53 protein-coding genes and 1 pseudogene (1 of these 54 only partly in view) are annotated in these 55830 nt (G+C 72.7%); 37 read left to right on the top strand and 17 right to left on the bottom strand.

The features are described from left to right. On the top strand, nt 1-986 hold the 3' portion of the coding sequence (locus Q7A36_RS26720; RefSeq protein WP_305106820.1) for an ABC transporter substrate-binding protein. It extends 364 nt beyond the left edge of the window; 986 of the gene's 1350 nt are visible here — the last part of the coding sequence; its start codon lies beyond the left edge, outside the window; it ends in the stop codon at nt 984-986. Between the two features lie 55 nt (nt 987-1041). Here Q7A36_RS26720 and Q7A36_RS26715 read toward each other — a convergent pair whose 3' ends face one another. The 3 genes from Q7A36_RS26715 to Q7A36_RS26705 form a co-directional block, all read right to left on the bottom strand. Then, the gene (locus Q7A36_RS26715; RefSeq protein WP_305106819.1) at nt 1042-2562 is read right to left on the bottom strand and encodes an amidohydrolase family protein; all 1521 of its coding nucleotides are present in this window, start codon (nt 2560-2562) and stop codon (nt 1042-1044) included. A 173-nt stretch (nt 2563-2735) separates the two neighbouring features. Next, a complete protein-coding gene (locus tag Q7A36_RS26710) occupies nt 2736-3953 on the bottom strand; it encodes an ABC transporter substrate-binding protein (RefSeq protein ID WP_305106818.1) in 1218 nt (405 codons plus the stop codon). Between the two features lie 85 nt (nt 3954-4038). Further along, nucleotides 4039-4461, bottom strand: coding sequence for a cupin domain-containing protein (locus Q7A36_RS26705; RefSeq protein ID WP_305106817.1), 423 nt, complete (start codon nt 4459-4461; stop codon nt 4039-4041). A 158-nt stretch (nt 4462-4619) separates the two neighbouring features. Between Q7A36_RS26705 and Q7A36_RS26700 the strand changes: the two genes are divergently transcribed. The 3 genes from Q7A36_RS26700 to Q7A36_RS26690 all read left to right on the top strand — a co-directional run bounded on the left by Q7A36_RS26700 (nt 4620) and on the right by Q7A36_RS26690 (nt 7938). Further along, the gene (locus Q7A36_RS26700) at nt 4620-5051 is read left to right on the top strand and encodes a DUF2141 domain-containing protein (protein WP_305106816.1); all 432 of its coding nucleotides are present in this window, start codon (nt 4620-4622) and stop codon (nt 5049-5051) included. A gap of 97 nt (nt 5052-5148) precedes the next feature. Beyond that, nucleotides 5149-5952, top strand: coding sequence for a hypothetical protein (locus Q7A36_RS26695; protein ID WP_305106815.1), 804 nt, complete (start codon nt 5149-5151; stop codon nt 5950-5952). A gap of 87 nt (nt 5953-6039) precedes the next feature. Beyond that, entirely contained in the window at nt 6040-7938 is a 1899-nt protein-coding gene (locus tag Q7A36_RS26690; RefSeq protein ID WP_305106814.1) for an AI-2E family transporter, read from the top strand. 94 nt (nt 7939-8032) lie between these two features. On the opposite strand, the gene Q7A36_RS26685 is transcribed toward Q7A36_RS26690, so the two are convergent. Beyond that, nucleotides 8033-8989 carry an acetyl-CoA carboxylase carboxyltransferase subunit alpha gene (locus Q7A36_RS26685; protein WP_305106813.1) on the bottom strand — a complete coding sequence of 319 codons (957 nt, stop codon included), beginning with the start codon at nt 8987-8989 and terminating at the stop codon, nt 8033-8035. Nucleotides 8990-9256: 267 nt separating this feature from the next. Between Q7A36_RS26685 and Q7A36_RS26680 the strand changes: the two genes are divergently transcribed. From Q7A36_RS26680 to Q7A36_RS26670, 3 genes are read left to right on the top strand one after another with little or no spacing between them, the layout of a single operon-like run. After that, nucleotides 9257-10093: a class I SAM-dependent methyltransferase gene (locus tag Q7A36_RS26680; RefSeq protein ID WP_305106812.1), complete on the top strand. Its 837-nt coding sequence runs from the start codon at nt 9257-9259 to the stop codon at nt 10091-10093. A 22-nt stretch (nt 10094-10115) separates the two neighbouring features. After that, nucleotides 10116-10385: a type II toxin-antitoxin system Phd/YefM family antitoxin gene (locus tag Q7A36_RS26675; protein WP_305106811.1), complete on the top strand. Its 270-nt coding sequence runs from the start codon at nt 10116-10118 to the stop codon at nt 10383-10385. After that, nucleotides 10382-10825, top strand: a complete 444-nt coding sequence (locus tag Q7A36_RS26670) for a PIN domain-containing protein (protein WP_305106810.1) — start codon at nt 10382-10384, stop codon at nt 10823-10825. Before Q7A36_RS26675 ends, Q7A36_RS26670 begins: the two co-directional genes overlap by 4 nt. Before the next feature lie 59 nt (nt 10826-10884). Here the strand turns inward: Q7A36_RS26670 and Q7A36_RS26665 are convergent, their stop codons facing one another. Together Q7A36_RS26665 and Q7A36_RS26660 are read right to left on the bottom strand one after the other, a co-directional pair. Next, complete coding sequence (locus Q7A36_RS26665; protein ID WP_305106826.1) at nt 10885-11811, bottom strand: tyrosine recombinase; 927 nt, start codon at nt 11809-11811, stop codon at nt 10885-10887. 9 nt (nt 11812-11820) lie between these two features. Then, the gene (locus tag Q7A36_RS26660; RefSeq protein ID WP_305106809.1) at nt 11821-11967 is read right to left on the bottom strand and encodes a hypothetical protein; all 147 of its coding nucleotides are present in this window, start codon (nt 11965-11967) and stop codon (nt 11821-11823) included. Between the two features lie 32 nt (nt 11968-11999). On the opposite strand from Q7A36_RS26660, the gene aroB reads away from it, so the two are divergent. After that, a complete protein-coding gene (gene aroB, locus Q7A36_RS26655) occupies nt 12000-13760 on the top strand; it encodes a 3-dehydroquinate synthase (RefSeq protein ID WP_305106808.1) in 1761 nt (586 codons plus the stop codon). Between the two features lie 74 nt (nt 13761-13834). Here the strand turns inward: aroB and Q7A36_RS26650 are convergent, their stop codons facing one another. Beyond that, a complete protein-coding gene (locus tag Q7A36_RS26650; protein WP_305106807.1) occupies nt 13835-15979 on the bottom strand; it encodes a PAS domain-containing protein in 2145 nt (714 codons plus the stop codon). Between the two features lie 278 nt (nt 15980-16257). Here Q7A36_RS26650 and Q7A36_RS26645 point away from each other — a divergent pair, with 278 nt between their 5' ends. Next, on the top strand, nt 16258-16842 hold the full coding sequence (locus tag Q7A36_RS26645) for a DUF2889 domain-containing protein (RefSeq protein WP_305106806.1): 585 nt from the start codon (nt 16258-16260) through the stop codon (nt 16840-16842). 210 nt (nt 16843-17052) lie between these two features. Here Q7A36_RS26645 and Q7A36_RS26640 read toward each other — a convergent pair whose 3' ends face one another. Beyond that, nucleotides 17053-18216, bottom strand: a complete 1164-nt coding sequence (locus Q7A36_RS26640) for an anhydro-N-acetylmuramic acid kinase (protein WP_305106805.1) — start codon at nt 18214-18216, stop codon at nt 17053-17055. 74 nt (nt 18217-18290) lie between these two features. On the opposite strand from Q7A36_RS26640, the gene tyrS reads away from it, so the two are divergent. Next, nucleotides 18291-19526 carry a tyrosine--tRNA ligase gene (tyrS, locus tag Q7A36_RS26635; RefSeq protein ID WP_305106804.1) on the top strand — a complete coding sequence of 412 codons (1236 nt, stop codon included), beginning with the start codon at nt 18291-18293 and terminating at the stop codon, nt 19524-19526. A gap of 15 nt (nt 19527-19541) precedes the next feature. Here tyrS and Q7A36_RS26630 read toward each other — a convergent pair whose 3' ends face one another. After that, nucleotides 19542-20153, bottom strand: a complete 612-nt coding sequence (locus tag Q7A36_RS26630; protein ID WP_305106803.1) for a methyl-accepting chemotaxis protein — start codon at nt 20151-20153, stop codon at nt 19542-19544. A gap of 219 nt (nt 20154-20372) precedes the next feature. Here Q7A36_RS26630 and Q7A36_RS26625 point away from each other — a divergent pair, with 219 nt between their 5' ends. Next, nucleotides 20373-21080, top strand: a complete 708-nt coding sequence (locus tag Q7A36_RS26625) for a class I SAM-dependent methyltransferase (protein WP_305106802.1) — start codon at nt 20373-20375, stop codon at nt 21078-21080. Nucleotides 21081-21238: 158 nt separating this feature from the next. On the opposite strand, the gene Q7A36_RS26620 is transcribed toward Q7A36_RS26625, so the two are convergent. Next, nucleotides 21239-24871 (bottom strand): YhdP family protein, encoded by a 3633-nt coding sequence (locus tag Q7A36_RS26620; RefSeq protein WP_305106801.1) that lies wholly within the window; start codon nt 24869-24871, stop codon nt 21239-21241. 17 nt (nt 24872-24888) lie between these two features. Between Q7A36_RS26620 and Q7A36_RS26615 the strand changes: the two genes are divergently transcribed. From Q7A36_RS26615 to Q7A36_RS26600, 4 genes are all read left to right on the top strand, one after another. Next, nucleotides 24889-27891 carry a bifunctional [glutamine synthetase] adenylyltransferase/[glutamine synthetase]-adenylyl-L-tyrosine phosphorylase gene (locus Q7A36_RS26615; protein WP_305106800.1) on the top strand — a complete coding sequence of 1001 codons (3003 nt, stop codon included), beginning with the start codon at nt 24889-24891 and terminating at the stop codon, nt 27889-27891. Next, nucleotides 27888-28364, top strand: coding sequence for a thioredoxin-dependent thiol peroxidase (gene bcp, locus Q7A36_RS26610; protein WP_305106799.1), 477 nt, complete (start codon nt 27888-27890; stop codon nt 28362-28364). The genes Q7A36_RS26615 and bcp overlap by 4 nt, the downstream gene beginning before the upstream one ends. 61 nt (nt 28365-28425) lie before the next feature. After that, the gene (locus Q7A36_RS26605; protein ID WP_305106798.1) at nt 28426-28635 is read left to right on the top strand and encodes a hypothetical protein; all 210 of its coding nucleotides are present in this window, start codon (nt 28426-28428) and stop codon (nt 28633-28635) included. An 8-nt stretch (nt 28636-28643) separates the two neighbouring features. Next, the gene (locus tag Q7A36_RS26600; RefSeq protein ID WP_305106797.1) at nt 28644-28901 is read left to right on the top strand and encodes a hypothetical protein; all 258 of its coding nucleotides are present in this window, start codon (nt 28644-28646) and stop codon (nt 28899-28901) included. A gap of 205 nt (nt 28902-29106) precedes the next feature. Here Q7A36_RS26600 and Q7A36_RS26595 read toward each other — a convergent pair whose 3' ends face one another. The 4 genes from Q7A36_RS26595 to Q7A36_RS26580 are packed head-to-tail and all read right to left on the bottom strand — an operon-like array spanning nt 29107 to nt 30343. Continuing rightward, the gene (locus Q7A36_RS26595) at nt 29107-29325 is read right to left on the bottom strand and encodes a hypothetical protein (protein WP_305106796.1); all 219 of its coding nucleotides are present in this window, start codon (nt 29323-29325) and stop codon (nt 29107-29109) included. Nucleotides 29326-29378: 53 nt separating this feature from the next. Next, nucleotides 29379-29756 carry a hypothetical protein gene (locus Q7A36_RS26590; protein WP_305106795.1) on the bottom strand — a complete coding sequence of 126 codons (378 nt, stop codon included), beginning with the start codon at nt 29754-29756 and terminating at the stop codon, nt 29379-29381. 30 nt (nt 29757-29786) lie between these two features. Then, complete coding sequence (locus tag Q7A36_RS26585; RefSeq protein WP_305106794.1) at nt 29787-30005, bottom strand: DUF3126 family protein; 219 nt, start codon at nt 30003-30005, stop codon at nt 29787-29789. Between the two features lie 56 nt (nt 30006-30061). Further along, a complete protein-coding gene (locus tag Q7A36_RS26580) occupies nt 30062-30343 on the bottom strand; it encodes a BolA family protein (protein ID WP_305106793.1) in 282 nt (93 codons plus the stop codon). Between the two features lie 107 nt (nt 30344-30450). Here Q7A36_RS26580 and Q7A36_RS26575 point away from each other — a divergent pair, with 107 nt between their 5' ends. From Q7A36_RS26575 to Q7A36_RS26530, 10 genes are all read left to right on the top strand, one after another. After that, nucleotides 30451-31065, top strand: a complete 615-nt coding sequence (locus Q7A36_RS26575) for a J domain-containing protein (protein ID WP_305106792.1) — start codon at nt 30451-30453, stop codon at nt 31063-31065. A 96-nt stretch (nt 31066-31161) separates the two neighbouring features. Next, nucleotides 31162-32172, top strand: coding sequence for a cobaltochelatase subunit CobS (gene cobS, locus Q7A36_RS26570; RefSeq protein ID WP_305106791.1), 1011 nt, complete (start codon nt 31162-31164; stop codon nt 32170-32172). Then, a complete protein-coding gene (locus Q7A36_RS26565) occupies nt 32169-32399 on the top strand; it encodes a hypothetical protein (RefSeq protein ID WP_305106790.1) in 231 nt (76 codons plus the stop codon). Before cobS ends, Q7A36_RS26565 begins: the two co-directional genes overlap by 4 nt. A gap of 31 nt (nt 32400-32430) precedes the next feature. Continuing rightward, a complete protein-coding gene (gene cobT / locus Q7A36_RS26560; protein ID WP_305106789.1) occupies nt 32431-34299 on the top strand; it encodes a cobaltochelatase subunit CobT in 1869 nt (622 codons plus the stop codon). Between the two features lie 8 nt (nt 34300-34307). After that, complete coding sequence (locus tag Q7A36_RS26555) at nt 34308-35294, top strand: esterase-like activity of phytase family protein (RefSeq protein WP_305106788.1); 987 nt, start codon at nt 34308-34310, stop codon at nt 35292-35294. A 63-nt stretch (nt 35295-35357) separates the two neighbouring features. Then, nucleotides 35358-36623 (top strand): glutamate-5-semialdehyde dehydrogenase, encoded by a 1266-nt coding sequence (locus Q7A36_RS26550; protein WP_305106787.1) that lies wholly within the window; start codon nt 35358-35360, stop codon nt 36621-36623. Between the two features lie 29 nt (nt 36624-36652). Continuing rightward, complete coding sequence (locus tag Q7A36_RS26545; protein WP_305106786.1) at nt 36653-37270, top strand: nicotinate-nucleotide adenylyltransferase; 618 nt, start codon at nt 36653-36655, stop codon at nt 37268-37270. A gap of 80 nt (nt 37271-37350) precedes the next feature. Continuing rightward, the gene (gene rsfS, locus Q7A36_RS26540) at nt 37351-38130 is read left to right on the top strand and encodes a ribosome silencing factor (RefSeq protein WP_305106785.1); all 780 of its coding nucleotides are present in this window, start codon (nt 37351-37353) and stop codon (nt 38128-38130) included. A gap of 1 nt (nt 38131) precedes the next feature. Then, nucleotides 38132-38599: a 23S rRNA (pseudouridine(1915)-N(3))-methyltransferase RlmH gene (locus Q7A36_RS26535; protein ID WP_305106784.1), complete on the top strand. Its 468-nt coding sequence runs from the start codon at nt 38132-38134 to the stop codon at nt 38597-38599. 108 nt (nt 38600-38707) lie between these two features. Further along, nucleotides 38708-39385 carry an NnrU family protein gene (locus tag Q7A36_RS26530; RefSeq protein WP_305106783.1) on the top strand — a complete coding sequence of 226 codons (678 nt, stop codon included), beginning with the start codon at nt 38708-38710 and terminating at the stop codon, nt 39383-39385. Between the two features lie 154 nt (nt 39386-39539). Here the strand turns inward: Q7A36_RS26530 and Q7A36_RS26525 are convergent, their stop codons facing one another. Further along, nucleotides 39540-39812 (bottom strand): hypothetical protein, encoded by a 273-nt coding sequence (locus tag Q7A36_RS26525; protein ID WP_305106782.1) that lies wholly within the window; start codon nt 39810-39812, stop codon nt 39540-39542. A gap of 192 nt (nt 39813-40004) precedes the next feature. Between Q7A36_RS26525 and xrtA the strand changes: the two genes are divergently transcribed. From xrtA to Q7A36_RS26490, 7 genes are all read left to right on the top strand, one after another. Continuing rightward, entirely contained in the window at nt 40005-41510 is a 1506-nt protein-coding gene (xrtA, locus tag Q7A36_RS26520; protein ID WP_305106781.1) for an exosortase A, read from the top strand. 610 nt (nt 41511-42120) lie between these two features. Then, the gene (locus Q7A36_RS26515) at nt 42121-42468 is read left to right on the top strand and encodes a hypothetical protein (protein WP_305106780.1); all 348 of its coding nucleotides are present in this window, start codon (nt 42121-42123) and stop codon (nt 42466-42468) included. Continuing rightward, complete coding sequence (locus Q7A36_RS26510) at nt 42465-43544, top strand: hypothetical protein (RefSeq protein ID WP_305106779.1); 1080 nt, start codon at nt 42465-42467, stop codon at nt 43542-43544. Before Q7A36_RS26515 ends, Q7A36_RS26510 begins: the two co-directional genes overlap by 4 nt. 36 nt (nt 43545-43580) lie before the next feature. Beyond that, on the top strand, nt 43581-44408 hold the full coding sequence (locus tag Q7A36_RS26505) for a 3-hydroxybutyrate dehydrogenase (RefSeq protein WP_305106778.1): 828 nt from the start codon (nt 43581-43583) through the stop codon (nt 44406-44408). Nucleotides 44409-44532: 124 nt separating this feature from the next. Beyond that, nucleotides 44533-46287, top strand: a complete 1755-nt coding sequence (locus tag Q7A36_RS26500; protein ID WP_305106777.1) for a DUF1302 domain-containing protein — start codon at nt 44533-44535, stop codon at nt 46285-46287. Then, nucleotides 46287-47612, top strand: coding sequence for a DUF1329 domain-containing protein (locus Q7A36_RS26495; RefSeq protein WP_305106776.1), 1326 nt, complete (start codon nt 46287-46289; stop codon nt 47610-47612). Before Q7A36_RS26500 ends, Q7A36_RS26495 begins: the two co-directional genes overlap by 1 nt. Before the next feature lie 84 nt (nt 47613-47696). Continuing rightward, on the top strand, nt 47697-49772 hold the full coding sequence (locus tag Q7A36_RS26490; RefSeq protein ID WP_305106775.1) for a BTAD domain-containing putative transcriptional regulator: 2076 nt from the start codon (nt 47697-47699) through the stop codon (nt 49770-49772). Nucleotides 49773-50015: 243 nt separating this feature from the next. Here Q7A36_RS26490 and Q7A36_RS26485 read toward each other — a convergent pair whose 3' ends face one another. Continuing rightward, nucleotides 50016-50156 (bottom strand): hypothetical protein, encoded by a 141-nt coding sequence (locus tag Q7A36_RS26485; RefSeq protein ID WP_305106774.1) that lies wholly within the window; start codon nt 50154-50156, stop codon nt 50016-50018. 107 nt (nt 50157-50263) lie between these two features. Here Q7A36_RS26485 and Q7A36_RS26480 point away from each other — a divergent pair, with 107 nt between their 5' ends. The 4 genes and pseudogenes from Q7A36_RS26480 (at nt 50264) to Q7A36_RS26460 (ending at nt 53305) form a co-directional block, all read left to right on the top strand. Continuing rightward, entirely contained in the window at nt 50264-51220 is a 957-nt protein-coding gene (locus tag Q7A36_RS26480) for a tetratricopeptide repeat protein (protein ID WP_305106773.1), read from the top strand. 126 nt (nt 51221-51346) lie between these two features. Next, nucleotides 51347-51562 (top strand): hypothetical protein, encoded by a 216-nt coding sequence (locus tag Q7A36_RS26475; protein WP_305106772.1) that lies wholly within the window; start codon nt 51347-51349, stop codon nt 51560-51562. 76 nt (nt 51563-51638) lie between these two features. After that, nucleotides 51639-52286, top strand: a pseudogene (locus tag Q7A36_RS41655) (fasciclin domain-containing protein). Between the two features lie 107 nt (nt 52287-52393). Continuing rightward, complete coding sequence (locus tag Q7A36_RS26460) at nt 52394-53305, top strand: MBL fold metallo-hydrolase (RefSeq protein WP_305106769.1); 912 nt, start codon at nt 52394-52396, stop codon at nt 53303-53305. Between the two features lie 208 nt (nt 53306-53513). Here the strand turns inward: Q7A36_RS26460 and Q7A36_RS26455 are convergent, their stop codons facing one another. Next, the gene (locus Q7A36_RS26455; protein ID WP_305106768.1) at nt 53514-55025 is read right to left on the bottom strand and encodes an alpha/beta hydrolase domain-containing protein; all 1512 of its coding nucleotides are present in this window, start codon (nt 55023-55025) and stop codon (nt 53514-53516) included. A 342-nt stretch (nt 55026-55367) separates the two neighbouring features. Between Q7A36_RS26455 and Q7A36_RS26450 the strand changes: the two genes are divergently transcribed. After that, the coding region (locus tag Q7A36_RS26450; protein WP_370655712.1) for a transposase at nt 55368-55830 on the top strand (463 nt) is incomplete at its 3' end.

The following is a 55830-nucleotide window of genomic DNA, read 5'->3' as shown; positions in this document are numbered from 1 at the left end:
AATACGGCGCCATCGTCCCGGCCGCGGAATACCTGGCGAAGCGCGAGGGCGCCTGGCGCGCCGTGCCCGCCATCGCCGGCACCCAGACCAAGCCGCCCTGCATCCGCTACGACCTGTTCGAGCAGCATGCCGGCATCGACATCCGCGCCATGTGGCCGGCGCGGCCGGAGCAGGGGCCGGGCGCCGAGACCTGGAACTGGGACACCTTCCTGGTCGCGGCCGAGAAATGCGCCAATGCCGGCTATCCCTTCGCCCTGCCGATGGGCCAGTACTCCGACGCGGTGGACTGGGTCGGCGCCATGTTCCGCAGCTTCGGCGCCAGCATGATGGACGACGAGGGGCGCGTCACCGTCCGCGGCAATGCGAAGCTGCGCCAGGCGGTCGACTACACGCTCCGGCTGACGAAGTTCCTGCCGCGCGACGTCTGGGCCTGGGACGATGCCTCCAACAACCGGGCGCTGATCGCGGGCAAGACCGCGCTCGCCTTCAACCCGCCCTCGGCCTGGGCGGTGGCCAAGCGCGATGCGCCGCAGGTCGCCGAGAAATGCTGGTACGCGCCCTTCCCCGCCGGGCCCGTCGGCCGCTTCACCCCCTACCTGCCCTATTTCTGGGGGATCTGGAGCTTCTCCCGCCAGAAGACCGCGGCGAAGTCGCTGCTGGAATTCCTCTCCGACCGCAGCAGCGCGGAGCGGCAGGCGACGACGACGAACGGCTACGACATCCCGCCCTTCCAGAGCATGTCCGACTTCAGGGTGTGGGAGACGGAAGGCCCGCCGACCGGCTTCGCCTACAACTACCCGGACAAGCCGCACCAGAAGGGCAGCCTGACGGTCGCCTTCGCCCCGGCGCCGGCAGAAATCGCGGTGCAGGCCTATGTGCAGGCGATCAACACCAAGCTGATCGCGCGCATCGCCGAAGGCGGGCAGAGCACCGACCAGGCCCTGGCCTGGGCCGAGGGCGAACTCAGGAACTTCGCCAAGGGCTGAGCCGGCGGGACGGGCGGCGCCGCACCCGGGCCGCCCCCTCCCCTCGCGCCGCGGATCAGCCGCGCGGCACCACATAGCCATAGGCGGCCAGGCTGCGGTCCGAGCCGCCGCCGAGATAGGCCGCCTTGATCCGGCCGATGCCGTCGCGGTCGAGCGCGTCCGGGTCGAGCGTGCCGTGCTTCTCCTCCAGCCCGTAGTGCCGCGCCGCATTGCCACCGAGGATCGCCGCCTTCACCGGCCCCTCCGCCGGACCGAGCGGCGCGAAACCGTGCCTGCGCTGCATGTCCTCGGGGATCTCGAGCCGGCGCAGCGCCTCGATCTGCCATTGCGGCGAGCCGTACCAGACGGAGTCCGTGCCCCAGAAGACGTGGTCCGCGCCCAGCCCCTTGATCAGCGTGCCCATCATGGCGGCGCAGAAGCGCGGGCTGCTCACCGCCGAGATGGCGAAGCAGGTGCCGAGATCGGCATAGACGTTGCTGATGCCGTGCCGGCGCGGGATCTCGGCGAGGTCCGAGACCCAGCGGATATAGCCATCGCGCTCGAAGCGCGCGAGTTCCTGCGCCGGATCCTCGAGGAAGGCGCGCAGCGCGGCGTGGTAGATGACGAAGCTGATCTGCGGCCAGTCCTTCGCCGCCTTCGGCACGTCGTCGACATTGGCGTAGCGCCAGGCGCCGCCGGGGATCGAGGTCTCGTAGTCCTGCGGCAGCAGCCCCTTGTGGATGCAGATGGTGGTGATGCCCGCCTTCACCGCCTTCTCGTAGAAGGGGTACATCAGCGCCTCGTCGTCCAGCCGCCAGGGCCAGCGCGTGGTCTGCGGCGAGAGCGGGTCGCCAATGGTATAGCCCTTCCAGGAGGTCGGCTTCACCTCCGCGATGACGCGGTCCACCTCCTCCATCCAGCCCTGCTGCTTCGGCGTGACGAGGGAGTGGAAGAGCAGCCGCCGCGTCCCGGCGATGCCGTTCACGGTCTCCGCGGCCTGTTTGATCTGGTCGTTGGTCAGGAACCAGTTCTTCGGCTCGTCGAAGGGCGCGCCGCTCAGCAGGCCGATGCGCGTGTCGCTGTCGAGATAGACCTCCTTGAGGAAGTTCTCGAACTTGTAGCGCGCGAGGCCGAGCCCGACCCCGTCCTTCTGCATGGCCGGGTTCCAGTGCTCCGCGGCATAGCGGGCGAGGCCGGTGAGCCCCTCGAACGGGTAGTCGTCGCGCACGAAATGCAATTGGTCGTCGAAGATGAACTGGCCGCGCAGCGCCGCGCTCCGCGCCGCCGCCGCCTCGGGCTCCGCCGCCTCGGCCTTGCCCACCTCGAAGACCGGGCCGAAGACCTCGTTCATCGCCAGGAAGGCCGCGGCCATGCCGCTGCCGGTGCGCAGGAAGGCGCGGCGGTCCAGCCCGAGCCGCCGTCCCTGCTGCTCGGCGATCTCGCCGATCCGCGCCTCCACCGCCCGCTGTGCCGGCGTCTGCGGCAGCGGGTTGAACTCGCCGTTCGAGACCACCTGCGTCGGCACCGGCGAATGGAAGGCCGCGCGCTCGGCCGGCGCGAGGCCGGCAAGCTCGCGGTCGCTCAGGAAGCTGCCCATGGCTCTTTCCTCCCCCAGCTTGCGGGGACGGGCAGGCGATGTTCGGCGGCGCGTCCCACGAAGGCCGGGGCGGAGTTTCCGCGGCCCTGCAACCCTTTCGCCCCGGATGCGGCGATCCTGCGCTCCCTGCCGGCGGCGCGACAAGCGCGGAGTCGCGTCAGCGCAAAAGCACGCTACACCAGCGGGCAGCCGCCCTCCGCCATCGGCCGGAAAGCCTGCTCGCCCGGCACCGTCGCCAGCACCTTGTAGTAGTCCCAGGGTCCCTTGCTCTCGGCCGGCGACTTCACCTCCAGCAGATAGGCCGGGTGGATCTTGCGCCCGTCGGCGCGGATGCTGCCCGGGCCGAAGGCGTCATCGTCGCAGGGCATCGCCTTCATGCGCGCGACCGCCGCGGCGCCGCTCCGCTTCGCTTCCGCGACGCCCATCTCGGCGACGGCCTTCAGGTAGTGCAGGGTCGCGGCATAGCAGCCGGCCTGCACCATGGTCGGCGGCGGCGCGCCGAAATTCCGCTTCAGCCGCGCCGTCAGCGCCCGCGTGCGGTCATTGGCGTCCCAGTAGAAGCTCTCCGAGCAGACCAGCCCCTTCGCGGTCTCGAGGCCCATGGAGTGGACCTCTGAGATGAAGAGGATCAGCGCCGCCAGCTTCTGCCCGCGCTTCTGCAGGCCGAACTCGGTTGCCTGCTTCACGCAGTTCACCAGGTCGGCACCGCCGGCGGCGATGCCGACGACCTTGGCGCGGCTCGCCTGCGCCCGCAGCAGGTAGGCGGAGAAATCCGTCGTGCCGGGGAAGGGGAAGCGGGCATTGCCGACCACCTTGCCGCCCTCGGCCGCGATGATCCTGCCGCCCTCGACCTCCATCGAATGGCCGAAGGCATAGTCGGCGGTGACGAAGAACCAGCTGTCGCCGCCCTCGCGCGTCAGCGCCCGCGCGGTGGAATTGGCCAGCATCCAGGTGTCGTAGGTCCACTGCACCGTGTTCGGGCTGCATTGCGGGCCGGTCAGTTCCGCCGTGCCCGGCGCGCTCGCCAGGAAGACCTTGTTCTTCTCGCGCACCACGCCGTTCACCGCGAGCGCGGCGGAGGAGGCGGGGACATCGATCAGTGCATCGACGCCGTCGCGGTCGAACCAGCTCCGCGCGATGTTGGTGGCGATGTCCGGCTTGTTCTGGTGGTCGGCCGCGACCAGCTCGACCTTGAGCCCCAGCGGCGCCGCATCCAGGATCGCCTGCCGCACCGCCAGCACGGAATTCTGGCCGGAGAGGTCGGCGAAGGGCCCGCCCATGTCGGAGATGATGCCGAGCCTGATGGTCTGCTGCGCCTGCGCCCGGCCCGAGCGCGGCCATGCGCCGAGAGCCGCGCCGCCCAGCAGCAGCGCGCGTCGGTCGAGGTTCATTGGTGTCGTTTCCCCCGGCGGCGCGGCATGCCGGGGGCGCGGCGGCCGCCGTCGCCGCGCGCCCGGCCCATCTCTGTCGCGCGGCTCAGCCCATGCCGGCGGGCGCCTCGCAGGGCGTCGTGCCCATGGGCCCCGGGATCGAGAGCTCGAGGATCTCGACGTCGTCCGAGGTGCCGATCTCGTTGTGCTTCATCTCGCCCGGGATCAGGCCGGCATCGCCCGCCTCCATCCGGTGGCGCGAGCCGTCCTCGAATTCCAGCTCGACCCAGCCCTTGAGCACGTAGATGAACTGCGCCTGGCAGTGATGGACATGCCAGCCTGTCGGCTCGGTCATGCCGGTGATCGCCTCCATCACCTGCGCGCGCATGACGCCGCCGGTGGCGTCGGCGACGCCGAGGTCGCGGTAGCGGAAGAAGCGCCGCCGGCCGCCGACCAGCGGCGTCTCCGACTTCTTGGCGATCTTGAGCTGGAATGCCGGGCGCGTGCCGCCTGCGGTGCTGCCATCCATGGTCCGTCCTCCTCGCGGTGTCTGCGCACCGTACCGGGCAGGCTACACCCCGCGGACCGGTGGGCGGCAAGGGGGAATCGCCGCCAGGGCCGGGGCTGCCTGGGCGACCGGACCCTGCGGCCCGCGCCAGCGCGCCAGGTCCGGTCTAGACTGCCGGCATGCCCGCCCTGCCCCGCCACGCCCTGCTCGCGCCGCTCCTGCTGCTCGCCGCCCCCGCCGCCGCCGGCGATCTCCTCGTCACCGTCCAGGGCGTCGCCTCCGACCGCGGCCAGGTGATGGTCGCCGCCTGCCCGCCGGAGGATTACCCGGCCGGCACCTGCCGCCATGTCGCCCGCGCGCCCGCCCGTCCCGGGGCGGTCGAGCTGCGAATCGCCGGCCTGCCGGAGGGACGTTGGGGCGTCTCCGCCTATCACGACGCCGATGGCGACGGCCGGCTGGGCAAGGACTGGCTCGGCCGCCCGACCGAGGGGGTGGGCTTCGGCAATGACGCGCCGATCGGCCGCTTCGGCCCGCCGGGCTTCGAGGCGGCCGCGGTCGCCACTCCGGCCCGCGGCGAGGCGCGGACCGCCCTGACCCTGCGCTACCGCTGAGCAGACCGCCGCATTCCCGGGGGCTTACCTTGCCGTAACCAGTCCGGGCCGAAGATCGACCGATGGACGCGTGTCACGCATCGCGTGGGAGGGGGTCTTGAGCGACTCCGGGACCGCCCGCCAGGCGATGCTGGCGCAGCTTGCCGGCGCCCTCGCCGCGCTCGGCGAGAAGCTGCGGACGCAGCAGCAGGCCGCGGTGGATCTCTGCGCCCTCGGCGCCCGGGCCGAGGAGGTGGCGCGGACCGCGCGCGGGCTCGCCTTCGACCGCCGACTGCCGGGCGAGGAGCGCCTCCGCGGCCTGAGCGACGAATTGCAGGACTTCGCCGCCGCCATGCAGGCGGCCGCCGACCAGGTCGAGCGGGACACGCTGCTCGGCCGCTCCGTCGCCGCGGCGCTGGGACGGCATGCCGAAGACCTCAATGCCCTGTCGCGCCTGCGCGCGGAAGCGGCCGACCTGCAGGAGGTCCGCGCCCGCCTCCGCCCGCTGCTCGAGACGCTCGACGGCCTGCCGCAGCAGATGAAGGCGAACCGGGAGAGGACGGCGGAGGTCACCGCCCTCGCCGCCCGCGCCGGGCAGCTCGCGCTCCGGGCCGGCAGGCTGGCAGCCGGGGGGTTGCCCGGCCGGCAGGATCAGGTCATCGCCCTGTCGCGCGAGCTCGGCCGGCTGGCCGAGGATGCGGTGGAGGTCTCCGCCCGCTTCTCGGCCGATGCCGCCGTCGGGGTCGAGGTCGCCGAGCAGATGGCCGGCCGCGCGCGCGATCTCTCGACGGGCAGTGCCAACGGGCTCGCCCGCATCCTCGAGGCCGGCCATGCCATGGCGCAGTCGGCGCCCGACGCGCCCGCCCCGCGCTACGACTGGGCGGCTGCCATGCCCTTCCTGCCGGGCAGCCGCCGGCGCTGACGCTTCCGCGCGAGGACCGCAACGGAGGCCACCGGCCCGCGTTGCGGGTCCCAGGCCGATCCCGGCCGGGAGGCCCTTTCCGCGCGCATGCCCGAGCAGCCCCAACGCCCCGTCCAGGCCCGCGGCATCGCCGCCGCCGGCGTCCCCGGTTCCGGACTGCAAATGCTGCAGGGCGGCCTGCTGGTCGTCGCCGTCCTCTATTTCGCGCGGGAGATGCTGATCCCGCTGGTCCTTGCGGTCCTGCTCTCCTTCGTCCTCGCCCCGGTCGCGCGGCTGCTGCGCAAGGCCTATGTGCCGCGCGCCGCCTCGGTCCTGGTCGCCGTCGCCCTCGCCGGGGCGGTCATCGCCGGCATGGGCACGCTGATCGGCAGCCAGGCGAGTTCGCTGGCGGAGAACCTGCCGAGCTACCAGGCGGCGGTCTCGCGCAAGCTCTCCGGCCTGCAATCGGCGGGCGGGCTGCTCGACCGCATCACCGGGACGCTGCACGAGATGGCGCGCGGCGCCAGCGGCGGGGACCAGGCGGCGCCGAGCCTGCCCGGCACCTCCCGCGGCCGGCCGGCGACCGAGCCGGTGCCGGTCGAGATCCACACGCCCGACCCGACGGCGCTCGAGGTGATCCAGCGGGTGGCCGAGCCGCTGCTGGCGCCGCTCGCCACCGCCGGCATCGTCGCCATCCTGGTGATCTTCATCCTGCTCTACCGGGAGGACCTGCGCGACCGGCTGATCCGCCTCGCCGGCGCGCGCGACCTGCACCGGACCATGGCGGCGATGGACGACGCCGCCTACCGGCTCTCGCGCTACTTCCTGGCGCAGACCGGCATGAACACGGTCTATGGCCTGTTCATCGCGACCGCGCTCTGGCTGCTCGGCATCCCCAATCCGCTGCTCTGGGGCTTCGTCGCCGGGATCATGCGCTTCGTGCCCTTCATCGGCAGCTTCATCGCCGCCGGCTTCCCGGCGCTCCTCGCCCTCGCGGTCGAGCCGGGCTGGTCGACCCTGGTCTGGGTCCTCGCCCTCTTCGCCCTCAGCGAGGCGGCGATGGGCCAGGTTTTCGAGCCGCTGGTCTTCGGCCATTCCACCGGCCTCTCGCCCATCGCCATCATCGCCGCGGCGACCTTCTGGACCTGGCTCTGGGGTCCGGTCGGGCTGCTGCTGGCCGTGCCGCTGACGGTCTGCCTCGTGGTGCTCGGCCGGCATGTCGACCGGCTGGAATTCCTCGAGGTCATGCTGGGCGACAGCCCGCCGCTTGACCCGGAGGAGACCTTCTACCAGCGGGCGCTCGCTGGCGATGCCGATGCCCTGGCCGAGCAGGCGGAGAAGGCGCTGAAGGAGCAACCGCTGGCCGAATATTTCGACGCCGTCGCCCTGCCGGCGCTGCGGCTGGCCCAGGCGGATGCGGTGCACGGCGCGCTCTCGCCCGAGCGGCGCGACGCCCTCCAGCGAAGCGTGGAGACGCTGATCGAGGACCTGGAGGAGGCGGAGGACCCCGCCCCGGCCGAGGGCGAGGCGCCGGCGCCGGTGCCCGCCGCCTGGCATGTCCCGGGCGCGGTGCTCTGCCTGCCCGGCCGCGGGCCCTTCGATGCGGTGGCGGCCGTCATGCTCGGGCAGGTGCTGCAGCGCCGCGGCTTCGGGGTGCAGATCGGCGGCATGGCGGCCGGCCCGGCGGCGCCGCCGCGGCTGCTCTGCCTCTGCCTGATCGATGGCGGCAGCAGCACGGCGACGGCGCGCTACCTGCTGCGGCGCGCGCGGCGGCGGCTGCCGGGCGTGCCGGCGCTCGCCCTCGCCTGGGCCGAGGAGGCCGAGGGCACGCTTGCGGCGGCGCTGCGGGCCGAGGGCCAGACAGCCCCGCTGCTGCTGGCCGGCAGCCTGGTCGAGGCGCTGGACCTCGCGGTCGAGCAGGCCGGCACCGCCGTGCCGGTGGTGCTGACCGAGCCGGCGCCGCGGCCGGAGCCGCCGGCCATGGACGTGGCGGCGGCGCCGGCCTGACGCCCGGGCCTTCGCCCGCCGGGCGCCGACCCATGGCCCGGGCCGGGCTGGCGGCGCAGATCACCGCGGGGCCGGGCGCGGGCCGGAGCCGCGGTCAGACGACCGTGTTGCGGCCCATCTCCAGGAACTTCTCCCGCCGCCGGGCGCGCAGGGTGGCCCCGTCCAGCGCCAGCAGCGGCTCCAGGCTCTGCCAGACCGTATCGCCCACGGCGGTGAGCGCCGCGCCCGGGTCGCGATGGGCGCCGCCCATCGGCTCCGGCACCACGGCATCGACCAGGTTCAGCCGGCGCAGGTCTTCCGCCGTGAGTTTCAGCGCTTCGGCCGCCGTCGCGGCCTGGCCAGCGTCGCGCCAGAGGATGCTGGCGCAGCCCTCGGGCGAGATGACCGAATAGATGCTGTGCTCCAGCATCAGCACCCGGTCGGCGGCGGCCAGCGCGATGGCGCCGCCCGAGCCGCCCTCCCCGATGATGGTGGCGACGAAGGGCACCGGGGCTTCCAGGCAGGCCTCGATGGAGCGCGCGATGGCCTCGGCCTGACCGCGGGCCTCCGCCTCGATGCCCGGGAAGGCGCCGGCGGTATCGACGAAGGAGAGGATGGGCAGGCCGAAGCGGCCGGCGAGTTCGATAATGCGCCGCGCCTTCCGGTAGCCCTCCGGCCGGGCCATGCCGAAGTTATGCTTCACCCGGCTGTCGGTGTCCGAGCCCTTCTCGGTGCCAAGCACGGCGACCGACCGGCCGCGGAAGCGCCCGAGGCCGCCGACCACCGCCGCGTCGTCGGCGAAGGCGCGGTCGCCGGCCAGCGGGGTCCATTCCTCGATCAGGGCACGGATGTAGTCGAGGCATTTCGGCCGGTCGGGGTGGCGGGCGACGAGGGCCTTCTGCCAGGGGCTCAGCTTGGCATAGGTCGCCTTGAGCAGGGCCTGCGCCTTGTCGCGCAGCTTCGCCACCTCCTCCGCCACGTCGATCCCGCCGGCATCGGTGGTCTGGCGGAGCTCCTCGATCTTGCCCTCGAGCTCGGCGATCGGCTTCTCGAAATCCAGGAAGTGGCGCATCGGGTTCCTGTGGCCCGCGGCGGCCGCCTGACGGGCATGGCAGACGGGGACCGCCGCGGCGCGCTTGTGGCTGCGCCGCGGGAACGGTCCCCAGGACGGCGCGTGCTAGCGGAAAAGCGGTGGCGGCGGAAGCGGCGGGCGGCGTCAGGCCGCCGGGGGCCGCCTCGTAGCGCGGCGCGCGGTCCATGGCCGATTTCCCTGGCAAGCGCCGCCCCGGCGGCGCAACGCTCCTGCCCCGGCAGGCCGAACGCATCGCAGGAGGACCGGATGACCGAGCCCGACTGGCGCGCCACGAACCACGCCCTGTGGGAGGAACGGACCGCCGTCCACCTCGCGCCCGGCGGCTACGACCTCGCGGCGCTCAGGGCCGGCGCCGGCCGGCTGGACGCGATCGTGGAGGCGGAGCTTGGCCCGGTCGCCGGGCTGCGGGTGCTGCACCTGCAATGCCATTTCGGCCGGGACACGCTGACGCTCGCGCAGCGCGGGGCGGCGGCCACCGGCCTCGACTTCTCCGGCGCCGCCATCGCCGCCGCGCGCGGGCTGGCGGCAGAGCTGGGCCTCGCCGACCGGGCCCGCTTCGTCGAAGCCGACCTCTACGCCGCGCCGGCGGCGATCCCGGAGCCGGCCGGCTTCGACCTGGTCTTCGTCACCTGGGGCGCGCTGCCCTGGCTGCCCGACATCGCCGGCTGGGCGCGGATCGTGGCGGGCTTCCTCAGGCCCGGCGGCCGGCTCTACCTGGCGGAGGCGCATCCGGCGGCGCTGGTCTTCGACGATGCCGGGGAAGGCGCGACGCCGGGCCGCCCCGGCTGGCTGGTGCCCTATTTCGAGCGCGAGGCGGTGGTGCTGGAGGCCACGGAGGACTACGCCAACCCCGAGGCGAGGCTGACCAGCACGCGCGAGACCACATGGATGCATCCGCTCTCGGCTGTGGTCGGCGCGCTGCGCGGGGCCGGCCTGGCGCTGGACTGGCTGCACGAGCATCCGCGCGTCTCCTGGCGGATGTTCCGCGGGCTCGCGCGCGATGCGGACGGGCTCTGGGCCTGGCCCGGGAAACCCTGGCTGCCGCTCGCCTATTCGCTCTCGGCGGTGAAGGAGCATCGGTGACAACGGGCGCGGCACGGGCTATATGACCACTGTGGTCATCGAGACAGCCGCCATGCAGGAATTCCAGCTCCGCGACGCCAAGGCCCGCTTCTCCGCCGTGGTGGACGAGGCCGAGCGGGGCCGGGGCACCGTCGTGACCCGGCACGGCGAGCCGGTCGCCGTGGTGCTCGGCTATGCCGAATGGCAGCGGCTCACCCATGCCCGGCCCGGCTTCGCCGAGCAACTCCTCGCCTTTCCCGATATCGGCGAGATCGAGCGCGACCGCAGCCCGGCGCGCGATGCCGGCCTGTGACGGCCGGCTATCTCGTCGACGCGAACCTTCTCTCTGCCACCGCGCCCGGGCGGCATCCTTCGCCGGAGAAGGAAGCCGCCCGGGCCTGGATCCGCGCGAACGAAGCCCGGCTCTTCCTGCCGGTGACGGCGGTTGCGGAGATCGCCGCCGGTATCGGCGCACGGGAGGCGAGCGGGGCGACGCGCCACGCCCGCGACCTCGCCGCCTGGCTCGCCCTGCTGCTCGACACCTGGCCGGACCGGGTTCTGGCCTTCGATGCCCGGGCCGCGCTGCAGGCCCGCGCCCTCGCCGCCCGGGCGCGCGCGGTGGGGGCCGCGCCGGGCTTCGCCGATCTCAGCATCGCCTGCATTGCCCGCGCCAACGACCTCGCCGTCGCCACCCGCAACCTGCGCGACTTCCTGCCCCTCGGCGTCGAGGCCATCGACCCCTTCCGGGCCTGACCCATATGGCAGCACCTGCGGTGCCGACCGGCCGATGCCAGGACGTCCGCCCCGCGGCATCACTCCGCCGCGTCACGCTCCGCGAGCGGATGGTGCGCCTCGACCAGCGCCCGCAGCCGCTCCTCCAGCACCTTCGTGTAGATCTGCGTCGTGGCGATGTCGGCATGGCCGAGCAGCACCTGCAGGCTGCGGAGGTCGGCGCCGCGCGCCAGCAGGTGGCTGGCGAAGGAGTGGCGCAGCACATGCGGGCTGACCTTCTCCGGGTCCAGCCCGGCCTCGAGCGCCGCATCCTTCAGCAACAGCCCCAGCGCCTGCCGCGTCATGTGGCCGGAGGAGGCGCGGGAGGGGAAGAGCCAGCGCTGCGCCTGCGGCCCGGTCGCGCTCTTCCGGCCGGTCTCGGCCAGCGCCTCCCGCGCCGCGGTTGCGGCCTCCTTCGCCCGGGCGGAGATCGGCACCAGCCGCTCCCGCCCGCCCTTGCCGCGCACCGCGAGCATCGGCGCATCGGGGCGCAGCGCCGCGGCCGGCAGCGCCACCAGCTCGCTCGCCCTGAGCCCGGTGCAGTAGAGCAGCTCGATCACCGCCCGGGCCTGCGCCGCCCGGTGCCCCTCAAGCCGCGCGGCGCCCGCGAGCAGCGCCTCCACCTCCGCCTCGGCGATCGCCCTGGGCAGGGCCGGCTGCGCCTTCGGCCCTTCCAGCAGCTCGGTCGGGTCGTCCGGCCGGACGCCCTCCCGCGCGAGGAAGCGGTAGAACTGCCGCAGGGCCGAGAGCTTGCGCGCCGCCGTCCGCGGCTGCAGGCCGAGATCGGTCAGCCGCCGCAGCCAAGCCCGCAGCAGCTCCGTCCCCGCCTCGGTCGCCGGGACGCCCTGCCGGTCACAGAAGGCGAGGAGGTCCTGCAGGTCCGTCGCATAGGCCGAGAGGGTGTTGCGGGCGGCCCCGCGCTCGGCCGCCAGCATCTCCAGGAAGGCTTCGAGGTGGCGGGCGGCCAGGGCGCGGCCTCAGCGGGTCTGGAAGCGGTCGTTGGGCAGGGTCCGCTCCACCGGCTTGGGCGTCACCGCGGGGGGAAAGGCCCCGACGGCGAGCAGGCCCGCCGCGACCAGGGCAAGCAGGATCGCGGAGAGCAGCAGCAGGGGCCGACGGAACATTGCGGGCAGAGTCCTCGCGGAAAGGCGGCGGTGTGCTAGCCTCCGGCATCGTGTCACGCAACAACGCCATCGCCTGCGCACCATCCACACCCGCCGCCGGTCCTGCCTGGGCCGCCGCGGCGCCGAAGCCTGCCCCGATCCAGGCGGCCGCTTGGCTGCCGGGGCGGAGCATCGTGCTCGTCGGCATGCCCGGCTCCGGCAAGTCCTCCATCGGCCGGCGGCTGTCGGTGAAGCTCGGCCTGCCCTTCCTGGATGCGGACACGGAGATCGAGGCGGCGGCCGGGCTCCCCATCACCGAGATCTTCTCCCGCTACGGGGAGCCGCATTTCCGCGACGGCGAGCGGCGGGTGATCACGCGCCTGCTGGCCGGGCCGCCTGTGGTGCTGGCGACCGGCGGCGGCGCCTTCGCCGATGCCCGGACCCGCGCGGCCATCCGCGCCTCCGGCGCCGTCTCGGTCTGGCTTCGCTGCAGGCTGCCGACGCTGCTGAAGCGGGTGGCCGGGCGCGACCACCGGCCGATGTTCCTCAACGCCGACCCCGCGGAGGTGCTCCAGCGGCTGATGACGGCGCGCCACCCCCTCTATGCCGAGGCCGATCTCGTGATCCAGTGCACCGACGAAAGCCCCGAGACGACCACCCGGCGGGTGCAGGAGGCGCTGGAGGCCTGGCAGCCGCCGGCCCGCCTGCCGGTGACGCTCGGCGAGCGCAGCTACGACATCGTGGTGGGCGAGGGGCTGCTGGAGCGGGCCGGGGCGCTGCTCGCGCCCGTGCTGCCCTCCCGCCGCATCGTCGTCGTCACCGACGAGACCGTCGCGCCGCTGCACCTGCCGACCCTGCGGGCCGGGCTGGAGGAGGCGGGCTTCGCCATGCTGGCCGAGATCAGCGTGCCGCCTGGCGAGGCCAGCAAGGATTTTTCCAGGTTGCAGTCGGTCCTCGAGCGGATGCTCGCCGCCGGCGCCGACCGATGGACGGCGGTCATCGCCCTCGGCGGCGGCGTGGTGGGCGACCTCGCGGGCTTCGCGGCGGCCGTCGCCATGCGCGGCATGCCCTTCGTGCAGGTGCCGACCACGCTGCTCGCCCAGGTGGACAGCTCGGTCGGCGGCAAGACCGGCGTGAACCTGGCGCTCGGCAAGAACCTCGTCGGCGCCTTCCACCAGCCGCGCATCGTGCTGGCCGACATGGCGACGCTGCGCACCCTGCCGCCGCGGGAGCTCCGCGCCGGCTATGCCGAGGTGGCCAAGCACGGCCTGCTCTCCGGCGAGACGCTCTGGCGCTGGTGCGAGGGCCATGGCGCGGCGCTGGTGAACGGCGATGCCGCGGCCCAGGCGCATGCCGTGCTGGAGAGCTGCCGGCTGAAGGCTGCCGTGGTCGCCGGCGACGAGCGGGAGGAGAGCGCCGAGGGCGGCCGCGCGCTGCTCAACCTCGGCCATACCTTCGGCCATGCGCTGGAAGCCGAGAGCGGCTATGGCGGCGGGCTGCTGCATGGCGAGGCGGTCGGCATCGGCCTCGGCCTCGCCGCCGCGCTCTCGGCGCGGCTCGGCCAGTGCAGCCAGGAACTGCCGGGGCGGGTGATCTCGCATCTCGAGGCCTGCGGCATGCCGGCGCGCATCCGCGACCTGCCGCGCCGCTACTCCGTCGCGGCGCTGATGGGGCGGATGCGCAAGGACAAGAAGGTACGCGACGGCGCGCTTCGCTTCGTGCTGCTGCGCGGCCCGGGCGAGGCCTTCACCGCCGGCGACGTCCCGCCGGCGATGGTCGAGAGCCTGTTGCGCGACGAGGGCTGCGAGGCCTGACCGCGGCCTGCCGCGCTGCGGCGCCGGGATGCCTCCAGGAACCGGACGGCGTTGCGGGCTTGCCGCCCCCGGCCTCAGCCCCCCTCCAGCCCCAGCCGCAGCACCGCCGGGCGGCCCGCCTCGCGCACCAGTTCGGCGCCGATCTGCCGCGCCAGGGCCCGGATCACCGTCTCCCCGAGGCGCCCGGCGGTGCCGCCGGTCGCGGCCGGCGTCGCGCCATCGGTGACCGAGACGGCGAGCCGTCCGGCCTCCAGCCGCGCCTCCAGCCGCACCTGCGGGCCGGGGCCGTCGGACGGTTCCTGCCGCAGCACATCCGCCACCAGCTCCGACAGGATCAGGGCCAGCGGGATCGCCCGCTCGGCATCCAGCGCCAGGCCTTCCGGCGCCTCGATGCGGATATCGGCGCCGGGGTGCTGCACCGTCGCCCCCGCCGCCAGCTCGCGCAGCATGTCGGTCAGCCGCACGCTGCGCAGGTCGGGGCTCATCTGCAGGGCCCGGTGCGCCTCGGCGACCGCCTGCACGCGCAGCGTCGCCGCCTCCAGCGCCTCGCGCGCCGCCGGCTCCGGCACCCGGCCGGACTGCAGGCGCAGCAGCGCCGCGACGAGCTGCAGGCTGTTCTTGATGCGGTGGTCGGCTTCCCGCACCAGCCGCTCCTGCGCCGCCAGCGCCTCGCGCAGGGCGTCCTCGGCCTGGTGGCGCTCCTCCACGTCGGTGCAGGTGCCGACCCAGTGGCGGACATGGCCGAAGGCGTCGCGCACCGGCGCCGTCTTCACCCGGTGCCAGCGATAGGCGCCGCCGACGGTGTGGATCCGCGCATCGGCGTCGTATTCGCCGCCCGTCGCCACCGCCTCCTCCCAGCCGGCGCGCAGGCCGGCGACATCCTCCGGGTGCAGCGCCGCCATCCAGCCGCGCTCGGCAACCGCTGCCAGGTCGAGGCCGGTGACCGCCAGCCAGCGTTGGTTCAGGTATTCCGGCGCCCCGGCCGCGTCGGTCTGCCAGACCAGGTGCGGCATGGCCTCGGCGAGCGTCCGGAAGCGGTCCTCGCTCGCGCGCAGGCCCTGCTCGGCCTGCTTGCGGGCCTCGATATCGGTATTGGTGCCGATCCACTCGGCGATGCGCCCGCGCGCATCCCGCCGCGGCACCGCGCGCGCCGCGGTCCAGCGCCACCCGCCGGCCGGCGTCTGCAGCCGGTATTCCACCTCATAGGGTTCGCCGGAGGCCATCGCCGCCATCCAGCGATCCCGCACCATGGCACGGTCCCGCGGATGGATCGCCTCCAGCCAGCCCAGGCCGCTCGCCGCCGCCTCGGCCTGCCCGGTCAGCGCGCTCCAGCTCGCGCTGTCGAGCAACTCGCCTTCCGGCGAGGTGATCCAGACGGCGAGCGCACCGGCCTCGACCAGGCCGCGGTAGCGCGCCTCCTGCACCGCCAGCGCGGCCTCGGCGACCTGCAGGTCGGTGATGTCGCGGAAGCAGAGGATGCCGCCCAGCACCGGGCCGCCCTCCTCGCGGATCGGGCCGGCGCTGCAGAGGATCGGCACCGGCCTGCCGTCGCGCCGCCGCAGCACCCAGGTCTCGTGCTGCACCGTCTCGCCGCGCTGCACCGCCCGCGTCAGCGGCAATTCCTCGGGGCGCGCCGGCGTCACGCCATCGGCGCGGAAGACCTGCCAGGTGTCGGGATGCAGCGCCGCGACCTGGTCCAGCACCTCCTCCGCCGCGCGGTCGACCAGTTGCAGCGCGTGCTCGCTGACGCGGGTCAGGCGGACATCCGGCGCCTCGGCCAGAATCAGCCCTTCGGGGATGTGGCGGAACAGCGCGTCGAGGGTGGCGCGCGCCGCCTCCGCCTCGCGCAGCGTGGAACGCTCGGCCGTCACGTCGCGCAGCAGCGCCAGCACGCCGGCGACCTGCCCGTTGCTGCCCTGCACGGCGGAAAGCTCGACATCCCAGAGCCGCGTGGGGTCGGCGGGGGCCGGCAACGGGATGGCGGCGGCGCGGCAGGGCTCGCCGGTCAGGCGCACCCGCTCCAGCGCGCTGCGCTGCGCGGCGGTGAGCGCCGGGAAGGCCTCGGCCAGCGGCCGGTCCAGCAATGCCGTCTCCGGCCGGCCGGCGACGGCGAGGAAGGCCGGGTTCAGGTAGCGGATGCGCTGCGACGGCCCCTGCAGCACCAGGACAGCCATGGGCGAGCCCTGGGCAAAGCCCCGGATGCAGTCGATATCGGGCATGCCTGGACGGCCATCATCAGGCAATGCCTGCACCCCCGTATGTCGTCTTCCCAGGGGAACCATTAGCGGGTCGTAGCGCCGAAAACGACGCCCGACCGGCGGTAGACGGATCACAGGCGGGGGATAGCCCTCCTCGCGCATCGCACAACCGCGCGTCGCAGGCGGCCCTGCCGCATCACATGTCGCAGCGCCGCAGGGCTGATCCACGCCTGGCGGTGGTTCAAAACCGCCGCTGTCCCATGTAGGCAGGCGACCGACCTGTCCCGCCGGAGCCCCGCATGCCCCTCTCCCCGCCCGCCAAGCGCCAGTTGCTGCATCTCCGCGACATCGAGCTGCGCGGCTGGCAGCGGGAGGACGGCCTCTTCGACATCGAGGCGCATCTGCTCGACCGCAAGACCTACGCCTTCGAGAACGACGATCGCGGCACCATGGAACCGGGTGCGCCGCTGCACGGCATGTGGCTGCGCCTGACGGTGGACCTCGACATGGTTATCGTCGCGGCCGAGGCCTCCTCCGACCACACGCCCTATGCCATCTGCCCGGGCGCGGCGCCGAATTTCACGCGCCTCGCCGGGCTCAGGATCGGCCCCGGTTTCAACCGCGCGGTGGCCGAGCGCGTCGGCGGCACGGCCGGCTGCACGCATCTGCGGGAATTGCTGGGCCAGATGGCGACCGTCGCCTTCCAGACGCTCTATCCCATCCGCGCGGAGAGGGAGCGGGCGGAGACCGAGCGCCTGATGGCGAGCGGCGAGCGGCCGGCGCGGAAGCCCGCCATGGTCGGCACCTGCATCGCCTATGCCGAGGACAGCCCGGTGACGCTGGCGCGCTGGCCCTGGCTGAAGGATGCCGTCGCCGGCGAGTGACGCCGGCCGGCCTGGATCATGCAACCGATTATGCAACCGCGGCGGTGCGCGGCGGCCCGGTCCGCGGTCCGCGCGGACCGGTCGTGCCGGCGAGCCAGATGGCGGCCGGCATGTCCTGGTGTCCGGCGCGCAGCCGCCACGCCGTCGGCGCATTGCGCCGGCCCGCGCGCGCCATCGGGCGGCGGATATCGCGGCTTCGGCCGGTCGGGATCAGGGCCGCACGACCTGCCCGCCCGGCAAGGGCCGCGGCGCGCCGGTCGTGCCGGGGAAGGTGATCGGCAGCCCGCGCACCACCCGCGCCGCCAGCACGCCGAAGGCCTGCGCCTCCAGCGCGTCGCCGTTCCAGCCGACGATCTCCACCGGCCGCACCGGCTGTTCCAGCGCGCCGGCCAGCGCCTGCATCATCGCCGGGTTGCGCCGGCCACCGCCGCAGACCAACCATTGCAGCGGCGCTTCCGGCAGGTGGCGCGCCGCGGCGGCGACGCAGACCGCGGCGAAGGCCACCAGCGTCGCCGCGCCGTCCTGGGGCGAGAGGGCGGGCGCGCCGGCCTCCTTCAGCGCGCGGTCGAAATCCAGCCGGTCCAGCGACTTGGGCGGCGGCGCCGCGAGATAGGGATGCGCCATCAGCCGGCCCAGCACCGCCCCGTCCGGCTGCCCCGCGAGGGAGAGGACGCCGTCCCGGTCGTAATCGGTCTGCGCCCGCTTGCGGGCCCAGTCGTCGAGCGGCCCATTGGCCGGGCCGGTGTCGAAGGCGACCAGCCGGCCATCAGAACCGATCCAGGTGACGTTGCCGACCCCGCCGAGGTTCAGCACGGCGAGCGGCTTGGGCAGCGCGGCGGCGAGCGCCGCATGCACCACCGGCACCAGCGGCGCGCCCTGCCCCCCGGCTGCCACATCGGCGCTGCGGAAATCATAGGCGACGGGCAGCCCGGTGCGGCGGGCGAGCCAGGCGGCATCCCCCACCTGCCAGGTCCGGCCCGGCGCCGCATCGCCTGGCCGGGCCGGCCGGTGCAGGATGGTCTGGCCGTGGAAGCCGAGGAGGTCGGTGCCCTCCCCGAGCGTGCGGGCCACCTCGGCCCGCAGCGCCTCCACCGCCTCGGCATGGCGCTCGGTCAGGCGGCGGACGCAATCGGCGAGGAAGGGGTCGTCCTCCCCCACCTCGACGGGGTCGCGCGGCAGGGCGCCCGCGACCATCGGCGGGGGCGCGCCCGCCACCCTGTCGAGCAGGCGCCGCAGGTCGCGCCGCAGCGCGGGGTCGTAGGGCAGGGTCAGCGCCGGCCCGATCCGGCCGATCGCCTCCCCGTCCGTCTCCACCCAGGCGGCGTCCACCCCGTCGAGGGAGGTGCCGCTCATCAGCCCGATGGTTCTAAGCATGCCGCCCTTGTGCTAGGGGGACCGGCCCCGCGCCACAAGACCGGCGCGGCCAGACCCGGCAGAGAGTAGGACGGATGAGCGGCCCCGAGAGCGAATTCCTGCGCCAGGCGCAGGAGCGCGGCTATGTCCACCAGGTCACCGACTTGGCGGCGCTGGATGCCAAGCTGAAGGCCGGGCCGGTCGCGGGCTATATCGGCTTCGACTGCACGGCGGACAGCCTGCATGTCGGCAGCCTGCTGCAGATCATGCTGCTGCGGCTGATGCAGCGCACCGGCCACCGGCCGGTGGTGCTTATGGGCGGCGGCACGACCAAGGTCGGCGACCCCTCCTTCCGGGACGAGGCGCGGCCGCTGCTCGACGACGCGGCGATCGAGCGCAACAAGGCCGGCATCCGCAAGGTGTTCGATGCCTTCCTGCAGTTCGGCGAGGGCCCGACCGACGCCATGATGCTCGACAATGCGGAGTGGCTGGACGAACTGCGCTACATCCCCTTCCTGCGCGATGTCGGGCGGCACTTCTCGGTCAACCGCATGCTGACCATGGAGAGCGTGAAGCTGCGCCTCGAGCGAGAGCAGAACCTGACTTTTCTCGAGTTCAACTACATGCTGCTGCAAAGCTACGACTTCGCCGAGCTCCGTCGCCGCTACGGCGTGGCCATGCAGATGGGCGGCTCCGACCAGTGGGGCAACATCGTCATGGGCGTCGAGCTCTGCCGCCGCATGGACGGCGCCGAGGCCTTCGGCCTGACCACGCCGCTGATCACCACCGCCTCGGGCGCCAAGATGGGCAAGACCGCCTCCGGCGCGGTCTGGCTGAACGCCGAGAAGCTCAGCCCCTACGACTACTGGCAGTTCTGGCGCAACACGGAGGACGGCGACGTGGAACGCTTCCTCGCCCTCTTCACCGAGTTGCCGATGGCCGAGGTCCGCCGCCTCGGCGCGCTCACGGGGGCGGAGATCAACGAGGCGAAGAAGGTCCTGGCAACCGAGGCGACCGCGCTGCTGCATGGCCGCGCGGCGGCCGAGACCGCGGCCGAGACCGCGCGGCGCGCCTTCGAGCAGGGCGAGGCGGCGGAGACGCTGCCGAGCATCGCGCATGCATTGCCGGCCACGGTGGTCGACCTGCTGGCCGCGGCGAAGCTGGTGGCGAGCAAGGGCGAGGCGCGGCGGCTGGTCGCGCAGAACGGCGTGCGGCTGAACGACGCGCCGGTGACCGACCCGCAGCAGGCGGTGACGGCGGTGGATCTCCGCGACGGCGCGGCCAAGCTCAGCCTCGGCCGCAAGCGGCACGTGCTGGTGCGGGTGCCGTAGCGGCCGGCGGGCGGCTCAGGCCGCCCACAGCCCGGTCAGCAGGCCGGAGAATTCCTCCCGCAGCGTGCCGCCCTGGCGCGCGACGGTGCCGGTCGCCTCCCGGAAGCCGAGCAGCGCGCCATTCGTCGCCTCGACGCCGGCGCTGGCAGGGACGATGTTGGCGGAGACGTCGTTGGTCCCGCGCGCCGTCTCGGTCACGTCGCGGGCGATCTCACGGGCGGTCGCGCTCTGTTCCTCCACCGCCGCGGCGATGGCGGCGGCGATCTGGTCCACTTCCCCCACCACCTCGGCGATGCCCTTGATGGACTGCACGGCCTGCCCGGTCGTGGCCTGGATGGCGTTGACCTGCGCCGCGATCTCCTCGGTCGCCCTGGCGGTCTGGGTGGCCAGTGCCTTGACCTCGCCCGCCACCACCGCGAAGCCCTTGCCGGCCTCGCCGGCGCGGGCGGCCTCGATCGTCGCGTTCAGCGCCAGCAGGTTGGTCTGGCCGGCGATGTCGCCGACCAGCCGCACCACATCGCGGATCCGCTGCGCCGCCTCCCCAGCGTGGGACGGGCCGGCACCCGGGTATGCACCGCCTTGCGCGGCGGCGATGGAGTTGCGCTGCACAGCAGACACGCCGCGCACAGGCGTGCTCCCGCGCGCAGGATGAGGCTGGCGAGCGCCTCACCCGTTGCCGGACAGCCTCGCCCCCACGTCAGACCGGAGAGGTCGTGACGAGATCGGCGTGGCAGGCGTGCGACCGCCTGAGATACGAAGCCTTCGATTCCGAATCGAAAAATAGCTTACATCAAGCCCACTTGTGGGATAATGAATGTTAATCATCAACGAAAATAGAGATTTCCCATGTCGAGCACGGATACGAGGTCGATCTATACCGGTCAGGCCTATGCGGAGAGCCGTCCCACGTGGCATGAGGAAGACTCGCCCTGGAAGGCGAAGCAGATACTGGAAATACTTAAAAGGAATAACATTAACCCGCGCAAGATAGTCGATGTTGGTTGTGGAGCAGGCGGCGTTCTTCAATCGACTGTAGAGGGACTTGCTCCCGGGGCACGAGGCGAAGGATTTGATATCGCGCCTTATGCCATTTCGAAAGCTCAGCAGAAATCCGACCCGAGCCTGAATTTTCGCTGTGCGGATTTCTCCAACTCTGATTATGCGGAATACGATCTGCTGCTGTGCATCGATGTTTTCGAGCATGTGGAAGACTATATAGGCTTCCTCAGGAAAATTCGTGGCAAATCCAAGTATTTCGTATTCCATATCCCACTCGACATGAACGCGAAAGGAATACTGCGGAACCACCACATGAAGGAGCGCCGTGAAGTTGGTCACCTGCACTACTTTGATTTCAAGACTGCATTGAGCACTCTGCAGGACACAGGATACGAAGTGATCGACCACTTCTATACGCGCAAGCCAACCAACAACCTGCTGACAAAAACAATCACTGCCACGGAGCATGTTCTTGCCGCACTGACGGACAGGCATTTTGCGGTAAAGGTGCTGGGCGGCGTGTCGTTGCTCGTGCTCGGGCGCGCGAGCGAGTAGATCCTACCGCCATCCGAGGCGGACGCGTCGGACATGCCTGCACCTTCGATGGCGCCCGGTAGGGAGTGCCACCACTGGCGCGGTTGTCTGCCGCCCCGTCTCCTCTCCAGGCGCGGCACGGCGCCCTTCGCGCCGTTCGCGCAGCATGTCCGACACGCTCAGCGCGCCGGCTCGCGTGGCCCGCCCAGCCCGAACAGCCCGCGCAGGAAGCCCGGCGTCAGCGCCGCCAGCGGGTTCACCGTGACCTGCGGGTCGTCCAGCGGCCCCCGCACCGCATAGGTCGCGGCGAAGACGCCGCCGCCCGCCTCCGGGCTGAACAGCCGCCCGAGGACCGGCAGGTTGCCGAGCAGCGTGTTGAACATGTAGGCGGGCACGATGGTGCCCTCGACCTCGGCGGTCCGGCTGTCCCGCAGGATCCGCCCCTTGGCGGTGACGCCGAGCGAGGCGGAGAAGGCGCGGGCGTCGGAGAGCGTCAGCGCCTGCTGCGACAGGGTGAAAGGCGCGACCAGCCTGCCGAAGACCAGCCCCTTGCCGCCCTGCACCGCCTCGACCAGGCCATAGAGCGTCATGGCCTGCAGCAGCTTGGCCGCCGCCGGGGCGTCGCGCAGGACGAAGCCGTCGAGCTCCGCCGTGCCGGCGAGCGGCGCGCCCGGGCGCAGCTCGGCATAGCGGGCATTGACCACCAGCCTCCCGCCACGGATGGCGTCGGCGAGGTCGAGCGCATGCAGCAGCGCGCCGCCATCCTCCGCCGTCAGCCGCAGCAGCCGGTGCGTCTCCTGCGGCACCAGGCTGAAGTCGAAAGCGCCCTGCCCCGGCGCGGCCCCGGTCCGGCCCCGCGCCCAGGCCTCCCGCAGCAGGCCGCGCCGGTCGGTGCGCAGGCGGGCATGCGCATCGAACAGGGTGCGGCCCTCGCCATTCGTCACCCGGTCGAAGTCGAGCACGAGCTGCAGCGGCGTCGCATCCTCCTCCGGCGGCGCCGGGTCGCGGGCCGCGCCGGGGGTGGGCGGCCCGAGGACCGGCTGCAGGTCGAGCAGCGGCCCGCGCAGGCTGGCCTGCCAGGCGCCGCCCTCACGCTCCGGCCGCCGGACCTCGCCGGCGAAGCGGGAGGCGCCGAACGCCCCCTCCGACAGCTCCATCCGGTCGAGCCGCGTCCGCGGGCCGAAGCCCGCCCGTCCCCGCAGCGAGAGGTCCTGCGCCTCCAGCCGCAGCCCCTCGGCCGCCACCAGCGCCTCGCCCTGCAGGCGGAGCGTGGCCTCCGCCATGCCCGGCGAACCCGCGGGCTTGGCCCAGTTCAGCGCCTCCACTGCCAGCCGTGCGTCCCGCAGGTCGGCGCGGAGCGCGACGCTGCCCTGGCCGTTGCGCCGCCGCTCGTAGCGCGCCTCCAGCGCCGCCGGGCCGTCCAGCATGCGCCCGGTGTCGAGGCCGAGGGCAGCGGCCTGCCGCGCCTCCAGCCGGCCGGTGAGCGTGCCGCGCTCGGTCACCTGCGCCGAGGGCCCGGCGCGGAAATCCATCTCCAGGCCGAGCCGCACGGGCGCGCCGAGCCACTGCGCCTGGCCGGAGAGCTTCAGGCCCTCGGTATCGACCGCCAGGTCGAAATTGCCCCGCTCGACATCGCGGTCCACCAGCGCGCCGGGCAGCCGCGCCTCGGTGACCTTCCCCGTCGCGCGGATCTTCAGCGCCTCGATCGGCAGGTCCTCCCAGAGCGGGAAGCCGACCGTGAGCCGCGCCTCGGCCTGGCCGGCCGCCGCCTGGGCCTCGAGCTTGCGCCGGTCGAAGAGCTTCAGCCGCGGCTGGCGCAGCACGGCGAAGACGTCCGGCAGCGGCCCGGCGAGCTGGAACGCCATCTCGACATTGCCCGGCTCGGTCTCGAGGTTGAAGAAGCGGGCGGTCGCCTCCTTTACCTCGATGCCGCTCGGCTTGCCCTCGGCCAGCATCTGCCGGCTGGCGCGGCCGCGGATGGTGACCTCAGACAGGCCGAACTCGACCGTCCCCGACGCCCCCTCGGCTGGCGGCACCGGCCGCAACCAGTGCACCGTCGCATCCGCGATCTCGGCCGAGCCGGTGAGGCCGGTGAGCCGCAGCCCGTCGAGCGCGGCCGGCGCCTCGGCCTCCAGCCGCCACTGGCCGTTGCGGATGCGGCCGGCGGTGATGTTGCGGGTGACCCAGTCGCGGGCGCCCTTGCCGAGGCCGGCGGGCCAATAGGCCGCGAGGTCCGCCGCGCCGACCGCATCGAGGCTGGCCTGCGCGCCGATCCGCCAGGTGCCGTCGCGCAGCAGCGCCTCGCCCTCCGCGGCGAGCGTCGGCGCTGGGCCGGACGGGTTGCCGGTGGCCGGCAGCCGGACCGCGATCCGCTCCAGCCGCACCGCGTCCGGCGCGTAGCTCGCCGCCAGCTCCACCCCCGCCGCCACGACGCGGCTGCCCGCGACATCGAGCGCCACCGGCCCGGATGTCAGGCCGAGCCGCGCCGCGCGCAGCGAGACGGCATCGAGGCCCGCCGGCACCACCAGGTCGAGCCGCGCCCTTGCCTCCCGCAGCAGGCCCGAGGGCATGGCGCGCAGCGCCGCCGCCCGCGCCGCGGGGGCGAGGGCCTCGGGCCAGAGCCGCGGCAGGTCGCCGAGCTGCAGCGGCCCGGCGCCGAGGTCGAGCCGCGCCTGCCACTCCCCCTCGCGCCCCGTCACCTCGCCGCGCGCGGTCAGCGCCGGGCCGGGCGCGACGCCCTGGCCGGGCAGGCGCAGCACGGCTTCCCGGATGGTGAGCGCGCGGCTGTTCCCCTCGGCCACCGCCTCCAGCCCGGCGAAGGGCAGGCGCTGCCCGGGCGCGAGGACGAGGCTGCCTGCCCCGGCCAGCAGCCGTGCCTCCATCCGGTCGGGCCGGGCGGCGGCATCGAACTCGGCCCGCGCCGAAAGGGTGACGGGTGCGTCGAGCGCGGCGAGCGGCGCGAGCGGCGGCCAGATCGCGGCAAGCTGCGGCGGCCGCAGCGCCGGCAGGTCGAGCCCGAGGGCGAGCCGCATGGGCGTGCCCTCCGCCCGGCCGGCCAGGCGGACCGGCACGCTGACGGCGCCGGCGCGCAGCACCGCCTCGCCCTCCCCCGCAAGGCCGCCCGAGGCGTCGCGGCGGAGGTCGAGATGCGGCTCCTGCAGCGTCCAGGTGAGGCCGGCGGCGGGGTCGGCCAGCACCGCCTCCCCGCCATTGACCCGGATACGGCGCAGCGCGGCGAAGGCGTCGCGGTCCGAGGCGGGCTGCATCAGGCCGGCGAGCAGCGCGGCGGGATCGGTCGCCGGCCCCACCTGTCCCTGGGCCTCGCCCTGGACCTCGCCCTTGGCATCGCCCTCCGCCGCGGGCGCGAGGCCGAGGGCGATGCCACCCTCGGTCAGCGTGGCATGCAGCCGCGGCCGGCGCAGCTCGATGGTCGCCGGGGCGACGACGCCGCGCAGCAGGGCGCGGACGGAGAGGGTCAGCGCCGCCTCGGGCAGTTCCGCCTGCGTGCTGCCGGCCAGCAGCCGGACGTCGCGCAGGCGGATGTCGAGCGGCGCGGCGGTGCCGCCGCGGAAGCCCTCCCAGGCGATGGCGGCATGGCCGATGGCGAGCCGCAGCCCGTCCGGGCGGGCATTCACCGCCGCCTCGATCTGCCGGGCAAGCTGCGGCAGCTCGAGCGGCCGCTCGGCCAGCCGCCAAGCCATGACGCCGAGGCCGAGGAGCAGCGCGACCACGAGGAAGACCATGGTGGCGGCGCAGCGATGCACCCAGCGCCAGCCCGGGCCGGCCAAGGCTTGACCTGGGGCCGCGGTCACCCCTTCCCTCCTGGGTCATGTCCCAGACCGCACAGCCGGCCGCGCCCGCGCCGGAGCGACTGCCCCGCCCCTTCGACCGGGAGGCGGCGGACCGCCTGGTCCAGCATTTCGCCGAGGGCGACGCCGCCGCCCGCGCCGTCGCCGCCGCGCCGGGCGGCCGGGCGCTGCTGGAGGCGCTGGGCGGGCACAGCCCCTACCTGTCGGAACTCGCGCAGAAGGAGCCGGCGGCGCTGCTGCGGCTGCTCGAGCGCGGCGCCGACCGGGCGCTGGACCATGCCCTCGATCCGCTGGCGCATGCCGATCCCGGCGCGGCGCGGGAGGCCGTGGGCGCGCTGCTGCGGCAGGTGAAGCGGCAGGCGGCGCTGATCATCGCCGCCGCCGACCTCGCCGGGCTCTGGCCGCTGGACAGGGTGACGGGCGCGCTGTCGGACCTTGCCGACGGCGCCATCGACTTCGCCTGCGCGCATCTGCTGCTGGCGGCGGCCGAGCGGGGCGAGTTGCGCATCGCCCGTCCCGCCAATGGCGCGCGCCCGGACCCGCGGGCGGTCGGCAAGGGCAGCGGCCTCATCCTGCTCGGGATGGGCAAGCTGGGCGGGCGGGAGCTGAACTACTCCTCCGATGTCGACCTCATGGTGCTCTATGATCCGGCGGCGGCAGCCTACCACGCGGATCGTGCCGGCGCCGCCTATGTGCGCCTTGCCCGCGATCTCGTGCGGCTGCTGGAGGAACGCACGGCCGAGGGCTATGTCTTCCGCACGGACCTGCGACTGCGGCCGGACCCGGCGGCGACGCCGCTCGCCGTCTCGATCAATGCCGCCATCGTCTACTACGAGAGCATGGGGCAGAACTGGGAACGGGCGGCGATGATCAAGGCCCGCCCGGTCGCTGGCGACCGCGCCCTCGGCGAGCATTTCCTGCGCGAGATCCGGCCCTTCGTCTGGCGCCGTCACCTCGATTTCGCCGCGGTCTCGGACATCCACTCCATCAAGCGCCAGATCCATGTGCACAAGGGCGCCAGGGGCGCCGGAGCGACCATTGCGCTGGCCGGCCACGACGTGAAGCTCGGCCGCGGCGGCATACGCGAGATCGAGTTCACCGCCCAGGTCCTGCAGCTCATCTGGGGCGGGCGCGACCCGGCGCTCCGCGACCCGACCACGCTCGGCGCGCTGGCGGCGCTGGCCGGCGCCGGGCGGCTGGACCGGCGGGCGGCGGCCGACCTCGCCGATGCCTATGTCTTCCTCCGCGACCTCGAGCACCGGCTGCAGATGGTGGCCGACCGGCAGACGCACCGGCTGCCGGAGGACCCGCAGGGCCTCGCCCGCATCGCCTCCTTCATGGGGTTCGGCTCGGCGGAGGAATTCTCGGCCGCCTTCATGGGCCATCTCGCACGGGTCGAGCGGCACTACGAGGGGCTCTTCGAGGCCGCCCCGCCCCTCTCGGTGGAGGCGCCGGACGGCAATGCCACGGGCAACCTGGTCTTCACCGGGGTGGAGGACGACCCGGGGACGCTGGCGACGCTGAAGCGGCTCGGCTTCAACGACCCGCCCTCGGTCGCCGCCATGGTCCGCGCCTGGCACCACGGCCGGCCGCGGGCGACCCGCAGCGAGCGGGCGCGGGAGCTGCTGACGGCGCTGATGCCGGCGCTGCTGGCCGCCTTCGGCAAGCAGTCCCATCCGGACCAGGCGCTGGTACGGTTCGATACGGTGCTGAACCGCCTGCCGGCCGGGGTGCAGGTGCTGAGCCTGCTGCACCGGAACCCGGCGCTGCTGGAGCGCATCGCCGGGCTGCTCGGCGCCGCGCCGCAATTGGCCGAGCACCTGGCGCGCAACCCGGCGGCGCTGGACGGGCTGCTGGCCGGCGGCCTCTCCCCCGCCGCGGCCGACCCCGCCGCCGGGCTGCCGGCGCTGGTCAAGGACGCGCGGCACCTCGAGGAGGCGATGGAGGCCGCCCGGCGCCTGGCGACGGCGCGGAAATTCGAGATCGACGCGGCGGCGCTCGAGGGCTCCATCGATGCCGACACGGCCGGCGAGCTGCGCGCCGACCTGGCGGATGCCGCGATCGGCGCCCTGCTGCCGCGCATCTGCGCCGACTTCGCCGAGCGCTATGGCCGCGTGCCGGGCGGGGCGCTGGCGGTGCTCGCGCTCGGCAAGCTCGGCGGGCGGGAGATGCTGCCGGGCTCCGACCTCGACCTCGTCCTGCTCTACGACCACGACCCGGAGGCGACGGGTAGCACCGGCGGCAAGCGCTCCCTCGCCCCGTCCGAGTACTTCATCCGGCTCGCGCCGCAGGTGGTCTCCGTCATCACCACGCCGGGGGCGGAGGGGCGGCTGTGGGAGGTCGACATGCGGCTCCGTCCCTCCGGCAACAAGGGGCCGGTCGCGGTCGGCCTCTCGGCCTTCGAGCGCTACCACATGGAGACGGCCTGGACCTGGGAGCGCATGGCGCTGACCCGGGCGCGGCCGATCGCCGGGCCGCCCGCCATGAAGCGGCGGATCGCGGAGATCCTGCGGGCCGCCATCACCAGGCCCGGCGCGGCGGAGGCGGCGCTGGCCGATGCGGTGGCGATGCGGAGCCGCATGCTGCGCGACCTGCCGCCCGAGGGGCCCTGGGACGTGAAGGCCATGCCGGGCGGCCTGGTGGAGGTGGAGTTCATCGCCCAGGCGCTGCAGCTCCGCCACGCCGCCACGAATCCGAAGGTGCTGGCGACCAGCACGCGCACGGCCCTGGCGCGGCTGCGCGAGGCCGGCGTGCTGCCGCCCGAGGAGGCCGAGGCGCTGATCCGCGCCGACCGGCTGTGGCGGACGGTGACGGGGCTGATCCGGCTGACCATCGGCAGGTCGCGCGACGCCGCGCTGCCCGCGCCGGCCGTGGCCGCGTTGCTGCGCGCCACCGCGCCGCTGCTGCCGGCGCCGGCGCTTGACCTCCCGGGCCTGCGCACACAGATGGCGGCGGTGGCCGGGGAGGTCCGCGCGATCTTCGAGCGGCGCCTCGGCCGTCTGCGAGCGGGGGCGGCGGAATGAGCGGGACGGATGTGGCGGAGGGCGCGGCGGCGCCGGATTTCTCCATGCCGGCGAGCGGCGGGCGGACGGTCAGCCTGGAGGGGCTGAAGGGCCGGCCCTTCCTGCTCTATTTCTACCCGAAGGCCGACACGCCCGGCTGCACGAAGCAGGCCTGCGGCATCCAGGAGGCATTGCCGCAACTCGGCTACCTCGGCCTCACGGTCATTGGGGTCAGCCCGGACAAGCTGCCGCCCATCGAGAAATTCGCCAAGAAATACGGGCTGGAATTCCCGCTCGCCTCCGACGAGGACCACAAGGTCGCCGAGGCCTATGGTACCTGGGTGGAGAAATCCATGTACGGCAGGAAGTACATGGGCATGGAGCGCAGCAGCTTCCTGGTCGACGCCGGAGGAAAAGTGGCGAAAATCTGGCGCAAGGTGAAGCCGGAGGCGCATGCGGCGGCGGTTCTGGAAGCCGTACAGGACTTGAAGTAGCGGCCGAGGGACCCGGATCGCCGTCATGCGTTCTGCCGCGGGACGAACCGCGGAGAGAAACATGACACGGGTTGTACTCGCTTCCCTTCTTCTGATCGCGCTCGCCGCCTGTGGCCAGACGACCGGCGGCCGCGCCGTCTCGGGCGGCCTGCTCGGCGCGGGCGCGGGTGCCGGCGTGGGCGCGCTGACCGGCGGCAATGTCGGCACCGGCGCACTGGTCGGCGGCGGCATCGGCGCCGCGGGTGGCGCGCTGACGGCGCCGCGGCGGTGACGGAGCGGATGCCGCAGACCGCCCGGCGCACCCTGCTGCTGGCCACCCTCGGCCTGGCCGGGGCGGCCGCACCCGCCGCGGCGCAACCCGCGCCCCCGTGGTGGGAGGACCAGCGCCGCCGGCGCGCCTATGAGCACTGGCGGGCGGAGGAATGGCGCCGCCGCCAACGCGAGGCCGCGCGGCGGCACGAGCATTGGCGCCGCGATGCCTGGCAGGAGGAACACGAGCGGGAGCTCTGGGCGCAGCAGCAGCGCTGGTATCGCTGAGGCAAAGGCAGGGCGCCACCCTGGCCGGAGACTGCCGGGATGCCCGGCCCGATGCGGGATGGCCGCGTCGGGCTGGATCGTGGCGGGAAGCGGGCCGGGTCCCCTTCTCTGTTGGGCGAGCCGATTCCGACCTCCGGGCCATCCGGGGGCCCCACGAAGCGGCGCTTCGTGGGGGCCGCTTTGGCCCTTCGGTCATCGGCGCCCCTCAGTCCCGCCGGTCCTTCACCGCGTCGGGATTGGAACCGGCATCCTCCTCGAGGTCCTGCACCACCTCGCGCAGCGCGCCCTCGTCGAGTTTCTTTGCCTCGGCGACGTGCCGGTCGGCCTCGCGCTCCTTGCCATGCGCCAGGTCGTCGAGCGCCTGCTCGGCGAGGTCGCGGGCCTTCTCATGCGCGTCGTCGGGGCGCTTCGTGCTGCCTGCCATCGGGCGTCTCTCCTGCTGGGAGACCCCCAAACAGGCGGCACGCCAGAGGGTTGCTAATCGCGGGGCGGCGGGCGGAGCGGCTCGTAACCCTCGGTCTCCACGTCGCGGCCGAACTGGCCCTTGTCCTCGGGCAGCGGGCCGCGGCGGGGGGCCTGCGCCTTCTGGTCCTCGCCCGGCGGCATGCCATGCGCCGGCGCGCCCTTCGGGCCCATCGGCTCGTCGACCGGCGGCGGCATGCTGCCGCGCTCCCCGTCCCAGTCGCTGCCGCGCACCAGGTCCAGCGGCAGCGCCCGCTCCGCGGTGCAGGAGCAGACGACGGAGCCGTCGGCCATCTGGTTCGGCATGGTGACCTCGTCGCAATGCGGGCAGCGCACGGCGTCGAGGCGGAGCTGTTCGGGGCGGGCCCCGGGGTCGCTGCTGCTGTCGCTCATGCCGCCATGACGCGGCGGGGGCGGCCCGGTTCAGTTGATCTGCGACAGGTCCTCGGCCAGGACCACGATCTGGACGGAGTAGGACACCTCCCCGTCCTCGGCATCGCGGTGCACCGTGCCGACGAACTCGCTGCCCACGAAGAGCTCGACGGAGGCGTTCTTCCGCTTCGGGGTCGACAGCGTGATCCGCTCATTGCCCAGCAGCCGGCGCAGATGGGCCTGCACGGCGGCGAGTTCGGCTGGGGTCATGTCTCTGTGTCCTGACTTGCAACCTGCGGCCCCATAGCGGCCGGGCGGCGGGACCGCTACCCCCGCGCCGCCTCCTCGGGCGTCAGCAGCCGGAGCGACAGGGCATGCAGCCCGCTGCCGAACTCCGCCTCCAGCGCCGCATGCGCGGCGCGGGACCGCGCGACGCGGGTCATGCCCGCGAAGGCCGGGCTGACGGCGAGGACGCTGAAATGCGTCTCGCCCTCGGGCTGCGCGCCGGCATGGCCGGCATGGCGGTGGCTGTCGTCCGCGACCTCCACCCGCGCCGGCGGGAAGGCGGTCTCGAGGGCGTGGCGGATGCGCTCTGAACGGGTCTGCATACGCGATATTTCAACGGTTTCCGCGGCGCGCACAAGGCATGGCGGCGCTGTGCCGCGGCCCTCGCGCTTGGCTTGCACACCCGGCAGGGCACGCCCATAAAGCTTCAATGTCCAATCGTCGCGGTCGCAGCCCCGAGCCTGACCCGGACCGGCCGCAGCGCCCCTGCGATGCCCCGGGCTGCACGGCCGCCGGCGAGTTCCGTGCGCCCCGCTCCCGCTCGGCACTGAACGAATATGTCTGGTTCTGCCTGCCGCATGTGCGGGAGTACAATGCGGCCTGGGACTACTACAAAGGCATGGGCCCGGCGGAGATCGAGGCCAATCTGCGCCAGGACACCGGCTGGCAGCGGCCGACCTGGCCGCTCGGCCGGCTCGGCGGCGGCCACCGCATCGCCCCGGAACACCTGCGCGACCCGCTCGGCATCCTGCGCGGCACGCCGCTGCATGCCAGGCGGACCCGGCCGGCGGAGGAGCGGCGGGAGGCGCCGCCCGAACTGCGCGCCGCGCTCGACGTTCTGGGTCTCGCTTGGCCGGTGGATCCACCGGCGCTCCGCGCCCGCTACAAGGAGCTGGCGAAGCAGCTCCATCCGGACGTCAATGGCGGCGACCGCGGCGCGGAGGACCGGCTGAAGGACGTCAACCGAGCCTATAGCCTGCTGCGGCAGCGGATCGGCTCGGTCCGCTCCGCCGCCCCGGCCGAGCCGGCGGGGGCCAGTCCCTGAGCGGCCGACCGGGCCGGTTGGGAATTCGCCACGCCCCGGGTAGCCTGCCGCGCGAGCCTGCCCTAGTCTCCCATCAAGAACACTGAGCGGATGCCGATGAACAAGGTCGCCACCCTCGCCGAAATCCGTCCAACCTCGGCGATCGATATCCCCGACACCACCGTCAGCGCGCGGGAGGCCTTCGGTCTCGACATCGACATGCAGGTGCCGGCCTACTCCACGCGCACCGAGCACGTGCCGGAGGTGGACGAGACCTATCGCTTCGACAAGGAGACGACGCTGGCGATCCTCGCCGGCTTCGCCAACAACCGTCGGGTGATGATCCAGGGCTACCACGGCACCGGCAAGTCCACCCATATCGAGCAGGTGGCGGCGCGGCTGAACTGGCCCTGCATCCGCATCAACCTCGACAGCCACATCAGCCGCATCGACCTGATCGGCAAGGACGCGATCGTCCTGAAGGACGGCAAGCAGGTGACGGAGTTCCGGGAGGGCATCCTTCCCTGGGCCCTGCAGCACCCCTGCGCCCTGGTCTTCGACGAATACGATGCCGGCCGCCCGGACGTGATGTTCGTCATCCAGCGCGTGCTGGAGGTCGAGGGCAAGCTGACGCTGCTCGACCAGAACAAGGTGATCCGGCCGCACCCGATGTTCCGGCTCTTCGCCACCGCGAATACCGTCGGCCTCGGCGACACCACGGGCCTCTATCACGGCACGCAGCAGATCAACCAGGGCCAGATGGACCGCTGGTCGATCGTCGCCACGCTGAACTACCTGCCGCATGCGCAGGAGACCTCGATCGTGCTGGCCAAGCTCGGCGCCGATGCCGGCAACGCCAAGCTGAAGAAACAGGTCGAGGCGATGGTGGCGCTGGCCGACCTGACCCGCGCCGGCTTCATCGCCGGCGACATCAGCACCGTCATGTCGCCGCGGACCGTCATCACCTGGGCGGAGAACACGCGGATCTTCGGCGATGTCGGCTTCGCCTTCCGCCTCACCTTCCTCAACAAGTGCGACGAGGCCGAGCGCAGCACGGTCGCCGAGTACTACCAGCGCTGCTTCAACGAGGAGCTGCCGACCGGCACGCTGCTGAAGAAGGCGGGGTGATCCTCGGGCGCCGGATGACCAACGACCGGACGGACATCCTGCAGCACGGCCTCGCCCTCCCGCGGCGCCTCGGTGCCGGCGACGGGCCGGCACGCCCGGCCAGGCGTGAGCTCCGGGGCGCCCTGAAGGACGCGGTGCCCGGCCGGATCGCGGCCATCGAGTTCCGGCAAAGGCTGGCCGCATCGGGACGCGGCTCGCCCCACCCCAGCCTGCCACCGGCGGCCTGACCCGGCCGCCCCCTGAGGAGACGGATCGGCCTTGTCGAAGCAGGACCTGACCCGCCAGGAAGAGTTCAAGCGCGCGACTGCCGGCACGCTGCGCGCCATCGCGCATGCCAATGCCGAGGTGCAGGTCGCCTTCCAGCCCGGCCCGGGCGGCGTCTCCGGCAAGCGCGTGCGCCTGCCGCTGCCGACCCGCACCCTGCCGCCGGGCGAGATGGCGAAGCTCCGCGGCGCCGCCGATGCCGCGGCGCTCCGCATCCGCCACCACTCGGACGCCGTGCATGCCGCCCGCCTGCCGGCGCGACGGGAGGCGAAGGAGGTCTTCGACGCGCTCGAGGATGTCCGGGTCGAGGCCGTGGGCAGCCGCCACATGGCCGGCGTCGCCGCCAATCTCCGCGCCCGCCTCGCCGACCAGTGCGAGACCGAGGGCTATGACCGCATGACCCGCAAGGACCAGTTGCCGCTGCCCGCGGCGCTGTCCCTGCTGGCGCGCGAGCGCATCAGCGGCGACCCGGCGCCGGAGGCCGCGCGCCGTGTCCTCGACCTCTGGCGGGACACGCTCGGCGAGAAGGCCGATGCGGCGCTGGCCGAGATGGCCGTGGCGACCGAGGACCAGGACGCCTTCGCCCGCGCCGCCCGCAAGCTGCTGACCGCCCTCGACCTGGCGGAGGCCGAGGTGGAGGCCGAGGCCGAGGACCAGGAGGACGGCGAGGAGAGCGGCGAGCAGACCAGCCAGCAGGACCAGTCCGGGGAAGGCGAGGCCCAGGCCCAGGACCAGGAGAGCATGCTCGGCGCCCAGCCCGAGACGATGCAGGGCGAGGCCTCCGACGAGGAGGTCGAGGAGTCCGAGGAGGAGGGCGCGGCGGCCGAGGGCGACGACAAGCCGGGCGGCCCGCAGCAGCGCCGCGAGGTGCCGCAGACCGACGACGCCAGCCGCTACCACCCCTTCACGACCAATTTCGACGAGGTGGTCGAGGCCGACGACCTCTGCGACCCCGAGGAACTGGGACGGCTGCGGCAGCAGCTCGACCAGCAGCTCTCGCACCTGCAGGGCGTGGTCTCGAAGCTGGCCAACCGTCTGCAGCGCCGACTGTTGGCGCAGCAGCAGCGGGCCTGGGAGTTCGACCTCGAGGAGGGGCAGCTCGACGCGGCGCGGCTCGCCCGCATCGTCGCCAACCCGCTGCTGGCGCTGAGCTACAAGCGGGAGCGCGAGGCCGATTTCCGCGACACGGTCGTCAGCCTGCTGATCGACAATTCCGGCTCCATGCGCGGCCGGCCGATCACGGTGGCGGCGATGTGTTCCGACATCCTGGCGCGCACCCTCGAACGCTGTGCGGTTAAGACCGAGATCCTCGGCTTCACCACCCGCGCCTGGAAGGGCGGCCAGTCGCGCGAGCGCTGGGTGCAGGAAGGCAAGCCGCGCAACCCCGGCCGCCTGAACGATCTGCGGCACGTCGTCTACAAGGCCGCCGATGCCCCCTGGCGGCGCGCCCGGAAGAATCTCGGCCTGATGCTGCGCGAGGGGCTGCTGAAGGAGAACATCGACGGCGAGGCGCTGGAATGGGCCTACAAGCGCATCCGCACCCGCCCGGAGCACCGGCGCATCCTGATGGTGATCTCGGACGGCGCGCCGGTGGACGACAGCACCCTCTCGGTGAACCCGGGCAACTACCTGGAGCGCCACCTGCGCAAGGTGATCGGCGACATCGAGGGCCGGGGTGACGTGGAACTGATTGCCATCGGCATCGGGCATGATGTTACGCGCTACTATCGGCGCGCGGTCACCATCGTGGACGCCGAGGAGCTGGGCGGGACCATGATGAAGAAGCTGGCCGAACTCTTCGACGAGGATGCCGCGGAGGCCTGGCAGCGGGCGGCGATGGAACGCGCCCCGCTCGTCGCCTGAGCCGGCCCATGCCGATCCCTGCCGGCGGCTGGCGCCGCCGGTCCCTTCTGGCGGCGGGCCTCGCCTCGCTCGCCACCTCCGCCTGCGTGCCGCGTGGCCCGGCCACGGCGGCCGCCCTCGCCCGCCCCATCGACATCGCGCCGCTGCCCGAGGGCAGCCGGCTGGAGCTGCTGGGCGGCCTTGTCCTGGACGACGAGGCGCTGGGTTTCGGCGGCCTCTCCGCCCTGCACCTGGCCGAGGACCTGCAGGTCACCGCGGTCAGCGACCTCGGGCACTGGATGACCGCCCGCCTGGATCTGCGGGACGGCAGGCCTGTGGGGCTTTCCGGCCTGCGCACCGGGCCGCTCGGCGACGGCGCCGGCCAGCCCTTGCGCAACGGCTACAGCGCGGATTCGGAATCCCTGGCCCGGATGCCGGACGGCACCTGGCTGGTGGGGTTCGAGCGCTGGCACCGCATCCGCGCCTACCGACGCCTGGACGGGCCGGGCCGCTATGTCGAGGCGCCGCCCGGCCTGGAATATGCCGGCGGCAATGCCGGGCTGGAATCGCTGGCCGTCCTCGCCGATGGCCGCTGGCTGGCGATCGCCGAGGTGCTGCCGGTGCCGGGCCGGCCGGGCCTGACGCGCGCCTGGCTCGGCGGGCCGGGGCGCTGGGTGCCGCTCGCCTATCGCCCGACCGAGGGCTTCGACCCGGCCGATGCGACGCCGCTGCCCGATGGCGGCGCGCTGGTGCTGGAGCGGAGCTTCTCCCTCTTCGGCGGCTTCGGCGGCAGGCTGGTGCGCATCCCGGCGGAGGCGCTGCGCAAGGCCGGACCCGAGACGGTGCTGGAGGGCGAGGAGCTGCTGCGCCTCGCCGCCCCGTTGCCCACGGATAATTACGAGGGCGTGAGCGCCGTGCGCGTCGGCGGCCGGACGCTGGTCGCGCTGGTCTCGGACGACAACCAGAACCTGCTGCAGAAGACCTACCTGCTGCTCTTCGTCCTGGCGGATGACTGAGCGGCGCCGGGCTTTGGACGCGGCCGCCGATCCGGGCTATGGCTGGCCCCTGGGAGCCCAGCCATGAACGCCATCGCCGACGAGATCACCCGACAGTTCGAAGCCGCCGCCCGCGCCGCCCGCGCCGCCGCCGCCGAGCTCGCCCGGGCGCCGCGACCGGCGAAGGACGCGGCCCTCAGCGCGGCCGCGGCGGCGCTGCGGGCCCGCAGCGCGGAGATCCTGGCGGCGAACCAGGCCGACCTGGCCGGCGCCCCCGACCTCTCCGATGCCTATCGCGACCGCCTCACCCTGACGCCCCAGCGCATCGAGGCGATGGCGAAGGGGCTGGAGGAAGTGGCGGAGCTGCCCGATCCGGTGGGCCGCCTCCTCGCCGAATGGACCCGGCCCAACGGGCTCTGCATCCGCCGCGTCGCCCAGCCGATCGGCGTCATCGGCATGATCTACGAGAGCCGGCCGAACGTGACCGCCGATGCCGCCGCGCTCTGCCTCAAATCCGGCAATGCCGTGATCCTGCGCGGCGGCAGCGAGAGCACCTGGAGCGCCGCGGCGATCCATGCCTGCCTGGCCGAGGGCATGCGCGCCGCCGGCCTGCCGGAGGCCGCGGTGCAGGTCGCGCCGACCGCCGACCGCGCCTTCGTCGGCGCCATGCTGCGCGCCGCGGGCCTGATCGACCTCATTATCCCGCGGGGCGGCAAGGGCCTGGTGACGCGGGTGATGGAGGAGGCGCGGGTCCCCGTCCTCGCCCATGCCGAGGGGCTCTGCCACACCTACATCCATGCCGGCGCCGATTTCGCCATGGCGCGGGAGATCCTGGCGAACGCCAAGATGCGCCGCACCGGCATCTGCGGCGCGACCGAGACGCTGCTGATCGATGCCGCCATCGCGCCGGCGCTGCTGCCGCTGCTGGTCAAGGACCTCGCGGCGCTCGGCTGCGGCTTCCGCGCCGACGACCGCGCCCGCGCCATCTGCCCGGCGCTGCCGGCGGCCAGCGAGCAGGATTTCTCGACGGAATGGCTGGACGCGGTGCTCTCGGTCGCCGTGGTGGACGGCGTCGAGTCGACGCTCGAGCACATCCGCCGGCACGGCTCGGAGCATACCGAGGCGATCGTGACCGAGGATGCCGAGGCGGCGCGGCAATTCCTCGACGGCCTCGCCTCCGCGGTCGGCATCTGGAATGCGTCGACGCAGTTCTGCGACGGCGGGGAGTTCGGCTTCGGCGCCGAGATCGGCATCGCCACGGGCCGGATGCATGCCCGCGGCCCGGTCGGGCTGGAGCAGCTCTGCACCTATCGCTACCACGTCCTCGGGACGGGGCAGATCCGCCCCTGAGCACGCCAGGCGGCAGAGGGGCCGGCCGGGTGGGGCGCACGCCGCCCGGCCCCTGGGGCGATGGCCGCCGCGCCCGGATCGGGCTGCTCGGCGGCAGCTTCAACCCGGCGCATGCCGGCCACCGGCACGTGGCGGAGCGGGCGCTGCGCCGGCTGGGCCTGGACGAGGTCTGGCTGCTGGTCTCGCCGGGCAATCCGCTGAAGCCGCGCCGCGGCATGGCGCCCTTCGCCGAGCGGCTGGCGAGCGCCCGCCGCATCGCCGATGGCAGGCGCGTGATCGCGGCGGATGTCGAGGCGCGGCTCGGCACCCGCTACACCGTGGATACGCTGGCGCGGCTGCGCCGCCGCTTCCGCCGCGCCCGCTTCGTGCTGGTGGTGGGGGCGGACATCCTGGCGCAATTGCCGCGCTGGAAGCACTGGCGGCGGATCGCGCGGACCACGCCCATCGCGGTGCTGCCGCGGCCGGGGGAGACGCAGCGCGCACTGCACGGCCCGGCGGCGCGGGCCCTGGCGCGGCACCGGCGGCGGCCCGGCGCGCTGCTGCGGGGTCCGGCGCCGGCGCATGCCCCCTGGACGCTGGTGCCGGCGCGCGAACACCCCGCGAGCGCCACGGCGATCCGTGCGGCGCGGGGCGGCGCTCTGGTATAGAGCGGCTTGCCGAACCCCGCGCGGCGGCGGAGAACCGCTCCGCCATCAACGGCCCGCGGCGGAGCGGCGTTCGGAGAGGAATGCCGGCCCGCCACGGGGGCGGCCGGACACGGCCAGGACTGGGACAGGAGGCGCACATCGCGCGGAGCCCGAAGGCCCCCACCGGGGGCGAGGAGACACCGAAGCGCCGCGGCGCCGCGACCGGCGCCCGGACGGCGGCCCCGAAGCGCGCCACCGCCAAGGCGACGCCGAAGCGGGCGGTGACGCCGGCCGCGGGACCGGGCAAGGCTACGGCCAAGCCTGCCGCGGCGCGCACCCGCACGACAGCGGCGAAGCCCGGCACGGCGGCCGCGCGGAAGGCCGCGGCGCCCAAGGCGGCGACGGCGCCGCGCAAGCCCGCGCCCGCCAAGGCCCCTGCCAGGCCGAAGCCGGCGACCCCGGCCGCCGAGAAGAAGACGCGCAGCGCCGCCGGCCCCAGCGCCGCGGCGCCGCAGCGCCCGCGCAAGAAGGTCGCGCCCGATCGGCTGGAGGCGCTGGTCGCCGCCGCACGGCAGAGCCTCGAGGACGACAAGGCCGAGGAGATCGTGGTGCTCGACGTCACCGGCCGGGCCGACTTCACCGACCGCATGATCATCGCGACGGGCCAGGTGGAGCGGCAGCTCCAGGCCATGGCGGTGCATGTGGAGGAGGCGCTGGAGAAGGCCGGGAAGCACCTGAGGCGGAGCGACATCCAGGCCTCGCCGGACTGGGTGCTGATCGATGCCGGCGACCTGGTGATCCACCTCTTCCGGCCGGAGGCGCGGGTGACCTACGCGCTCGAGCGCATGTGGGGCCCGGAGAGCCCGGCGCCCGACCGCTGAGGTGAAGGCGCCGCGGATCCTGGCGATCGGCCGGCTGAAGCCGGGACCGGAACTGGCGCTCTTTGAGCACTACAATGCCCGCCTCCGCCCGCCCTTCGCGGTGACGGAACTGCCAGAGGCGCGCGGCAGCGCCGCCGAGGTGCGGCGGCGGGAGGGGGCGGCGCTGCTCGCCGCCCTGCCGGAGGGTGCGTTGCTGGTAGCGCTGGACCTCGGCGGCGGCGCCCCGACCAGCGAGGCCCTGGCCGGGCTGGCCGAGCGTTGGGAGGCGACGGCGAAGCCGCTGGCCTTCGCCATCGGCGGGGCGGAGGGGCTGGATCCCTCGGTGCTGGCGCGGGCGGAGCACCGTCTCTCGCTCGGCCCGTTGACCTGGCCGCATTTCCTGGTGCGCGGCCTGCTGGCGGAGCAGTGGTACCGGGTGCAGGCGATCCGGACGGGGCATCCCTATCACCGGTCCTGGCGGCCGGGGTGACGCGGCATCGCCCGCCCTCGCTGTCCAATGCGCCCGCGTGACTGTCGCGCTGGACAGGCCCGCGCGGACCATCGGACAGTCGGGCCGGGACTATCCGGGGACCGCACCATGCTCTGGCTTCTGCTCGCCGCGCTGCTCTGGGTGGGGGTGCATGTCGGCATCGCCGGCACGGCGCTGCGCGGCGCCGTCGTGGCGCGCATCGGCGAGAATGGCTTCCGCATCGGCTTCTCGCTGCTCTCCTTCCTGGCGATTGTCCTGCTCGTTGCCGCCTGGAGGGGGGCGGAGACCAAGCCGCTCTGGTTCGCGCCGGCCTGGCTGCGCTGGGTGCTCGCCTTCGTCATGCTGCCGGCCTTCGTGCTCTTCGTCGCCTCGCTGCGGAAGAACCCGACGGCGGTGGGCGGGGACGCGTTGCTGGGCGCGGAGCCGCATGGCATCCAGCGCGTGACGCGGCACCCCATGCTGTGGTCCTTCGCGCTCTGGGCCCTGGTGCATGTGATCGGCAATGGCGACAGCGCCAGCCTCGTATTCTTCGGCGCCTTCCTCGTGACGGCGCTCGCCGGCATGCCCTCGATTGACGCCAAGCTGGCGAAGCGCGCGCCGCAGGCCTGGGCAAGGCTTGCCCGGGCGACCTCCATCCTCCCCTTCGGCGCCATCCTGGCGGGGCGGAACCGACTGGTCCCCGGCGAGATCGGCTGGCTGCCGTCGGTGGTGGGCGCCGTCGCCTGGGCGGCGCTGCTGCATCTCCACCCCGCCCTCTTCGGCGTGCCAGTGATCATTCCCGGGTAGCGCTGATCGCCGCGGGGAGGCTCCAGGACGATCCGCGAAGACAAGCCGTCCCGTGGTATGCTGGTCCTGCCCTGCCCTCACCGACAATGTTGGAGACAACCGAGCACTTCCATTGCTTGGTGGCCGCCTCGGACGGCATCCCAACCGTTCTCATTCACCAAGGGCTTGCGGTGCGGCTGGCCGCCACCCGCGGCACCACCTTGCCGCGGGTGGCGGCGGCTCTTACCGGCGCGCGACGGCTTCGGCTCAGTCTCCTGCTCCATGCCGCTCGGCTTGATCGCCGGGCCTTCTGCTCCTTGAGGCGGGCGATCTGCTCGCGCTGCACCGCCACGGTCCGCTCAAGCTCCGCCATCTTGCCCAGCGGCGCGATGTCCAGAGCCTTCGGCTCGGCCGGCGACAGCGCATCAGGATCGGCGGGTGGGACCAAGCGTCCCAGCAAATCAGGCCAAGCGCCACCTGGCCATAGCTATCGCCCCTCTTACTTTCTTGCGTTTATGGCCAGTATCCGGCACCAGACCGCTCGCTACCGAGACGGGAAACACAGTATGCGGTTCGCGCGTGCCCCGCACCACGTCACGCCTGGCCCGACTGCCTCCTGTCAGGACGGGACAGGCAGCCGGTGAGCGACTCCTCCACCCTCGACGCCCCGGTCGCGGCCCGCCCTGCCGCGTCCTGGCCGGCCGCATTGCTGTTGCTCGGCCTGGGCCTCGCTGCCCTCGGCGTGCTGTTCGCGGGCGAGATCGTGGCGGCGGTTCGGGTCTGGGATGCCTCCGCCACCTACAATCATTGCTGGCTGGTGCTGCCGATCGCCGGCTGGCTGGCCTGGACCCGGCGCGACCGGCTGATCGGCCTCATTCTGCAACCGATGCCCCAGGCGGCGCTGCTCGCCCTGCCGGCCGGACTTGCCTGGCTTGCGGCTGACCGCCTCGGGATCATGGAGGGGCGGCAATTCGCTGCCCTCGGCATGGTCTGGATCCTGATGCTGGCCGTGCTCGGGTGGCGCATCTGCCGCGCCATGGCGACGGCGCTGCTCTATCTGGTCTTCCTGGTGCCCTTCGGCACCTTCGCCGTGCCCACGCTGCAGGGCATCACCGCCTCGCTGGTCGGTATCGGCCTGCAATTCACCGGCGTGCCGCACTATATCGATTCCTTGGTGATCGAGACACCGGCCGGCAATTTCCTCGTTGCCGAGGCCTGCGCCGGCCTGCGCTTCCTGATCGCCACTCTGGCCTTCGGCGCGCTCTATGCCTTTGTCATGTTCCGCAGCCCGGGGCGGCGGCTGGTAGTGATGGCGCTGGCATTGGCGGTACCGATCATCGCCAACGGCTTGCGTGCCCTGGGCATCGTCCTGCTCGGCCAATACTTCGGCAGCGCCGAGGCGGCAGCGGCTGACCACATCCTCTATGGCTGGATCTTCTTCTCGATTGTCCTGCTGCTGCTGATCCTGGCCGGCCTGCCCTTCCGGCAGGACGGCGCCCCCGAAACGCCCCGTCCGTTGCCGATCGGACTCGTCCCGCCCCGCCCGATGGCGCTGGCCGGCGCGGCGGCGCTTGTGGTTGGGTTGGCCGCAGCGGGCCCGACGGCCGGGCTGGTGCTGCAGCAATCCGGTGCCCGCACCCCGCATCGCACCGCGCTGCCGCTCGCCATGCCGGCGGGCTGCGAGCCGGGCCCGGCGGAGGACCTGCATTGCGACGGCCTCATAGTGACCGCGCAGATCGTCGCTTTCCCCGCGCGGATGACCTGGAGCGCCGTCTCGGCCGAGCGCAGCCGGCTGGTCGGTACCGAGGACACCGACATCCTCTTCACCGTGCGGGTCCCAGGCAGCATCTGGCAGGCGCGGCAGTCGCGCGAGGCCGGGACGACGGTCGCAGTCGCCACTTGGCTGAACGGGCGTCCGGCCGCGGGTGGGCTGCGGAGCCGTGCCGAGCAGGCCTGGAACAGCTTGGGCGGCGGGCAGGGCGCGCCGGTGCTGGTTGTCCTCACGGTGCGGCCGGAGCAGCCGACCCTGCTGGACAGCCCACGCCAGCGCCAACTTTTGGAATCGCTGCTGCTGGCCGATGGAACGGCGGTCGCGACGCGCGCGGCGGCGCTATCGGCGAACGGAAGCTCCATGATGCAGGACTGAAGGTTTGCTGCGCCGGCGTCTGATCTATTGAGCTGTGTCAGCTTAGTTCGGCTTTGGCCAGTTTGGCGGGCCGGTGGAGCCCACGCCATGGACGAGGGTAGCGGCAAGACGGCTGTTGAGCAGGCGCTGTCCGCCGGGGAGGCCTGATTCGGCCCGGTTCGGCGCACGGCGCCGAACGGCAGGGATCCGGGGCCGGATCCGCGGCCTGATCGAGGAGCCGGCGGAGCAGGAGCTCGAGGCTACGCCGGGGCGCGGACGGTACGAGCGGGACTGCATCCGCGACGCTGCATGGAAAGTCGCTATCCCCGGCTTTCGCCAGCAGGTTTACCAGTGACAGCCTGTCATCGGGTCCTCGGCCGGTCAGGGGTGAGAGCCTCGCAACTCCACCCCAGCCGTCAGGTCCGACGGCCGCCCCAGCCCGACATCACGGCCGAAGCCGGATGTTCCAGCGCCCACTCGGACGCCACCGACGCCCCCCGGTCGCGCGCCCAGCATGGCGAAGCAGCCGGGGCTTCGATACAACTTAAAAACGACAATTGACGCCGGATTCACGCCGCTGATCCGGCCGGGCAGGAAATGCTGCCGCCCACCTCTGCTGAGGAGCGGTCCCATGACGCCTGCATCAGTCAGCCGCGCCAGCTTCGGCGCCTGGCTCTTCGTCCTGATCCTGTCTGCCCCCGTCCCGGGATCGGCCGCGGGGCCGAATGAGGTTCCCATCGCCTTCTGCCTACCGGTCGCGGCCGGCGAGAGCTGCGACTGCTCGGTTGAAGGCATCGAGGATCTCGTGCCCGTGGCCATATTCCACGAGTACCTGCGCCGCCTCCGACTGGCGGGCCAGGTTGGCAGGGCCGAATTCGAACGCCTCCTCGCCAGCTCCGGCGCTTGCGCGGGGCCTCACCTGGGACTGGGCCGAGACGCCGCTTCTCCCGCCCCCCTGCGCGCCGCGGCGCTGCCATGATGCGCGCGGCGGGCCTCCTGGCCATCGCCGGACGGCACGGCCCCCTGCTGCTTTGCGCGGGCGTGCTGCTCGGCCTTGCCCTCCCCGGCCTGGCGATGGCGGCGAGGCCGCTGATGGACGCGGCGGTATTCTGCTTCACGCTTGGCGCCTTTCTCAAGGTCGAGCCCGAAGCCTTCCGTGCCGAGGCGGGGTTGCGGCAGGGCTGGCGCAACCTGCTGATCCTCGGCTGGACGAGCCTCGGTGTCCCCCTGGCGGCCTGGGCCGGGATCTGGGTGACACAGCCGGGCCCGGCTCTGGCCGAAGGACTGCTGCTTTGTACGCTGGCGCCGCCGGTCGGCAGCGCGGCTGCGCTCGCCGCCATGCTCGGGCTGAGCGCGCCGGTCGCCCTGCTTGCCTCGGTCGCCGCAACCGCCGTCGCGCCACTCAGCATGCCGCTGCTGGCGAACTGGTTGGCCGGCTATGCCCTGCACATCGACGCAGGGGCGATGGGCTTGCGGTTGCTGCTGCTGGTCGGCGGCGGCGCCCTGGCAAGCTGGGGCCTGCGCCGCGCCGCCCCGCGCCTGGTCGCGGGCAACCCGCTGGCGATGACGGGGATCGCCGTCGTGGCCCTGGTGGTCTTCGCGATCGGTGCCATGCGCGGCATGCCCGCCTACTTCGCGTCCGAGCCCACCGCCGTGTTGCTCAACCTCGGCATCGCCTTCGCGGTGAATGCCGGCTTCCAGCTTCTCGGCCTGCTGCTGTTCCTGCCCTTCGGCCGCCGCACCGCCCTGACTGTCGGGCTGGTCAGCGGCAACCGCAACATCGGCCTGGCCTGGGCGGCGGTCGGGACGGGCATGCCGGCGATGGTGGAAGTCTATTTCGCCATGAGTGTTTTCCCGATCTACCTGCTGCCGGTCGTCATGAAGCGGCTGCTCACCCCGGCCCTGCCGCCCGCGGCGAGACCCGAGGAGCCGCGGCCGAGCATCGCCGGGCTCCGGCGGCAGGCGATGGCGGAGGCCGTCGCGGCCCGACGGCAGGTCTTCCAGGCCCGGGCCGGATTGCCCGCTTCCCCGGCACGACCGCACCCAGCCGAGTAGCCCACAGCATCTGCAGCCTCAGGGAGGATCCCGGCGATGCCAGGACAGGACGGCACTTGCCCACGACTGCCGATGGAGAGGACGCTGCAGGGCCGGGTGGCCCTGATCACCGGATCCTCGGGCGGTATCGGCCTCGGCATCGCCCGGGCACTCGCGGCGCGCGGCGCCGGCCTCATGCTCAATGGCCGGCGGCCCGCAGCGGAGATGGCCGATCTCTGCCAGGCATTGGAGGCGCTGGCGGCCGCGCCGGTGCACTACCTCGCCGCCGATGTCGGCCACCCGCAGGCATCGCAGCGGATGACGAACATGGCGCTGGAGATCTTCGGCCGCATCGACATCCTGGTGAACAATGCCGGCGTGCAGCATGTCGCCCCGGTCGGCGAGTTCCCGATCGAACGCTGGGACGACATCATCGCCACCAACCTGACCGCCGCCTTCCTGGCGACGCGGGCCGTGCTGCCCGGCATGACCGCGCGCGGCTGGGGGCGCATCGTCAACATCGCCTCGGCCCATGCCCTGGTCGGCAGCCCCTTCAAGTCGGCCTATGTCGCGGCCAAGCACGGCCTGCTGGGCCTCACCCGCGTGGTGGCGCTGGAGGCGGCGGAGGCCGGCGTGACCTGCAACGCGGTCTGCCCTGGCTATGTCCGCACGCCGCTGGTCGAGCGGCAGGTGGCGGCGCAGGCGCGCGCGCACGGCGTGGCGGAGGACGTGGTGATCCGTGACGTGCTGCTGGCGCAGCAGCCCAACCGCCGCTTCGCCGGGATCGAGGAGGTAGCGGGGCTGGTCGCCTTTCTCTGCAGCGAGGAGGCGGCCGGTATCACCGGCGCGGCGCTGGCCATGGACGGCGGCTGGACCGCGCGCTGAGCCTCGCTTCCCGCAGAGTCGCCAATGCAACATTCCGTGAGGGAATGCAAGTGTCTGATTGCATGCCGCAAGCGCCGCCGGCAACGTTGCCGCTGTGCATGAGAGGTGCCGGGAGGCGGGACGCGTGGGTCTGCGACGTGTCGGGGGGGCGGGCGCCCTGCTCATCATGCTGGCGGCCGGGCCGGCAGGAGGCGCCGAGTGGGAGGTCCAGGAAGGCCGCATCCGCCTCGACACGACCCTTCTGGCCGCCAGCGTCTTCCGCGTGGAACGGCCGGACGCCGGCCTGATCGGCATCGCCAATGGCGGCCGCGTACCATCGCTGAACGGCGACGATGGCGACTTGAACTACCGTCGACGCGGCACCGTCTCCGCCCTGCTGCGCGCCACCTCGGAACTCGAGGTCCAGCGCGACGGCTTCGGCATCCTGGCCGCCGGGACGCTCTATTTCGACGCGCTGAACGCCAGCCGGGGCGCCACGGACCGCACCCCGCTCTCGAACGGCGCGCTCGACATCATCGGCCGCGGCGGGCGCCTGCTGAACGCCTATGCCTATGGCCGCTTCGATCTGGCAGACCGTCCCATCGAGCTTCGTGCCGGCGCCATTGCGCTGAACTGGGGCGAGGCCGCCTACATCCCGAACGGCATCTCCGCCATCGCTGCCTACGACCTGCCGCGCCTGGTCAGCCCCAACGCCACCCTGCGGGAGGGGCTGCTGCCGGTGCCGATGGTGAATGCGACCGCGCGCCTCGCACCCGGCCTCGCGCTGGAGGGCTTCGTACAGGTCGCCAGCGAGACCGTGCTGCTGAACCCATCGGGCAGCTATTTCAGCACGGCGGATACCATCGGCGCCGGTGGCCGACGGCTCTTCCTCGGCTACCTGCCACCGGCCAGCGATCTGCCGCCTTACCTGCCCGGCAGCTTCGTCCCGCGCGGCGCGGATCGCGGCCCGCGCGACGGCGGGCAGTTCGGCTTCGCCCTCCGCTGGTCGCCGGGCGAACTCGGCAGCACCGAGCTCGGCATGTACTACCTCCAACTGAACAGCCGGCTGCCGGTGGTCTCCTTCCGCACCGGCGCGCTGCCGGCGGGCGCAGCCCTCGGTCCGCCGCAGCTCGCGCAGGCGCTCTATGCCGCCTCCTCCCGCTATTTCCTCGACTACCCCTCCGACATCCAGCTCATCGGGCTCTCGGTCTCGACCCCGCTGCCGCTCGACCTCACCCTGCGGGCGGAAGCCTCCTGGCGCATCGGCCAGCCGTTGCAGCTCGACCCCAACGAGATGGGGCTCGCCGCGCTCAGCCCGGTACTGCCGGCGCTCGGCACCGGGCAGCTCGGCCGCTACGGCTTCGGGCAGGAGGTCACGGGCTACCGCCGTCAGGATGTCGGCACGCTGATCGCCGGCCTGAACCGCACCATTCCCGCGGCGCTCGGCGCCGACCAGGTGCAGGGCACCCTGGAGGGCGGCCTGACCGCCGTGCCCGATCTGCCGGGGCGCGCCGCGCTGCGCTTCGCCGGACCGGGGGTCTATACCAGCGGCGACCCGCTCTTCACCGCCATCGGCGCACAGCCCTATACCAGCACCAAGGGCTTCGCGAGCCGTCTGTCGGGCGGCTACCGTTTGATCCTGCAGGCGGATTACTTCAATGCCGTCGGGCCCGTGTCGCTCTCCCCCTACCTCGCCCTGGCGCATGACCTCGGCGGCGTGACGCCGGCGCCGCTCGCCACCTATGTGCGCGACCGCAAGGCGATGACCATCGGCGTCACGGCCGGCTTCCTCAGCCGCTGGGCGGCCGGCGTGGAGTACACGCGCTTCTTCGGCGGCGGGGACGCCAACCTGCTGCGCGACCGCGACTACGTCACCGCGCTGCTCCGGACCAGCTTCTGATGCCAATCGCAGGCCGGTCCCGCCGCACCGCACTGGCTGGCCTCGGCGCCGCCATGGCTGCCCCCCTTGCCTTGCCCGCCCTTGCCCAGCGCGCTGGGCTGACCCCGCTGGGGGCGGACCTGGCGGGCAATGCCGCCGGGACCATCCCGCGCTGGGCCGGCGGCCTGACCGCACTGCCGCCCGATGGCGAGGACCCCTATGCCACCGATCCGGTGGTGCAGGTGCTGGGCGCCGCAGAGGCGGACGACCCGCGCCTCGCGCCCGGCCATGCGGCGCTGCTGCGCGCCAGGCCCGGCTTCCGCATCCGCCTGCTGCCCAGCCGCCGCAGCGCCGCGGTGCCTGGCTTCGTGCTCCGCGCCACCGAGGCCAATCCCGGCCGTGCCCGCCTGGTGTCCGGAGGCAATGGCGTCGCCGGCGCCGCCATCGGCATTCCCTTCCCGCGGCCCGCCAACGGGCTGGAGGCGATCTGGAACCACATGCTGCGCTGGCGCTTCCAGGCGCTGCAGCGCACCGTCGCCTTCGCCGCGCCGCTCGCCAATGGCAGCTACACGCTGGGCCGCACGCTCGACCGCACGCTCTATCCCTACAACGCGCCGGATGCGGCGCCCGAGACGGTCGGGCCTGCCAGCCAGTTGCTGGTCTATGTCACCCTGGCCCCGGCCGAATACGGCCGCCTCGCCCTGCTGAGCCATCAGCCCCTGGATTTCGGGCAGGAGGGTACGCGCTACTGGTTCTACGTTCCCGGCGACCGCCGCGTTGCCTTCTCCGCCGACACCGCCTTCGACGTGCCCAACCGGCTCTTCGATGGTCTGCGCACGGTGGACAATGCCGACATATTCGCCGGCAGCCCGGAGAGGTATGCCTGGACGCTGCTCGGCAAGCGGGAGACGATCGTTCCCTACAACAGCTTCGCCCTGACCAGCCCCCGGCGCCGCTATGCCGAGGTGCTGCAGCCCGGCGCGCTGAACCCGGCGCTGGCGCGCTACGAGTTGCACCGGGTCTGGGTCGTGGAGGCACGCCTGCGGCCCGGCCAGCGCCACCGCTTTCCCCGCCGGGTCTTCTACCTCGACGAGGATAGCTGGCAGGCGCTGCTGATCGAGCACTACGATGCCCGCGGCGCGCTGCAGCGCGTTTCCGAGGCGCATCCGGTGCAGTACGACCGGCCGCTCTCCTTCTATGCCTCGGTGGACGTGGTGCACGACCTTCCGACCGGCCGCTACGGCGTCTTCGGCATGCCGAACGAGGAGCCGCCGATCGACACCGGCCCGGCCCTGACGCCGGCCGATTTCACGCCACCCGCCTTCAGGTCCCTGGTCACCCGGTGAGTCTGGATTTGACATCGTATTGACGGGCCTTGCCCACGCGCCGGGGCGAGACTGCAGGCGATCCGGCATCGCATGAGGTGAGCGGTGAGCGAGGCGATCCAGATCCGCATGCTCGGCCCTTTCGAGGCGCGGCGGGCCGACGGTACGCCGATAGCGCCGCCTGGCCGGCGCTCGGTCGCGCTGCTCGCCTGCCTCGCCCTGCCGGACGAGGCGGTGAGCACCAGGCCGCGGCTCGCCGCGCTGCTGTGGCACGATCGCGGAGCGGAGCAGGCGAATGGCAGCCTGCGGCAGGAGTTGCTGCGGCTGCGCAAGGCCTTCGGCGCGCCGCTCGCCTTGCCGAGCGCCGACCCGCCGATGCAGACGCCGCGGCTGGGCGGACCGGCGATCGACCTCGACGTGCACCGCTTCGAGGCGGCGGCGGCCGATCCGGCCCGGGCGAGCGAGGCAGCAAGCCTTTATCGCGGGCCGTTGCTCGAGGGCTTCCCGCTCACGGATCCCGGGCCCTTCCCCGCCTGGGTCGCGGCCCAGCGGCTGCGGCTGCACGAGCTTGCCCTCGGCACATTGCTTCGGGTGCTGCGCGGGGCCGAGGCTTCGGAAGCGATTGCACGCCGGCTATTGGAACTGGACCCGCTCTGCGAGGAAGCGGTCCGTTATCTCATCCGCGCGCATGCCGGTCGCGGCGACCTCGGGCGAGCGCAGGCCACCTTCCAGGCCTGCCTGGGACGCTTCCGGCAGATGGACCGCGAGCCTTCGCGGGAAACCCGCTCCCTGATGGAGTTGGCCGAGGCCGAGCTGTCCCGCAGCACGGTGTCCATGTTCGCCGTAACCCATGGCCCCGGCGCTGACGGCGGCAATTGGATCCGCGTTTTGCGCGAAGGGCCAGCGACGCCTCAGGCCCCCGAACCGCGGGAATTGCCGATCGTGGAGGACCGCCCTTCCATCGCTGTCCTGCCCTTCTCCGATCTGACCAGCGATGCCGGGCTGCTGGCGGACCCATTCGCCGACGGGATCACCGAGGAGACGACCAACGCACTGGCGCGCATGCCCGGCTTCTTCGTCACCTCCCGCCATTCCGCCATGGCCTATCGCGGCGCCGCCATGGATGCGCGGCTGATCGCCCTGCAACTCGGCGTCCGCTACCTGCTGGAGGGCAGCGTGGAGCGCGCCGGGGCGCGGGCGCGGAGCAATGTCCGGCTGATCGACGGCCGCAGCGGCCTGCACATCTGGGCCGACAGCGTGGGCGCGCCCGTGGACGAGCCTTTCGAAATGCGGGACCGGCTGGTCGGCGAGATCGCTGCCCGGCTCCAGCCGCGGCTATTGCTGAGCGAAGTGCAACGCACCCTGCGCGAGCCACCGCCCAATCCCGATGCCTGGACCTGGCTGCTGCGGGCGCAGTCGGCGCTGGCGCGGTCGGAGGCGGTGCCGGCCGTGTTCGATGCCAGCGAGCAGGCGCTGCGCCAGGCGCTGGCCGTCCAGCCGGACTATGCCATGGCGCATGCCATGCTCTCGCTGGTGCATACCTGGCGCGCGGTCTCGGAATTCGGCAGCGCCGGGGGTGGCATGCGGCGACGCTGGCAGGCACGGAAGGCCATGGCACGTGCCCTGGCGCTGGCACCGGACAATCCCTTTGTGCTCTCTGCCTGTTCGGAAGCCGCGCTGTACAGCACCGGCGATATCGATCGCGCCGCAGCGCTCCTGGAAGGCGCGCTGCGGCGTGATCCGAATGATGCCAATGCACTGGCCTTGCTGGGCAATGTGCGAAGGATGGCGGGCGACGACCCACATGCCGCACTGACCCTCATCGACCAGGCAATGCGCCTGAGCCCGCGTGACCCACGCAGCGCCTTCTGGCTGCTGCACGCCGCCTGGTGCCACTGGAAGATGGGCGAGTACGAGGCGATGGAGGAGGCGGCGCGGCAGGCACTGGCCCTGCATCGCGCCAATGCCTGGGCCTGGGTGTGCCTGACCTGCTCGCTCGGCCTGCAGGGGCGACAAGCGGAGGCGCGCGAGGCCGCGCTGGAGGTACTGGCGTTGATGCCGGGCTTCTCCACGGGCAGGTTCTACTGGACCGCCCGCTTCTTCTACGGCCGCCGCTTTGCCGGGCCTGTGCGCGAAGGCTATCGCGGGCTGCATCGCGTTCTGAAGACGATGTTGGGGTAAGCTGCGGGCAATGTCAGGTTCCAGGTGCCTGACAGATGGCGGCACACCGTTCGAATGTTTGCATTCTTCCGCCGGTACATTCCACGCCGCCGGGAATTGTCCTGCGGCCGGCAGCAAGAGGAGAGCCAAACGGCGCACGGTTGAATGGGGAGCCACGCCGGCAAACGGACAGCGTCGATAACTTGGATCCGCATGGGCGTCTCACCGGTGGCGAGGCCGCACCGATCCCGGCTGCCGCCGATGTCAGGGCACCCGTCCCACCGATGGATCGTGACCCTCGGCCTCGCCGTTCAGCAATGCCAAGGTAGACGTGACCGCACCGGGATCGGCGATGCCCCGGCCGGCAATGAAGGCGCTGACATGGCCAAGGCTGGAAAAGAGCACCCTTGCTCCGATGGAGAGGGTGGAGGCACGTCGGGCGCGGGGAGCACATCGGCGCCGGTCGGGCCTTCGGCACGGATCCCCTCCCGCCGCAGGGCGGCGACGGGCGCATGCGCTGTCTCTTCGTCAGCGCGCGCAACTCGAGCTTCGTGTACAAGGGCCGCCCGGTGGACATGCGCCAGGTCGGCCGCGAGCTGGTTATCCGCTACGCGCTCGAGGGCAGCGTGCGCCGCTCGGCGGACCGGATCCGCATCACCGGGCAGCTCGTCGACGCGACCACCGGCGGCCATCTCTGGGCGGACCGCTTCGAAGGCGCGCTCGATGACGTTTTCACGCTGCAGGACCAGATGGCCGCGAGCGTCGTCGGCGCGATCGCGCCGCAACTGGAGCGGGCCGAGATCGAGCGCTCCAGGCGCAAGCCGACAGGCAGCCTCGACGCCTACGACTACCACCTGCGCGGCACGGCCAGGGTCCACCAGGGGACCAGGGAGGGCATCGAGGCGACGCTGCCGGTCTTCGACGCGGCGATGCGGCTCGATCCGGACTACGCGGCGGCCTACGGGATGGCCGCGTGGTGCCTGTTCTGGCGCAAGGTCAATGCCTGGACTGCCGACCGCGGGCAGGAACTCGCCCGCGGGGCCCGGCTGGCGCGCCGCGCCGTAAAACTCGGCAAGGACCACGATGCGGTGGCCTTGACGCGGGGAGCCCATGCGCTCGCGCATTTCCCCGGCGACCTGGATGGCGCCATCGCCTGGGTCGACAGGGCGCTGGTGCTGGACCCGAACCATGCGCCCGCGTGGTTCATCGGCGGCTTCCTGCGCCTCTGGCGCGGCGAGCCCGACGCGGCGATCGAGCGGTTCGACCGCGCCATGCGCCTCAGCCCGCTTGATTCCGAGATGCACCGCAAGCAGGCCGGCACGGCGATGGCGCACCTGCTGGCGGAGCGCTTCGACGAGGCCTCGTCCTGGGCCGAGAGGGCGGTCAGGGAACATCCGGACTTCCTGATGGCGGTCGGCATCGGGGCGCTCGCGTCGCTGGCCACGACATGGCTGGCGCAGTCCTCGTAGGCGCGGGCGGCGCAGCGCGTCCAGAACCGTGCGCGCCGCGAGGCGCTCTATGGCGAGTTCATCCGCAAGGCGTCCACGCTCTTCGCCGATGCCTTCGAGCACGAACTCGGCGACCCGGCCAAGCTCGTGAAGCTCTATGCGCTCGTCAGCACCATCCGGCTCTTCGGCAGGCCGCGCACGCTGGCCGAGGCGGAGCGGATCATGGACCGCATCGGCGCGGCCTACTTCGCGCCCAACAAGGCGCTGCGGCTGTTCTCCGGCTTCACCCGGGAAGGGGAGCTGGACCCGCTCTGCGCCTTCGGCGCCGCGTGCCGCGAGGAACTCGGGCTCGCGGGGCCCTAGCCCCGTATCCGCGACCGGGTTCGGCCTCACGGATGGCGACAGGTCGGATAGCGGCACGCCGTCCCCTTGGACGAAGATGCAAGGCGATGCCAAGGCGGAGCCAGGACCGCGGCGAGGACCATCGGCTGGGTCCCGGTCATCCTCGGTCCTCGATGACGCGAGCGGCCATCGAGGACCGAAGAGGAGAACCGTGATGACGCAAAGAGACATTCTCGCCGCGGCCGCCTGCATCGGCGGCGCGACCGCCGCGCGGGCGCAGGACTGCATGGCCGTGATGGCGCAGGACCCGCAGCTCAGCGGCTTCGTCGGCGCGCTGCAGAGGACCGGCCAGGCGGACCTGCTGCGCCAGGTCGGGCCGTTCACGGTGCTCGCGCCGACCAACGACGCGGGCGGCCGGGTCCCGATCAACATCCACGACGACCTCTTCGGCTCCGCCGCGATGGACGATATCGACCCCGTGCGCGCGCCCGCGGTCCTCGACGCGCAGATCGCCGATGGCCGTCACCCGGCCAGCGGGGCGCAGGACCGCGAGCAGACCATATTCCGGACAAGGAACAGCAACGAGCTGATCGTCCGCCGCGACGAGGACGGTCGTTAGACGCTCAGCGCCGGCGGCTGGGGCGCGGGCGACATGCGCCGCATCGAGCCGGCGCGGGTGCGGCGGGCCGACATCCCCTGCAGCAGCGGCGCGGTCCAGGTCGTCGACCGGGTGCTCATGCCCTGACCACGGGGCGACCCGTCCCATTCCATCCCAACCCGATCGACCACGGGCAGGGCCGGAGACGGCGTCGCCGCCGCGGCGTGCGAGGCGGCGGTCAGCAGGAGACGAACATGCGCCTGGACAATACCTCACGCCCGGATGCGCCGGGACCCGACGAGCTGGTTCCGTCGCGCTACGCGCTGCGCGTCGGCGAGATCAACGTGATCGCTGTCAGCGACGGCGTCATGCAGATCCCGGCCGAGACGATGGCCAGCAACGCCGACCTGGCCGCCCGGTCGGCCTGGCTGCACGACCGGATCCTGCCCGATCTGGTCGACTGGTCGCTGAACCAGGTCGTCCTGCGTCGCGGCGACCGCACCATCCTCATCGATTCTGGGCTTGGGAAGGAATACCCGGGCGTCGCACGGACCGGCCACTGGGCCCATCGGCTGGAAGCCGCGGGCATCGCGCTCGCCTCCGTCACCGACGTGATCATCACCCACATGCATTTCGACCACATCGGCGGGCTGCTCGCCGACGGGATGCAGGAACGGCTGCGTCCGGACCTGCGGGTCCACGCGGCGGCGGCCGAGGCGGAGTTCTGGGAGGCGCCGGACTTCTCCCGCACGGCCATGCCGGGGCCGGTGGCGGACAAGAACCGCTCGACCGCCAGGCATTTCCTGGCCGCATACGGCGGCAGGCTGCGGACCTTCGAGGCGGAGTCCGAGGTGGCGCCGGGCGTGGTCGTCACCCGCACCGGCGGCCATACCCCAGGCCACAGCGTGGTGCGCCTGGTATCCGGGAGGGACCGACTGACCTTCGTCGGCGATGCCCTGCTCCCGCACAGCTTCGACCAGCCCGGCTGGCACGACGGTTTCGAGCACGACCCGAAGGAGGCGGTCCGGGTCCGGGTCCGTCTCCTGCGCGCGCTGGCGGCGACCGGCGAACCGCTGATGGGCGCGCACCTGCCATTCCCGTCCGTCTGCCGGGCCTTGGCCGACGGCGACGCTTATCGTTGGGTACCGGCGCATTGGGGCTATTGATCCCAAGCACCACTCCGTTGCACGGGTCTGGCTCGATGCGTCCATACCGCCGACCCGTGCGACTGAGTGCCGGGCGATGTCACCGCGAGCATTCCTCATCCACGGGCGGAGCGGTAGGTGCCTGGCGCCGTGCCGGGAAAGGACCCTGGGCGACACCGGGGCTGTGGTCGGCCTGGGGCTTGTGTGGCCGACCACCACGAGAGGTCCCTTATGGAACGGACGCGGCTTCTGCAGCCTGCAAGGTGTCCTTCGCATCGAGCAGCAGCAGGTATCCCGCGCCCAGGTTGTCGAGCGTCACCTTGGCCACGCGTTCCACGTAGTCGTCATGGCTCGCGTACAGGCCTTGCAGCGTCGCGGCGTCGAAGGGGACCGATGCGCCCCAGAGATTGCAGAAGCCCTGGCCACTGTTGACCCCGGTATTCAGGGCTGTCGGCACCGCATGCTCCGCAAGCCGGATGCCGCCAAGTGCATTCCCCTGCTCATCCCGGGCGAGTTGCACGGGCGGGCCAAGCGTCACGACATCCAGCGGTGGCGCCTGCGGCGGCTCGACACCACCGCGCAGCCACCGGCGCAGGTCGCGGTAAATGGTGTCCTGCACCTTGTAGGCGGGAATGATGCTTCGCGGCGGCAGGGTACATCCCGCCGCGTCGCCGACCGCGGGCACGGTGCCGAGATCGCGGGTCTGGAGCGAGCCACGATAGGCCAGCAATTGCACATCCGAATGCGACGCCCCTGCCACGGTCCAGGTGCGGATGCGATCGGTGTCCGGCTGCAGATTGGCGCCGAGATTGAGGCTCGTGACGTCGGTCTCGGTCAGCAGCTTGAAGACGGGGATGTCGACGTCCTCGCGCGTGACCTGACCGCCGGAATGCAACAGCAGCGCGTCGATCGCATGCGCCAACGGGTGCACCGCATTCACATAGACGCCCAGATAGCCTGCAGACTGGCTGTCGCCGCTGCCGATGATGCTGCGAACGCGCAGGTCGCCCATGACCTGGACGCCTTGACCCCGGCCCGAGGATCTGACCGCCTGCGCCGCCTGCGAGAAGATGTCGTAGGACAAGGCATCCCCGCTGACCGTGCCACCGGCCGTGACGTCGAGCGTGCCGTACCGGCGCGGGCTCCAGTCCTTGAGGCCGGTTCCGGGTGTGGCAATGCCGGCGTTCTGCGCCGAGACGCCGACCCAGGCATAGCCGTTCCGCATCAGGAATTCATGCGACTGGAGCCAGTCGATCTCGACATCGTACAGGTTCGTCACGTTGTACCACTCGAGCACCACGGTGCCGTTGAAGCGCCTCGCGTCGGTCGGACGCCGGACGACCATTCGCGTCTTGTAGGGGTGCCCACCATCCAGCACCGACGCCGTCGGCAGCGCTGTCTTGCCGGCGAAGTCCGGCGCGCCCAGGTCATAGCGCGTCGCCGTGCCCTCAATGAAGAATTCCTCTTCGACATAGCCGTATTTCGAAAGGTCGAGGTTCGTGGCGAAGAAGGGGTAATCGTGCGAGGCATCGCCCGGCGGTGCGCTCGTTGGGACCGGGCCTGTCACCGACGGAACCGGCACCGGCTCTGCCCCGAGTGGGAGACTGGCGAGCATGGTGAGACCGAGGACGAGCCCACCTCGGGTCACCCATCGGCCGAGCCATTGTCCGACCGTGCCGCCATCACGCAGTACCTCACCACGCCGAGCTGGCCGCTCGGCGCTGCTTTGGTCGCAATTCATGACGTTCCCTCCGCCACTTTGTCTTCCCGGCCGAGCAAGGAACGCGAAAGCAGCCGGCAGTTCCGCTCAGGCAGGCAGTATTGTCGACCGTGACGTACAGAAGGCAGCAGAAAAGTGTGCAGTGCGGCGCCGGCACGGCACCCACCAGTCAGGCGCATCGGCTGACATGAATGAGCTGTACGGCCAGCAGACTTCCTTATCGATTTTCGTAGCGCTGCCTTCACGGTATGCACGCGGACCTGGATGGTGCCGTCGCGGGTGTGGTGGGAAATCTGGGTGGCGTAGTCTCCGGCTTATTGAACGAGCCAAGACCGGCATTGGCGCGCGCGTGGAGACCACGCCATGGACAAGGGCAGCAGCAAGACGGCTGTTGAACAGGTGCTGTTTGCCGGGGACGCCTGGTTCGACCCGATCGAAGCAGGGATCCGCGACCGGACCCGCGGTCTGATCGAGGAGCTGGTGGAGCAGGAGCATGAGGCCGCGCTGGGGCGCGGACGGTACGAGCGGGCCGGCACGCCTGCGGGGCATCGGAATGGGCACCGGACGCGGCACCTGACCGGCTCATTTGGTACGGTGGAGTTCGCGGTGCGGCGGGCGCGCTTGCTGACGGAGGATGGCGGCAGCGAGGAATGGCGCAGCGCCGAGCTGCTGCGTCACGCCCGGCGGACGCGCCAGCTCGAGGCGCTGATCGCGGGTGCCTACCTGGCCGGGACCAACACGCGCCGGGTGCAGCGGGCCCTGGCGGCGCTGTTCCTGCGTGCGCTGGGAAAGGACGTGGTCAGCCATGCCTGGCGCAAGGTGAAGG

It is taken from the genome of Paracraurococcus lichenis (genome assembly GCF_030657435.1).
Lineage (GTDB): Bacteria > Pseudomonadota > Alphaproteobacteria > Acetobacterales > Acetobacteraceae > Paracraurococcus > Paracraurococcus lichenis.
Note: the sequence above shows the minus strand (reverse complement) of the source record. Positions and strands in the feature narration are given on the sequence as shown.

What these genes read in the sequence shown, in the direction of transcription:
- Q7A36_RS26495 (WP_305106776.1), top strand. Translation starts at nt 46,287, where the DNA reads ATGCCAATCGCAGGCCGGTCCCGCCGCACCGCACTGGCTGGCCTCGGC.
- Q7A36_RS26460 (WP_305106769.1), top strand. Translation starts at nt 52,394, where the DNA reads ATGCGCCTGGACAATACCTCACGCCCGGATGCGCCGGGACCCGACGAG.
- Q7A36_RS26640 (WP_305106805.1), bottom strand. Translation starts at nt 18,216, where the DNA reads ATGCTTAGAACCATCGGGCTGATGAGCGGCACCTCCCTCGACGGGGTG.
- Q7A36_RS26645 (WP_305106806.1), top strand. Translation starts at nt 16,258, where the DNA reads ATGCCCCTCTCCCCGCCCGCCAAGCGCCAGTTGCTGCATCTCCGCGAC.
- Q7A36_RS26455 (WP_305106768.1), bottom strand. Translation starts at nt 55,025, where the DNA reads ATGAATTGCGACCAAAGCAGCGCCGAGCGGCCAGCTCGGCGTGGTGAG.
- Q7A36_RS26580 (WP_305106793.1), bottom strand. Translation starts at nt 30,343, where the DNA reads ATGCAGACCCGTTCAGAGCGCATCCGCCACGCCCTCGAGACCGCCTTC.
- Q7A36_RS26590 (WP_305106795.1), bottom strand. Translation starts at nt 29,756, where the DNA reads ATGAGCGACAGCAGCAGCGACCCCGGGGCCCGCCCCGAACAGCTCCGC.
- Q7A36_RS26480 (WP_305106773.1), top strand. Translation starts at nt 50,264, where the DNA reads ATGCGCTGTCTCTTCGTCAGCGCGCGCAACTCGAGCTTCGTGTACAAG.
- Q7A36_RS26700 (WP_305106816.1), top strand. Translation starts at nt 4,620, where the DNA reads ATGCCCGCCCTGCCCCGCCACGCCCTGCTCGCGCCGCTCCTGCTGCTC.
- Q7A36_RS26575 (WP_305106792.1), top strand. Translation starts at nt 30,451, where the DNA reads ATGTCCAATCGTCGCGGTCGCAGCCCCGAGCCTGACCCGGACCGGCCG.
- Q7A36_RS26685 (WP_305106813.1), bottom strand. Translation starts at nt 8,989, where the DNA reads ATGCGCCACTTCCTGGATTTCGAGAAGCCGATCGCCGAGCTCGAGGGC.
- tyrS (WP_305106804.1), top strand. Translation starts at nt 18,291, where the DNA reads ATGAGCGGCCCCGAGAGCGAATTCCTGCGCCAGGCGCAGGAGCGCGGC.
- Q7A36_RS26555 (WP_305106788.1), top strand. Translation starts at nt 34,308, where the DNA reads ATGCCGATCCCTGCCGGCGGCTGGCGCCGCCGGTCCCTTCTGGCGGCG.
- Q7A36_RS26510 (WP_305106779.1), top strand. Translation starts at nt 42,465, where the DNA reads ATGATGCGCGCGGCGGGCCTCCTGGCCATCGCCGGACGGCACGGCCCC.
- Q7A36_RS26690 (WP_305106814.1), top strand. Translation starts at nt 6,040, where the DNA reads ATGCCCGAGCAGCCCCAACGCCCCGTCCAGGCCCGCGGCATCGCCGCC.
- Q7A36_RS26600 (WP_305106797.1), top strand. Translation starts at nt 28,644, where the DNA reads ATGCCGCAGACCGCCCGGCGCACCCTGCTGCTGGCCACCCTCGGCCTG.
- Q7A36_RS26660 (WP_305106809.1), bottom strand. Translation starts at nt 11,967, where the DNA reads ATGTTCCGTCGGCCCCTGCTGCTGCTCTCCGCGATCCTGCTTGCCCTG.
- Q7A36_RS26715 (WP_305106819.1), bottom strand. Translation starts at nt 2,562, where the DNA reads ATGGGCAGCTTCCTGAGCGACCGCGAGCTTGCCGGCCTCGCGCCGGCC.
- Q7A36_RS26675 (WP_305106811.1), top strand. Translation starts at nt 10,116, where the DNA reads ATGACCACTGTGGTCATCGAGACAGCCGCCATGCAGGAATTCCAGCTC.
- Q7A36_RS26625 (WP_305106802.1), top strand. Translation starts at nt 20,373, where the DNA reads ATGTCGAGCACGGATACGAGGTCGATCTATACCGGTCAGGCCTATGCG.
- Q7A36_RS26650 (WP_305106807.1), bottom strand. Translation starts at nt 15,979, where the DNA reads ATGCCCGATATCGACTGCATCCGGGGCTTTGCCCAGGGCTCGCCCATG.
- Q7A36_RS26505 (WP_305106778.1), top strand. Translation starts at nt 43,581, where the DNA reads ATGCCAGGACAGGACGGCACTTGCCCACGACTGCCGATGGAGAGGACG.
- Q7A36_RS26595 (WP_305106796.1), bottom strand. Translation starts at nt 29,325, where the DNA reads ATGGCAGGCAGCACGAAGCGCCCCGACGACGCGCATGAGAAGGCCCGC.
- Q7A36_RS26605 (WP_305106798.1), top strand. Translation starts at nt 28,426, where the DNA reads ATGACACGGGTTGTACTCGCTTCCCTTCTTCTGATCGCGCTCGCCGCC.
- Q7A36_RS26615 (WP_305106800.1), top strand. Translation starts at nt 24,889, where the DNA reads ATGTCCCAGACCGCACAGCCGGCCGCGCCCGCGCCGGAGCGACTGCCC.
- cobS (WP_305106791.1), top strand. Translation starts at nt 31,162, where the DNA reads ATGAACAAGGTCGCCACCCTCGCCGAAATCCGTCCAACCTCGGCGATC.
- Q7A36_RS26710 (WP_305106818.1), bottom strand. Translation starts at nt 3,953, where the DNA reads ATGAACCTCGACCGACGCGCGCTGCTGCTGGGCGGCGCGGCTCTCGGC.
- Q7A36_RS26680 (WP_305106812.1), top strand. Translation starts at nt 9,257, where the DNA reads ATGACCGAGCCCGACTGGCGCGCCACGAACCACGCCCTGTGGGAGGAA.
- Q7A36_RS26585 (WP_305106794.1), bottom strand. Translation starts at nt 30,005, where the DNA reads ATGACCCCAGCCGAACTCGCCGCCGTGCAGGCCCATCTGCGCCGGCTG.
- Q7A36_RS26530 (WP_305106783.1), top strand. Translation starts at nt 38,708, where the DNA reads ATGCTCTGGCTTCTGCTCGCCGCGCTGCTCTGGGTGGGGGTGCATGTC.
- Q7A36_RS26705 (WP_305106817.1), bottom strand. Translation starts at nt 4,461, where the DNA reads ATGGATGGCAGCACCGCAGGCGGCACGCGCCCGGCATTCCAGCTCAAG.
- Q7A36_RS26515 (WP_305106780.1), top strand. Translation starts at nt 42,121, where the DNA reads ATGACGCCTGCATCAGTCAGCCGCGCCAGCTTCGGCGCCTGGCTCTTC.
- Q7A36_RS26550 (WP_305106787.1), top strand. Translation starts at nt 35,358, where the DNA reads ATGAACGCCATCGCCGACGAGATCACCCGACAGTTCGAAGCCGCCGCC.
- bcp (WP_305106799.1), top strand. Translation starts at nt 27,888, where the DNA reads ATGAGCGGGACGGATGTGGCGGAGGGCGCGGCGGCGCCGGATTTCTCC.
- rsfS (WP_305106785.1), top strand. Translation starts at nt 37,351, where the DNA reads ATGCCGGCCCGCCACGGGGGCGGCCGGACACGGCCAGGACTGGGACAG.